Raw genomic sequence first — 57,396 nt, 5'->3', positions numbered from 1 at the left:
CTGGACGAGGAAGGCTTTGAAAAAGAGATGGAGCTTCAGCGTGACCGTGCACGTTCAGCCCGCCAGGATACAGGCTCCATGCAGGTACAGGGAGGAGTTCTTGGGGATATCAAGGTTGCGAGTGAATTCGTCGGCTATGATGAACTTCAATCCGCTTCAAAAGTAGAAGTGATTGTGCTGAATAATGAGTTGTCCGACAAAGCTGAAAAGGGCGATGAAATTCAATTCATTTTGGATAAAACTCCATTTTACGCAGAGAGCGGCGGACAAATCGGGGATAAAGGTCTTCTTTTAGCTGAAGGTGTCAGGGTTGCTGTAAAAGATGTCAAAAAAGCTCCAAACGGCCAAAATCTTCATAGTGCTGTAGTTGAAGAGGGGACTCTGACACAAGGCCAGGAAGTCAAAGCATCAGTTAATGAAACGATGCGCAGTAAAGTCATTAAGAACCATACGGCAACACACTTGCTGCATCAAGCCCTTAAGGATGTACTCGGCGGGCATGTTAACCAGGCTGGGTCACTTGTTGAACCTGACCGCCTGCGCTTTGACTTCTCTCATTTCGGCAGCGTCAGCCCAGAAGAAATCGAAAAGATTGAAGCGATAGTCAACGAGCAAGTGTGGAATAGTACCACAGTGGGAACTGATTACAAATCGCTTAAAGAAGCAAAAGAAATGGGCGCGATGGCTTTATTTGGAGAGAAATATGGAGATACTGTCCGTGTAGTCTCTATCGGAGATTTCAGCCTTGAGCTTTGCGGCGGGTGCCATGTAAACAATACTTCTGCAATAGGCCTGTTCAAAATCGTTTCCGAAAGCGGGATCGGTGCCGGGACACGCAGAATTGAAGCAGTCACAGGTGAAGCGGCTTACAATATGCTGAAAGAACAAGTGAGCTTGTTGAAGCAGGCTGCTGAAAAGGTGAAATCCAAGCCAAAGGATATCGTTTCCAGAATCGACAGCCTTCTTGCCGAAATGAAGGACCTTCAGCGGGAAAATGAGTCTCTGACAAGCAAACTATCCAATATTGAAGCAGGAAGCCTGACGGATCAGGTGAAAACCATCGATGGTGTCAATGTCCTTTCAGCCAAGGTTGCAGGCGCTGACATGAATACTCTTCGTAACATGGTCGATGACCTTAAGCAGAAACTTGGATCGGCAGTCGTTGTTCTTGGATCTGCGCATGATGATAAAGTCAACATCACAGCCGGTGTGACGAAAGATCTTGTAGAAAAAGGCTACCATGCAGGAAAGCTAGTAAAAGAAGTTGCCGGCATTTGCGGCGGCGGCGGCGGCGGACGCCCGGATATGGCTCAAGCTGGAGGGAAAAATCCAGAAAAACTGGATGAAGCCTTGAAGTTTGTAGAAGATTGGATCAAATCCGTTTAAATCGATACTAAAGTGGTGTACAATGAATGTAATAAGACAGGTTTGCCAGAATACACCAAGCCTAAAGAGAGGTGCGAATTATGAGCTCTTTTGATAAAACAATGCGATTTAATTTTTCGGATGAACCATTTGAACAGGACGTCAACGAGGTCCTGCTCCAGGTCCACAATGCTTTGCAGGAAAAAGGATATAATCCAATCAATCAAATTGTAGGTTATCTGTTATCCGGCGATCCTGCGTACATCCCCAGACATCAGGATGCACGTAACATCATCCGTCGACTGGAACGTGATGAGATCATTGAAGTGCTGGTTAAATCTTATTTAAAACAGCATAAAGAGGGGTAAAACATGCGCGTTATGGGACTTGACGTCGGCTCGAAAACAGTCGGCGTAGCAGTAAGCGATGCAATGGGCTGGACGGCCCAGGGCGTTGAAACGATTTCCATCAATGAGGAACAGTCGCAATTCGGCCTTCAGCGAGTGGAAGAATTGATTAAAGAATACGAAGTCGACAAGGTGGTCATCGGATTCCCAAAAAATATGAACAATACAGTGGGTCCCCGTGGAGAAGCATCTCAAAAGTATGCTAAACTGCTTGAGGACAAGCTCGGTGTTTCAACGATTTTATGGGATGAACGTTTAACAACAATGGCTGCGGAAAGAATATTACTTGAAGCAGATGTAAGCAGGAAAAAACGTAAAAAAGTAATTGATAAAATGGCGGCTGCCTTTATCCTCCAAGGATATCTGGACAGCCAGAAATAAGAGGTGTATAAAATGGAACACGGCGAAAAGCAAATTACAATTATTGATGAAGAAGGAAATGAACAGCTTTGTGAGGTTCTTTTCACTTTTGAATCAGACCAATTCAACAAATCATATGTACTTTACTACCCGGTAGGTGCGGATGAAAATGGAGATGAAGAAATCGAAATCCATGCGTCTGCATTCGTTCCTGGAGACGAAGGTGAAGAAGGCGAACTGAAGCCTATCGAAACCGAAGAAGAATGGGATATGATCGAAGAAATGCTTGAAACCTTCCTTGATGAGGAAGAAGAATAAGAAACACATCAGAACACTTGTAAAGTAAGAGGGCATTCTGCAAATGGGAAGAAGATTCCTTTTTTGCAGAATGCCCTCTTTTTTTGGATGAAAAATATAGTATAATGTAAAAGATGCATGTCGAAATATAAGGGGGAACCCCGGTTTTGCTCGAGAGGGGGAAATTTATATGAGTGAAGAAAATAAATCAAAAAAAGAGATTCTCTTATCAAAATTAATAGAGCGAAAAGAAGAAGCCAAGGTTATTAGAAAGATAGTTGGTATCATAGTCCTTGCCCTGTTTATTATCATTGGGGGGACGGCAATCGGCGGCTATCTATATGTTAAGTCAGCATTGCAGCCTGTAGACGAGGATAACAATAAGTCAGTCAACGTAGAAATCCCGATTGGATCTGGTGTCACTTCCATCGGAAATATATTAGAAGAGAATGGCATTATCAAAAATGCCCATGTTTTCAAGTATTATGTGAAATTTAATAATGAATCAGGATTTCAAGCGGGAAGTTACGATTTGACTCCTGCCATGACCCTTGATGAAATCATCACCAGCTTAAAGACAGGGAAAGTGATGATGAAGGCAGAATTCAAGGTCACGGTTCCTGAAGGACTGCAATTGGATCAGATTGCAGAGAAAATTGCTGAAAAAACGCCTTATGAAGCAAAAGAAGTCCTGGAAAAATTAGATGATAAAGCTTTTATTGAAAAGATGATTGAGAAGTATCCAGAACTCTTGGTAAAAGAAGAAGTTTTGGCAGATGGTGTAAAGCACCCTCTGGAGGGTTATTTGTATCCTTCAACTTATCCTTTCTATGAAGAAGAGCCTTCATTGGAAACGATTATCGATAAGATGATCTCCCAGACTCAGGATGTGTTGACGCAATATGAGACATCCAGGGTGGACCAGAATTTAACCGTCCATGAACTGCTGACATTGTCTTCATTAGTAGAAGAAGAGGCAACAGAAAAGGCGGATCGCGGGAAGATTTCAAGTGTGTTCTATAACCGGTTGAAAAAAGAGATGCCTTTGCAGACTGACCCGACTGTCCTCTATGCCCTTGGTGAACATAAATCAAGGACTGTTTATGAAGATCTGGAAGTTGATTCACCCTATAACACTTATCAGAACAAGGGACTTCCGCCTGGCCCTATCGCTAATGCCGGTCTGTCATCCATCGAGGCGGCACTCAAACCGGATAATACAGAATACTTATACTTCCTTGCTTCCAAAGAAGGGACTGTATATTACTCTGAGACATTGGAAGAGCACAATGAGAAAAAGGCCGAACATATCACTTCACAGCAATAAAACTAAAGAGGGAAGTTTATAGCTTTCCTCTTTTTTATATGCTAAAATAGTACAAGTGTTTTTTAGAAATATGTTACAAACCTGATATATATCCACACGGTAGAAAGCTTGCGGGCTTTCTACTTTTATGTAGGTGTAGATAAGGCTGGAAGATGATTCAGCTAACAATAATTTTTGCCTTCGAGAAACGGGAAAGTGAGTGAATACCTTGGATAAAGCAGTAAATGCTTATATTGAATCATTAATAAATGACCGAAATGATCTTTTAAGTGAGATGGAGACTTTCGCTCAACAAGAAAATGTACCTATCATGGAGCTTGCAGGGATTGAAACCCTCCTCCAGCTGTTGAGAATACAAAGGCCCAAGAGAATCCTGGAGATTGGAACTGCGATAGGATATTCCGGCTTGAGGATGGCAGAAGCCCTTCCTGACACTGAAATAGTGACCCTTGAGAGAGATGAAGCACGTTATCAGCAGGCGTTAGGCTTCGTAGGTCGATCTCAGCAAAAAGATCAGGTTGATATAATATTTGGTGATGCTTTGGAAATGGTCCAAGTGGTCGAAGAAAAGGGTCCTTACGATGCGATTTTTATTGATGCAGCAAAAGGACAGTATCAAAAATTCTTTGCTCTTTACACTCCCTTTCTAACGGATGAAGGCGTAATCTACTCTGACAATGTTCTGTTTAAAGGGATGGTTGCAGAGGAAAATGTAGAAAATAAGCGTATACGCCAAATGGTGAAAAAGCTTAAGAGTTACAACGATTGGCTGATGAATCATCCAGAGTACAATACAGTGATCATCCCGGTTGGGGATGGGATTGCTGTCAGCAGAAGAAAATAACGACCTAAATAAGAGTCCCTTTTTGCAATAGTAGAGTCTGCAGCACGAAATAGGAAAGGAGATCCACTATTCAATGAATCATAAGCCAATTGTAATCGGTGTAGCCGGAGGATCGGGGTCAGGAAAAACAAGCGTGACCCGTTCCATCTACGAATCATTTCAAGAACATTCCATCCTGATGATCCAACAGGACTATTATTATAAAGATCAAAGCCATTTACCTTTTGAGGAAAGGCTTAAAACGAATTATGATCATCCGCTGGCATTTGATAATGATCTTCTAATTGATCATTTAATGAAGCTGTTGAAAAATGAACAAATTGAAAAACCGGTATATGATTATAAGATGCATACCCGTTCTGAAGAAACCATAGTGGTCGAACCAAAGGATGTCATAATTTTAGAGGGAATTTTGGTATTAGAAGATGAAAGATTGCGTAACTTAATGGATATTAAGCTATATGTGGATACTGACGCCGATTTGCGTATCATCCGCCGGATGCTTAGAGATATCAAAGAGCGCGGCCGTTCCATTGATTCAGTTATTGATCAATACATCAATGTCGTCCGTCCAATGCATAATCAATTCATTGAACCAACGAAACGATATGCTGATGTCATTATCCCTGAAGGCGGCCATAATCATGTCGCAATCGATCTAATGGTAACAAAAATTCAAACAATTCTTGAACAAAAATCATTTTTGTAATACGATAGCATAGATAAAAACATACAGTAATTTTCAGAAATCTTTATCATCCCAAGGAATGAACTACAAGCGAATATTCTTTTTAGGGAATGGACGATAAGGGCCTCAAAGCCTCTAGTGTCCATTCCCTGAATTACAATGGAAGAATAAGCTGAAAGAGGAATTCCGGAGCACAAGGTACACGCTTATGTACATAAAGAACCGGTGGGAGGTTCTTATACTTTTATAAGGAGTGAAGTATTTTGGCAACAGAAAAAGTATATCCAATGACTCAAGAAGGTAAAGAGAAATTAGAAAAAGAACTGGAGCAGTTAAAATCGGTTAAACGTAAAGAAGTCGTGGAAAGAATCAAGATTGCCCGCAGTTTCGGTGATCTGTCTGAGAACTCCGAGTACGATGCTGCTAAAGATGAGCAGGCATTCGTGGAAGGAAGGATTTCCACTCTTGAAAACATGATCCGCAATGCAAAAATCATTCAGGAAGATGAAATGAATTCTGATACCGTTACACTTGGAAAATCGGTAACATTCATTGAACTTCCAGATGGTGAAGAAGAAACTTATACAATTGTGGGAAGCGCGGAAGCTGATCCATTCGAAGGAAAGATCTCGAATGACTCTCCAATCGCAAAAAGCCTGCTTGGCCATAAGGTAGATGATGAAGTAACAGTTCAGACTCCAGGCGGGGAAATGAATGTTAAGATTACAGGAGTAAAATAATTAAGTATTTTCAGTGATGGAGGCGCCTGCTTTCATCACTTTTTTTGTTTTTCACTGGATTAGGCACAGCATCTATCCACCTTTAAATCAACCATGGTTTCCCTATATGAGTATGTTTCCCGCCAAAACGTCAACAATGGTTGAAGAGGTGTTCTAGATGAAAAAAAGGCGAATATACTTTTTCAGTGGAATGGTGCTGTTGATCATGCTCGGGCTTATGGGAAGACTGGTTCAGATACAATTACTGGGAGCAGAGTCATTTTCCAAACATAGAATCAATTTAATTGAAAATAGTGTAAATCAAAGAACTCAGCAGCTGGTCATTGACGAAGGCAGGGGGTCATTCCTGGACAGGAATGGAGAATCACTTAACTATGAAACAAGAAACGTTTTAGTGCTGTTTCCTTTTCTTTCCAGAATAGACTGGGATGCCAAACAAATAGCTGATATCCTGGGGATAAATGAAAGTGAGCTTCAAAAGGATATAGAGGAAGCAAAAGAGCCATTTGTTTTTGGAAAGCCAGCTCCTTACATATTGAGTGAAATGCAGATGAATGAAATTAACAACTTAAAGCTGAATGGTGTATTTGCATTAAAGCGAAAATATCCTAAAGAAGAAATCATTGCCGAACAATTGATAGGATTGACTGGCGAGAACGAAGAACGATTTCATGCCAGGTATCCTGAAAGAGTAAAAGGAGCTACCCAAAAGATAGGGATTACAGGGCTGGAAAAATCGTTCGATGAATGGCTGATAGCAGAACAGGAATCTAAGCTTATTTATCATGTGGATGCGAGAGGAGGCCCGCTGTTCGGTGTCGATGTAAAATATCTCGCTCCGGCCAATCCATTTTATCCTTTGGATATCCAAACAACGATAGATTCCGAACTGCAAGAGAAAATGGAAGAGTTGGTTGATCAACACTCTATCAAAAGGGGCGGAGCTGTACTGCTGGATATTGAGAGCGGTGATCTATTGGCGAGTGTATCCAGGCCGGCTGTCCAAGAAGGGACCCCTTTCTCCGATGATGGAGCGAAGAACTTAATGACAACACAGATTGTTCCTGGCTCTGTTTTTAAAACAGTTGTGGCCTCTGCAGCCATTGACCTTAATCTAGTGGATGAGAATGCACTATTCAATTGTGATGAAACCATATATGGAAAGCCTGCCCCCAAACCCCACGGCACAATTAATATTAATGAAAGTTTTGCTGTCAGCTGTAATCGAACGTTTGCCGACATTGCCAAAAGCTTGGTAGAAAAAGATGAGACCACCCTCGACCGGTATGCTGAAAGACTTGGATTGATAGGGGAAATAGGCTGGAAAGGCAATATCTTTCATTATGAAGACTTTGAACAGCTGCCGATTGATAGAGGAAGAATCTTTATTAATGCGGATGAGAGGAAAGAAGCTAATTATGTAGCCCAGACCGGAATAGGTCAAAGAGAAGTGAGGGTGACGCCGATCGGGGTTGCCAACATGATGGCGACAATTGCCAGGGGAGGCAAGAGACAGAGTGTTAGGACAGTGAGCGGAATTCAATACAAAAATGGAACTGAATTGGCAGGCTTCCCGGTACAAAAAGAAGATGAGCAGGCAATTTCGCCTTATACAGCCATGAAAATGCAGCAGTATCTCCGGAATGTTGTAGCCGTAGAGTCAGGGACAGCAAGGTTTCTGCAAACAGCAGCCTATGAGATTGCAGGAAAAACCGGAACTGCCCAGACAGGAAAGTACAGTGGTGAACAGGAGTTGTATAATAAATGGTTTGCAGGCTATTTTCCTTTTGATAAGCCAAAGTATGCCCTGGCTGTCGTAAACATGGACGTGTTGGAATATGAGGGCGGAATTTATCCGATTTTTAAAGAAATTGCCGACATGATCTATGAGAGCAGCCAAGTGGAAGAAGAATCCTAGTAGGAAAACATTCTTATTTTTAATGAAATTTCTTTTGATGAATTTATTTGCGTGATAGAATGGGTAAAAGAGAAAAAGAGCCTTGCAGTTAAGGCATAATGTTGCAGAGGAGTGTACAATGAATGCCGAAATATAATTCACGTTTAGATAAAAGGGCTAAGAAGAAATCGAATGTTATTCTGAACAGCCTGATTGGAATCGTCTTACTGCTGATTGTGGTTGTTGGGGCAACGATATTCCTTGGAAATGATACAGAACCGGCAGCAGGGGATGACACAGAATCCACTGCCAATGAAGTCGCGGACAGCAGTTCTGCTGACGAGGAAGAGGAAACAGAGGATTCATCAACTGACGCAGCTGCAGATGAGAATGAAGATGCTTCAATTGATGAAGATTCTACGGAAGAAAGTGATGAAGACACAGCAGCGGACACCGCTTCCGAGGATTCTGGCGATGATAAGCCTGTTGCAGATGGTGAAGATTTAGCTGATGAGGAAGAAAAAGAAGATAAAGAGAAGAAAGATAAAAAAGATACAAAAGAAAAAGAATCTTCTAAAGAAGATGATAAGAAGATTGTAAAAGACAGTGATGAACCAAATGTCAAAAAAGAGATTGTGAATCCTAACTGGAAGCCAATAGGTACAAAGCAAACAGGAGAGCACGTTGCTAAATATGAGGCAGATTCTGCAGATTGGCAGGAAAAAGTTCAAGCCCTCTCATACGCAACTGGAATTCCTGAAGACAATATGACAGTCTGGTGGTTGGAGCGTAACGGTGGTCCAGATAAAGCGATCGGTACCGTTGCACCAAAAGACCAGTCGACTACTTACCGGGTTTACTTGCAGTGGGTAGACGGAAAAGGCTGGAAACCAGTCAAAATGCAAGAACTCATCGAAAATGATAAAGATTAATGAAAAAATCCCACGCTGTATTAATCAGCATGGGATTTTTTATTTCATTTCTTCGCCTTGAAGTGAACAACCGCAGTATAGAAAGGACGTCCTTTGTCATCCAGCGTTACATTGTGTGAAACGGAATGGACCGACAGGAGAATGCCTTTGTTATGCCCGATTTGTTCATTGATTTTTTTCTCGAGCGTCTGCAGATCCCTTGCCTCGAAAAACTCGATCTTGTCTTGAATTAAATCAAATTCAATATTCACGGGAATTCCTCCTTGTGGAAAACAGGTTGCCTTTAGGGTAAAATAGCTACATACATAAAGAGTATACAATATGGTGAATGAAATGAGGTATTCAAGATGAAAATTGCTATTATCGGAGCTATGGAAGAAGAAGTAAGGCTTCTTAGGGAAAACATAGAAAATGCCAAAGAAGAGGTAATCGGAGGAAGCCAATATACTTCTGGCACCATGCATGGTGTCGAGGTTGTTCTCTTACGTTCCGGAATCGGAAAAGTAAATGCTGCCATGAGTACAGCTGTTCTGCTTGAAAGATTCAAACCTGACTGTGTGATCAATACAGGTTCTGCAGGCGGTTTTGATGCTGAGCTGAATGTAGGGGATGTCGTTATTTCCACTGAAGTAAGGCATCATGATGTCGACGTGACGGCTTTTGGGTATGAATATGGCCAAGTCCCTCAGCTTCCGGCCGCATTCACGGCAGATGAAAAATTAAAACAAATTGCCACCGAAAGTGCCAAAGAAACATCAGATGTGAAAGTGGTGTCCGGTCTGATTGCTACTGGTGATTCCTTCATGAATGATCCTGCCAGGGTTGAAGCTATTCGCGATAAGTTTGATAATCTTCAGGCTGTGGAGATGGAAGCCGCCGCAATCGCTCAGGTTGCTCATCAATTCCAGATGCCTTTTGTCATCATCCGTTCTCTTTCTGACATTGCAGGAAAGGAATCCCATGTTTCCTTTGATCAATACTTGGAAACAGCGGCAGTTAATTCCGCAAATCTGGTCATGAAAATGGTGTCTAAACTAAATTAGTTATATCATTTGCAATCCCTTCTTCCACATTTGGTGTGATTTACATGGATAAATAGCCCGCTTTCTATGTTAGAGTGGAAATAGAGCTTTTCCGTAAATCAAACAGTTGAAACCCAAATGAAAGAAGGGATTTCCTTTGAAAAATATAAAAAAGAATTTAAATGATAAACTTATAGATTATAAACGATTTGCTTTTGTATTAGTTTCGTTAAGTGTATTTCTGTATCTGGGAGCTGTTCTTCCGGTAGAAGAAAAAACCCTCTTTAAAACATATATGCTGATGAGCGGAACAATTGTCATGCTTGGATTCTCAGGATTGTTTTTCTATCGGGCTGCCAAGTTGAAGAAGCAGCTTGCAGACATGGATGATGAACAGCTGAATATGTAGCAAAAAGCCTGGATTGGGACACCTCTTTCCAGGCTTTTTTATGTTATAAAAAATTTGTCTTAAAAAAAGGGCAAAAAAATGGTTTACTTTTCCTGTTCAATTGGATATACTTACCTCTGTAAGGAAATAACAATGAGTAAAGGAGGTCGAATGACATGATGATGAAAGCTAAAGCAGTGAATAAGGTTGCATCAACTGAATATATGTATACACATTCGATCGCCGATGGATTGATTATTTCGTAATGTAAACTAATCATACCAAGCCGCGGGAGTGTGTGCATTCCTGCGGCTTTTTTGTGCCTGCTGCGGGGAGCTGTCTCTTCGCGGCTTTTTTTAATGGTATGAATTAATTTTACAAGGAGGTGTTAGTATGACGCTGAATATTTTATTCATGAGTGTAACAATCAAAAAAAGGAATCGTTCTGTGGATGATTACAATCATGACAGGATGGTCTCGAGGCAATATGAAGAAAACAAATTAAAGCAAGACACAGTCCGAATGTTCTAATCATCGGTCAGATATGCATAAGCAATTTTGTGGAAAGGGAGGTGTTAATATGACGCTGAATATTTTATTCATGAGTGTAACAATCAAAAAAAGAAATCGTTCTGTGAATGAATACAATCATGACGTGATGGTCTCCAGACAGTATGAAGAAAACAAATTAAAGCAAGACACAGTCCGATTGGTTTAATCCATCAGATATGTATAAGAAGCTTTGTGAAAGGGAGGTGTTAGTATGACGCTGAATATATTATTCATGAGCATTACCATCAAAAGACGAAACCGATCGTTTGAAGAATATGACCACGACCTCAGGGTTTCAAAACGATTTGAAGAGTCAAAAATGAAACAAGAATCAGTAAAGTTGTTCTAATAATGACACTAAAAATGGAGAGGAGAAAAACATATGGTTTTTTATCAGGTGAAACGTCTAAATGCACTCTGGGTGGAGAAGGACTCTGCATAACAAAGCTGCAGGCTGTTCTTCCTTCACCATCATGCAGGATGTTATGTTCATTTGAACATTAATAACAGAATGAATACGGGAAGGTGAAAGATATGTTTTTGAATGTATCCCTTTTGACTTTGGTAATAAAAAGAAAAAAACGAAAATAAACGATAAAGACCGGGTCAGCGTCGCGAGACAGCTGCCCGGTCTTTTTATATGAGTAGTGAACCTTTTCACAAAGTTGTCACTGCTTAGTAAATATCTGTTCACTTTCTCTCCGTTGAAAGGCAATTTCTTGTAATACAATAGAAGTAAGAAATAGCACAAATCATTTGTGAAGGAGAGTGGAGAACATGTTCTCTATGATCATGGGATTATTGCTGACAACTGCAATCGGTGTCATCATTGCTGCTGAAGTAAGCGTAGACTAAAGTAAAATAGAATAAACTTCTGATAAGAGATGATCCCTGTGATGATCTCTTTTTTCTTTAATATTTTGTTAAAGGAGAGCAGACAGTTTCTGGTGTCTGCTCATAGACTGAATTCATGATGACTGCCTTTTTTCTTTCTCTTCACGGTAAAATTCATGGAACATCTTCATAAGGGCTCTCTTTTCAATCCTGGATACATAACTTCTTGAAATACCAAGTTCTTTTGCGATTTCCCTTTGTGTCTTTTCTTCTTTCATATCAAGACCGAATCGGCCGATGATTACTTCTTTTTCCCGATCATCCAAAACACATATATATTTTCTCACTTTTTCGAGTTCCATGCTTAATTGGATCGTTTCAATTACATCGTCAGCATCTGATTTGAGGATATCAATCAAGCTGATTTCATTGCCTTCTTTATCCTGGCCAATGGGGTCATGGAGTGAAACGTCTTTTTTTGTTTTTTTAAGGGCTCTGAGATGCATGAGGATTTCATTCTCGATACATCTGGCGGCATAGGTGGCGAGCTTTGTTCCTTTACCTTCTGAATAGCTTTCAATGGCCTTGATCAGACCAATCGTGCCGATCGAGATGAGGTCTTCCGGATCTTCTCCGGTGTTCTCAAATTTTTTCACAATATGGGCAACAAGACGAAGATTGTGTTCAATTAAGATGTTCCTGGCATCCTCATCCCCATCTGCCATCTTCCGTAAGTATTTTTTTTCTTCTTGTGATGAAAGCGGTTGTGGAAATGCGTTGTTTTTCACATAGGACACGAGAAAAATCAACTCTTTCAGAAAATAACCAATAGCAGTAGCGATCGCGGACATACTTTCACCTCCAGTGAAGGACTTTTGCCTATACTGAATCATATGATAAAAATGTTCTGTCCTTGCACGTCCCTTCAATTTAGTTTGTTCACCAATGTGTTTCTAGGTGACACGCATAATTCTGAAGTACCGGCATATAAAATGCTGGAGCCTATACACGAATGCCCTCGTCTGCATAAGATATCTATAACAACAATATAGGAGGGATCCAATGATGGTATACGGTTATCCGTACTACTATGCTCCTGTCTATCCGCCGCGTGGAAGTTATGGAGGCTTTTACTTGGCGCTGGCTGTTGTCCTGCTCATCCTGTTGTTCCTGTTTGGCTGCTGGCGTTATTATCATTATGCAAGATAAATGTCCGGGTGAAAGGCACCCGGACATTTATGTTTTTCGAGAACAGTAGAAATCACTTTTGCCCTTCATATTCTCCTTTCAAAAAAAGGTGGACGTTTCAGGACAAGTGTATAATAATAAGTACTACTAAACATTTAAGGAGCTGAAAAGTTGAGAAAACTTTTTTATCGCCTTTGTATTGAATTAACCAATAAAAAATGGACATCCTTTTTGCTGCACAGATTTGTGCAATCAGGTCTGAGTGCCAGGTTTATCCCTTCCTATATAAAAGCTTACAATATTAATATTCAAGAAATTGAAAAGGAAGCAGCTGCCTACCCTAACCTTCACTCCTTCTTTATTCGCAACCTGAAAGAGGGAGTGAGACAAGCGGAAGGGGAAGCTGATGTAGTGATCAGTCCAGTGGATGGAATGATGGCTGAAACGGGAATGGTATCGGAATCCCTGAATATGCGCGTAAAGGGAAAGGATTATTCTATAGAAGAAATGCTCGGCAGCAAGGAGAAGGCAAAGGAGTATGAAGGGGGCCAGTACATGATCTTGTATTTGAGCCCGGCTGATTACCACCGCATTCACAGTCCGCTGAGCGCAACTGTTCTAGATAGATGGGAGTTGGGAAGGCATTCGTATCCGGTAAACGAAGCTGGCCTGAAACTTGGGGTGCGGACGTTATCAAAGAACTTTCGATCGATAACGGAAGTTTCACATACTTCTGGAAAAATGTGTCTTGTAAAGGTCGGAGCGATGTTTGTAAACTCCATTGAGTACACAAAGAAGGGAATTGATTGGAAGAAAGGTGAAGAAATTGGATATTTCACTTTTGGATCAACCGTCATCCTTTTGTTTGAAAAAGGTCAATTCCATATAGATGAAACGATTATAGTTCCTGGTAAAGTAAGGATGGGTCAGCGGATAGGAAAGATAGCGAGGAAATGATTTCTCCCTTGTTCTTGTAAGGGAGTTTTTTCTTTTATCAATAAGCGGTAAAAAGCAGGCGCTATGAACGCCTGCTTTTCGTGAAAAATTATGAGGAGATCTTTATTCGGTAGGACAAGGAGCGACGGTGAATTTCGGTTTCAATGAGGCGGATAAATTCTGGATTGAGTTTTAGATTTTTCGCTTTGTAGTACGATTCAATCAACAAGTCATCAGAAAGTTTACGCACAAGGCTCACCTCCAAAAAGTGGTCATTTCTTCTTTTTTTATCTCATATAGTAGTAAGTTTTAACTTTGTACCATTACTCTACCAAAATTAAACAAACAGAACAAGCGTTCCTTTATCCACAGGTTTGAGTGGATAACTTGTGGTTAAGTTGTTTATAAAGGGAATATATTACAGTGGTTCTAGGGGGATAATGTGTATAAAGTTATCCACAATTTTCAGGGGCTTATTTTGTCGAAAAATATTTTAATTTTTTTTGGAATATTTTCATTGAACGGCCCTCACTACCAACTTTTCTAAAGTTGATGTCTTACAGCTTAATTGATGATAGAATAGTTCGTCGGCAGTTATATAAAAATGGTTAATTTTGAATCTAAAGGGAAAATTGGTTATGATTATAGCGGTAGAATAGGAAAGTTTGAGGTGTTAAAACGTGTTAAAAGCATTTTTGCCTAATGAACAAGTTAAAGACGTTTTTCAAATAAAACCAGAAACACTAAAGGAACAGGGTATCAAAGCCATTATTACTGACCTGGATAATACCCTTGTTGAATGGGACAGGGCGCAGGCCACACCCAAGCTGATTAAATGGTTTGAACTGATGCAGGATCATGGAATTAAGGTGACTGTGGTTTCCAATAATAATGAAGACCGGGTGAGGCGTTTTGCCGAGCCATTAAATATCCCATTTATTCACCAGGCCAGAAAGCCGATGGGACGTGCCTTTAGAAGGGCAGTGAAAGAGATGGGTGTCAGAAGGGAAGAAACAGTGGTTGTCGGTGATCAGCTGCTGACAGATGTCCTTGGCGGCAACAGAAGCGGGTTCTATACAATCCTCGTCGTCCCTGTTGCGCAGACTGATGGATTTATAACGAAGTTTAACAGGAAAGTTGAAAGAAGAATCATGAACTTTTTCAAACGTAAAGGCATGATTCAATGGGAGGAAGAAAAGTGACCAAAATTGTATGTACTGGATGCGGAGTCGGCATTCAAACAGAAGACAAGGAGAAGCTGGGCTATGCCCCTCCGTCTTCATTGGATAAGGAAGAAATTGTTTGTCAAAGATGTTTCCGTCTGAAACATTACAATGAAGTGCAGGATGTATCCCTTACCGACGATGACTTTTTGAAAATCTTGAATGAGATCGGCAAGGGTGAAGGTCTAATCGTGAAGGTAGTAGATATTTTCGACTTTAATGGGAGCTGGCTTCCGGGCCTTCACCGTTTTGTAGGAAACAATCCCGTGCTTCTCATCGGAAATAAAGTTGATCTCCTGCCAAAATCCGTGAAGCCTGCCAAGCTGATCAACTGGATGAAATTCCAGGCCAAGCAGCTTGGGCTCAAGCCTGTGGATGTGAAATTGATGAGCGCTGCAAAAGGACAATATATCGAGGAAGCAGTAGAAGCGATTGAACACTATCGAAAAGGAAAGAGTGTTTATGTTGTGGGATGTACGAATGTGGGGAAATCCACCTTCATCAACCAAGTGATTCATCATGTCACAGGCGAAAAGGATATCATCACGACTTCTCATTTCCCCGGCACCACTCTAGATATGATTGAAATTCCTTTGGATGATGGAGAAGCGCTGATTGATACACCGGGTATCATCAACCATCATCAAATGGCTCATTATGTTGATAAACGAGATTTGAAATATATCACACCGAAGAAAGAAATCAAGCCAAAGGTCTTTCAGTTGAATGAAGGGCAGACATTGTTCTTTGGGGGCTTATCGCGATTTGATTATTTAAGCGGTGGAAGACGTTCCTTTACTTGCTATCTTTCCAATGAGTTGAACATCCACCGTACAAAAGTGGAAAATGCGGATGAGCTATACAAAAATCATGCAGGAGATATGCTGCAGCCGCCGCGTAAAGATGACATGGGAGATTTCCCTGAACTAGTCCGCCATGAGTTTAGAATCAAAGAAGGTAAAACGGACATCGTGTTCTCAGGCCTTGGATGGGTTACGATCAACGATCCAGGTGCGACTATAGCGGCGCATGTTCCAAAAGGCGTAAGTGTTTTCTTGAGAAAATCACTGATTTAAGGGAGGGTTCCTGATGGAATCATTATACGGGGTGATTGGAAATCCTATTGCCCATTCCATGTCCCCCTTAATGCATAATGATGCCTTTAAGGCGAATGGAATTGCCGGTCATTACCGTCCCTTCCTTGTCAAAAGTGAGGAACTGGAAAAAGCGGTGGAAGGGTTGAAAGCATTAGGCGTCCAAGGGTTCAACGTTACCATTCCGCATAAGCGTGCAGTCATGCCGCTTCTGGATGAAGTGGATTCGCTTGCAGAAGCAATCGGTGCTGTCAATACAGTTATCCGGAAAGAAGACCGGTTTATCGGGTATAACACGGATGGAATGGGATTTCTAAGATCTCTCAGGGAAAGCTGCCCCTTTCCTTTGGATGATAAGAAAGTATTAATCATTGGAGCCGGCGGAGCCGCAAGAGCGATTTTTTACTCATTGGCGGCTTCCGGCATTCAAAATATAGATATTTGTAATCGTACACCCGAAAGAGGGGAAAATATCATAAAAGACTGCCCATTTACCTGTACATCTGCTTCCCTTTCATTGCAGCAGGCTGAACAAGGAATGGAGAAATATGATATCATTGTCCAAACCACATCTGTCGGTATGTATCCTGATACCAATGCCATGCCAGTCAATGTCAACAGGATCAAAGAAGGTGCATTTATTTCTGATATTATTTATAATCCGCTCGACACCAAGATCATCAAAACGTTTCGCAGACTCGGCGGGCAAGGTGATAATGGGATTGGCATGTTCGTTCATCAAGGAGCACTGGCGTTTGAATTATGGACTGGAATCAAACCGGATACGGACCGGATGAGAACAATAGTCCAACAACAACTGGGAGGTTAATATGTTAACTGGAAAACAAAAAAGATATTTACGTTCTGAGGCTCACCATTTAAATCCAATATTTCAAGTTGGAAAAGGCGGAGTCAATGAGAATATGATCAAACAAATCAGCGAGGCATTGGAGGCCAGAGAATTAATTAAAGTAAGTATTCTCCAAAACTGTGAAGAAGATAAGGATACTGTTGCAGAAGAGCTGGCTTCAGGAACAGCCGCAAATATCGTCCAAATCATCGGTCACACCATTATTTTATATAAAGAATCCAAAGAAAATAAAAAAATCGAACTTCCTAGATAAAGGAGGTCCAAAATGGGAAAGCGTGTCGGTATTTTAGGAGGGACATTCAACCCTCCTCATTTAGGTCACCTAATCATTGCAAATGAAGTCCTATTCCAATTGGGCCTGGATGAAGTCAGGTTTATGCCTGCTGGAACCCCGCCCCACAAACAATTAAAAGGGGATACAACGAGTGAGCAGAGAAAAGAGATGGTCCTAAAAGCAATAGAAGGCCATACCGGTTTTGTATTGGAGCCGATCGAACTTCAGAAAGAAGGTCCTTCCTACACCTATGAAACGGTACAACTCCTGGTTGAAAGAGAACCGGATGAGGAATTTCATTTTATCATCGGCGGGGATATGATTGAATACCTGCCCAAATGGCATAAAATCGAAGAGCTTTCACAGTTGATCCAATTCGTTGGTGTAAATAGGCCGGGGTATAAGGCGGAATCACCTTATAAGGTGAAAATGGTCGAGATTCCCCAAATAGAAATCTCTTCGACTTTGATAAGGGACCGGATCGCTTCAGGCGGGACTGTGACTTACCTCGTCCCTGAAAGGGTTTCAGATTATATCAGAGAGGAGAAATTATATGGAAAGGGATAAGGCCCTCGCTCTTGTAAAAGAACAGATTACAGAGCACCGCTATCAACATACGCTTGGAGTAGTCGGAACGGCTATCGAGCTTGCGGAAAGATTTGGTGTGGATAAACATAAGGCTGAGATGGCAGCGATCTTCCATGATTATGCCAAGTTCCGCCCGAAAGAAGAAATGAAAAAAATCATTGAAACACAAGGGATGGATGAACGGCTTTTATCCTACAATTCTGAATTGTGGCATGCCCCGGTCGGAGCTTACCTTGTAAAAAAGGAAGCGGGTGTTGAGGATGAGGATATCCTCGACGCCATTCGCTTTCACACCTCGGGCAGGCCTGGAATGACTGGATTGGAAAAAGTCATTTACCTTGCAGACTATATTGAACCTGGCAGGCATTTTCCCGGTGTGGATGAAGTCAGGGAATTAGCAAAACATAATCTTGAACAGGCATTGATCAGTTCCATCAGAAACACGATCATGTTTCTCGTGAAGAAGAATCAGGCTGTTTTCCCGGATACATTCCATACTTTCAATGATTTAGTTCTTAATAATAGGAGTTGATATGATGAACAGTAAAGACTTACTTCAAACAGCATATAAAGCAGCTGATGACAAAAGAGCAGAAGATATTATTGCTCTTGATATGAAAGGCATCTCATTGATTGCTGACTACTTTATCATTTGCCATGGTAATTCAGATAAACAGGTACAGGCGATCGCCCGTGAACTGAAAGAAAAAGCGGAAGAAAACGGACATGATGTAAAACGCATGGAAGGTTTTGACGAAGCACGCTGGGTCCTTGTGGATATGGGAGATGTAGTCGCTCATGTATTCCATAGGGAAGAAAGAGGATATTATAAATTGGAAAGGCTTTGGGGGGATGCCCCGATTGTTGAACTCAGCAGCGAGATCGAGCAATGAGTTATCACCAGTTCGCCTATATTTATGATTACCTGATGAAGGATGTCCCGTATGATTCCTGGGTGGAGTTCGTCGGGAATCAGGCTGACCGCTACTCTGTAAAAGGAAAAGATCTTCTTGATATAGGATGCGGGACAGGAGAGCTTTCCCTGCGGCTTGTTAAGGGAGGGTATTCTGTAACGGGCGTTGATTTGTCTGAGGATATGTTATTCATGGCCCTGGAAAAAGCTGAAAAAGAAGGCCTGGACCTGCCGTTGTTCCAACAAGATATGAGTGAACTTGAGGGCCTGGGCCGATTTGATATTATTACGATCTTTTGTGACTCATTAAACTATCTGGGTACGGAAGAAAAAGTAATCAATACCTTTAAGAAAGTAAGGGAACACCTTAGTGAACAAGGGTTATTTTTATTCGACGTGCACTCCATTTATAAGATGTCACAAATCTTCCTGAATGAAACGTTTACTTATAATGATGATGAGGTGGCCTATATTTGGGATTGCTTTCCTGGAGAATCACCGAACAGTGTTGAACATGGCTTAACCTTTTTTGTGAGGGACGATGAAACAGGACAGTATGAACGGATTGATGAAATTCATCATCAACGGACTTTTCCTGTCCTCACTCTAAAGAACTGGCTGAATGAAGCAGGCTTTGAAGTGCTGGAAGTGACGGCTGACTTTACTGAGGGAAAACCTGCAGATAATAGTGAACGAATCTTTTTCTCTTGTAAAAGGAAATGAGTTCCTGAAAGCTGCTTTTAATAAGCGGCTTTTTTGGTGTAAACTTTCTAATACATCAAATAAAAAAGTTTGAGGATCAAAACCCTCAAACTTTTTTTGTTTTTTGAAAGGAAATACCGGATAGGTGTAGAAGTAATAGATTAGTCCAGACCAAACTGGTGTCTTGTTTCCGCAAGGTCTTTTTCAAATTTCTTATGAGTTGCCCTGAACAACTCAGGGAAAAGTTCCCCGATTTGTGCTTCCATTGCAGAGATTCCTTCACCTGTTATTCCGCCTTTTACACATACCTTTTCCTGAAGTGCCGCCAAAGTGTATATTTCTTTCTTCAAAAGTTCCCCCAAGCCAATTAACATTTCTGAAGCCAGGACGGTTGCAGTGCTTTCATCGATTTCTGTCTCGCTGACAGCGCCTTGTATGAATTTTCTCGTCAAATAAGTAAAGAAAGCAGGTCCACAGCTGACAATATCCGAAGAGACCCTGGTAATACTTTCATCGATGATGACAGGCGTGGAAATGGTGCTCATAAGCTTCCAGATGATATCCTGCCATTCTTTTGTACATTTTGAACCAAAAGAAAATAAGGAGACACCGCTTAGAGCCCGGTTGGTGATACTTGGGATGATTCTCATGCAGGAACAGTCTGCAAGAGATTCAACCTGCTCAACACTGATGGGGCTTGTAATGGACACAACGCACTTTTCTTTAGTGAAACTGCGTTGGTTGCTTTTTAAAAGGTCATAGATGTCCAAAGGTTTGACACAAATGAAAATCACATCAGAATCCTTGATCAGGTCTGCCTGCTCGTTATATATCGAAATATCATGATATCTCTCCTGGAACTTTTCAGCTTTTTCCCTTGTGCGATTCACGATATTGAGGTCAGAAGGAGAAATTGCCCCTGACTCAATAAGTGCTTCCATTAGAATTCCGCCCATATTACCTGTTCCAACTATTCCTACCTTCATATGCTGCCCTCCTTCTCACACGTCTTTTTATCAAAGGAATCTTACCGTCAATTGCTCGACATTCTCTTATCATTTCTATGATTCGTTAAATTTGAATATGCCAAGAAAAGGAGATATCCAAATGCTGCAGACTCTCATGGAAAAATATAAAATAGTGTTCATTACAGCCATTATTCTATTGGTGTCGGCATGCGCATTATTGTATCAGTACAGCAGCGGGTCTGATTCCAAATCAGAATCGTTTCTGCCTTCTGTTCCGCAGGAGAGTTCTTCTGTCGATGAAAAGGAAGAAGAAACCCCAGATAAAGACATTTTTGTCGATGTGAAAGGAGCGGTGAGAAAGCCAGGTATCTATAAATCTGTCCAAAATGAGAGAGTGAATGACCTTATCATCAGGGCTGGGGGCTTTACAACAGAGGCACAAGAAGAAAGTGTGAACCTTGCCCAAAAAGTAACGGATGAAATGGTCATCTATGTTCCATTAGAAGGAGAAGAGAGTGCGGCCGCTCCTTTAGAGCTGGCTGAGGAAAAGCTGCTGAATATCAATCAGGCAGTTGAGGAGGATCTTGATGGCCTGCCGGGAATCGGACCAGCCAAAGCCAAGGCGATTATAGATTACCGTACTGAAAATGGTCCGTTTAAATCGGTGGAAGAACTGAAGGAAGTTTCTGGCATTGGGGAGGCGACTTTCGAAAGGCTCAAAGAAAATATTACGGTGGACTAAAGAAGAATGATCAATTTTCCTTTTGCTCAATGTTTCATTTTCATTTAAAATTATTTCAAGAAGAATGCCAATGAACAAAGGAGTTTAATTTATGACACGTATATCATGGGATCACTATTTTATGGCCCAGTCCCAATTGCTTGCTCTACGGAGTACCTGTACACGCTTGACGGTGGGGGCTACCATTGTAAGGGATAAACGAATCATTGCCGGGGGATATAATGGCTCGATAGCCGGTGGAGTTCACTGCATAGATGAAGGTTGTTACGTAATTGATAATCATTGTGTAAGAACCATCCACGCTGAAATGAATGCAATCATCCAATGTGGCAAGTTTGGAGTGCCAACAGATGGTGCAGAGATATATGTAACCCACTTCCCCTGCCTGCAATGCTGTAAAGCCATTATCCAGGCTGGCATAAAAAAAGTATACTTTGCTGAAAATTATAAAAATCACCCGTATGCAATCGAACTTTTTGAACAGGCTGGTGTACACACTGAACAGGTAGTGATTGAGGAAACAGCAGTAAAAGAAGAAAAAAACTTGAGTCGGGAGATGCTTGTAAAACTTAAGGAACTTGGACTGGCTGAAGAAGAACTCGACGAATTGAAAAAACAGTATGAGACGATCTTTAATGAAGGTGTTCATACTTGAAGAAAAACCAATTTGTTTATTTTGCCCTCTCATATCTTACCGGGACTTCACTTGCACTTCACATCAAATGGGGTGCATTTTTTCTTTCTGTTTTTATTCTCATCCTCTTGGTGCGTCAACTCCCCGGCACAACCCTCCTTATTGCGCTTCTCCTCCTGCCCGCATCTTTCTGTCTGTCTCTTTTTCAAATGGATAAGCAAGCAACAGTACTGACTCCCTTTCAAACCGATTTTTCAGTTGTATTCAAGGAACGCCCTCAGATCGATGGAGACCTTTTAATGGGAACAGCGGAAACCATTCAGGGTGAAGCAGTCATCTTCAGATATAAAATTCCTGATGAAAATGAAAAAAAGAAGTTGGTAAAATGGCACTATACCGGGCTTACATGCAACGTATCAGGAGAACTGCTCGAACCGGGACAGGCAAGGAACATGTATAGCTTTGATTATCGCCAATACCTTCTGGATAAAAATATCTTTTGGCTCTTAGAAGTGGACAGCCTGGAAGAAAGGCAGTGTTCCTACAAAGACAAATCTATATTTGAAAAGCTTGCGGGGTGGCGTGAGGAAGGAATTCAATCCATCCAAGCCCATTTCCCTGAACAATCCGCAGGAATCGCTGCTGCATTGGTTTTCGGACATAGGGATTTAATCAAGGGAGAGACCCTTGAAGCCTATCAAAGGCTTGGGGTGATTCATCTCCTGGCCATTTCTGGTCTTCATGTCGGGATGCTCTTTGCCGTTTTGTACTACCTCTTATTAAGGATCGGACTGGCGAGGGAACATGTGCAGATCTTGCTGCTGATCATTTTGCCGTTATATGTCCTTTTGACGGGAGCGGCACCGCCGGTCATAAGAGCCGCGGGGATAATGGCGGCGGTTATTGCGGCAGGCTTTGTACGGCTGAGATTATCGGCGGCTGATGCTGTATCGCTGGTCTTCCTCCTATACTTGTTCCTCGACCCCTTTGCTCTGAAGAATATCGGCTTTCAATTATCCTTCCTTGTTAGTTTTTCCCTCATTCTTTCTTCTCATCGCATCCTTACTGCTGTTCAGCAGAAATGGAAGCTTATTTTTATGGTGACAGGGGTGTGCCAGATATGTTCGATTCCGGCCCTCCTTTGGCATTTTTATGAATTCTCCTTGATAGGCTTTGTAGTCAACTCAATGTATGTGCCTTTTTTTACCGTCATTCTTTTGCCCCTTTCTCTATTGTCCTTCTTTGCCATGTTGTTTTTTCCTCCTGCCGCTGACCTGTTATTTCCTTTGATTCAATTGGCAGTAACCTTTGCTGATTATTTGTCTGGCCGATTAAACAGCCTCCCCTTCATAACGTTTACAGCAGGTAAGCCTCCGCTGCTGCTGGCATTCCTCTATATCCTTTCGGTGGGTTTCTTTTTTACCAAGGCAGAGAAAGCCAAGTGGCCGACTGCCCTGGCCCCTTTATTCATAATTCTGAGTCTGCACAAGATTTCTTTTATTTTTAATCCCTTTGGTGAGTTGATCGTAGCTGATGTAGGTCAGGGGGACTGCATCATAATTGATCTTCCTTTCCATGAAGGAGTGTATATGATCGATACTGGCGGGGTTATCCGTTTTCCTCAAGAGAAATGGCAAGAGAGAAGTGAGGAGTTCTCTCTTAGCAGCGATGTGCTTTCACCCTTACTAAAAAGTAAAGGAATAAGGAGAATCGATAAATTGATATTGACCCATAGTGATTTCGATCATGCAGGTGCCGCCCTTGAATTAATTGACGAAATCAAGATTGGTGAAATCCTGATATCACCGGGATCACAAGAAAGCGATATCTTTCAAGGCTTATTAGAAAAAGCAGAAAAGAGGAAGGTGGATGTAAGGGAAACTGGTGCCGGCGAAAAGTGGAGCACTAATAACGCAGACTTCCTTTTTCTATATCCTTTTGATGACCATTATGAAGGGAACAATGATTCGCTTGTCTTATTTGGAGAATTTGGAGGGAAAAGATGGTTGTTCACCGGGGATTTAGAAGAGGGAGGGGAGAAGGAATTGATGGAAAGATGGAAGGTGAAAGCTGATGTGCTGAAGGTAGGACATCATGGGAGCATAACCTCAACGAGTGACTTGTTCTTAACTGAACTGGATCCTGATACAGCCCTGATATCTGCCGGGAAAAATAACAGGTACGGACATCCGGACCCTGAAATTGTTAACAGGCTCAAGCAAAAGGGCATCAAAATTTACAATACAGCTGAGATGGGGGCGGTCCATTACAAATTTTTGGGCAGCAGAGGAACGTTTAGAACTGTTATTCCATAAGATATATTACGAATGACAGAACGAAAAAAAAGAGTCCGCGATTTGCGAACTCATGTTATCATTAAGCGCCTATGTACTTAATGACTACAGCCATGATGAACATTATGGCAAAGAAACCGAAAGATACGATGAAACCAACGCCAGAATCCACTGCATCATTTCTTTTCGATTGGACATTTTTTTCGAATTCGTTCATTAGTACCCCTCCTATTTCTATCTTAGTATAGATGATTCCCATAAAAAAATCTATACTTGCACTTTACATTTTCCTTTACTGACAAGAGTTGTCACATATATGTTCACATTCTTGGGTGACACTAATATCTACAAGGGAGATACCGCCGGTCAAAAAGGGTCCTAGGTCTTTTTCATCGGCGTTAAATATAGATTTAGGGGGTGTCCTCCATCCTTGGGCGTCCCCTTTCCACTTGTCAAAACCGCCAAGCTTTTTTACCATAGTGTTATCTGAAAAAAATGGAGAGTGCAATCTTGGTTATTGATATATGGAAAAAAATCGAAAGCAAACAATTTGCCAGCATATATTTATTATATGGAAAAGAATCCTTTTTGATAAATGAAACGCAGCAAAAAATTGTCGGACAAGCTGTATCGGAAGAAGAAATGGATTTTAATTTTTCTTCATACGACTTGGAAGAAACGCCTGTTGAGACAGCAATAGAGGATGCTGAAACTTTTCCTTTTATGGGAGAAAGGCGTGTCGTCGTTCTACATAATCCCGTATTTTTGACCGCGGAAAAAACAAAAGAGAAGGTCGAACATAATATCAAGAAGTTTGAACAGTATTTATCATCCCCTTCTCCTTATACGATTCTTGTCATTTCTGCTCCCTATGAAAAGCTTGATGAACGGAAGAAAATCACAAAAGCTTTAAAAAAGCAGGCAGAGGTCCTTGAAGCGAAAAAATTGAATGAAAAAGAATTAAGGACATGGGTAAGAGAAAGAACGGCAGCCAACATGGTCCAGATTGATGAAGGGGCCATTGATTTGCTGCTGGCTCTTGCCGGAACGAATTTGATGATGCTGACAAAGGAAATCGATAAATTGTCCTTATATGTGAGTGACACAAGCAGAATCGATGAATCAGTAGTAGAATCCCTTACAGCACGGTCACTTGAACAAAATATCTTCGCTCTTGTGGAAAAAGTCGTCCAGCGTAAAACGGAAGAGGCATTGAGGATTTATTATGATTTACTGAAGCAAAATGAAGAGCCAATCAAGATACTTGCGGTTCTGTCAGGTCAGTTCAGACTGATCTACCAAGTAAAAGAATTAGCGAGAAGAGGATATGGCCAGCAAAAGATAGCCGGCTTTTTGCGCGTTCATCCTTTCAGGGTGAAATTGGCAGCAGGACAGGCAAAGCATTTTACAGATGAACAGTTAGCAACGATTATTGAACTGCTCTCCCAAGGGGACTACGAAATGAAGACGGGAAGACAGAAGAAAGAAATGATCATTGAACTGTTCCTGTTTAAACTGCATGAGCAATCTCTAAGTAACTCAAGATAAAGAAATAAAAAACGATCTCTCGGTTGAGAGATCGTTTTTTAAAAGAAACAATTAGTTTACTTTTTTCATTAAGCGTGATTTTGAACGATCAGCAGCGTTCTTTTGGATAAGACCTTTTTGTGCTGCTTTATCTAAATGCTTAACTGCTTCAGAAACTAATGCTTTAGCGTTGTCATCGTTGTTTTCAGCAGCTGCTTCAGCTTTTTTCACTGCAGTACGCATAGCTGATTTTACAGTAGCGTTCTGTGCATTTCTTGCTTCGCTCGTTTTTACGCGTTTGATAGCAGATTTGATATTTGGCATTCCTGTCACCTCCTACAAAGCGATCGAGAATTATATTTAACTCGATTTTTACAATTCCTAAAATTAATCAGAACAAATGATATTTTATCAAATCAAGTTTTATATTGCAATACTCTGTAGCTGAAAAAGATATAGAGTGCATGAAAGTTTTTGTAAAGGCAAAGCTAAGGACAATGAAGTAAATCTAAAGGGGCTGTCTAAAATGGAAGAAAAAGAAACAGTCGATCTAAGCAAATATTCGATCAGGACCGACCTTGCTGTGGAGGCAAGGGAGATGGTCCTGGCTGAAAAAAGTAAAGACGCCAAGAAAGCTGAAGAAGTATCGGAGCTCAAAGGCGTAATTGTCAATGAAAGGGAAGTGGACGGTATCACCATTTCCCATGTAAAAATCACTGAAGAGGGCGAAGAACTGCTTGGAAAAAAAGCCGGAAACTATCTGACTCTTGAAGCACATGGCATCAGGCAGAGCCAGGCAGACCTTCAGCAAAAAGTAGAAGAAGTATTCGCTCAGGAATTCAGTAGTTTTTTGAAGGAAAAAGGAATAAGTCCAGATGCGAGCTGCCTGATTGTCGGTCTCGGAAACTGGAATGTAACACCGGATGCACTCGGGCCGTTGGTTTGTGAAAATCTGATTGTCACACGCCATCTGTTTGAACTGCAGCCTGAATCCGTTGAAGAGGGCTATCGTCCAGTATCAGCTCTTGCGCCAGGAGTCATGGGGATAACTGGTATTGAAACAAGTGATATCATCTTCGGAGTTGTTGAAAAATCCAAGCCGGATTTCATCATTGCCGTTGATGCACTGGCTTCCCGCTCTATCGAAAGGGTCAACTCTACCATTCAAATTTCAGATACGGGCATCCATCCGGGATCGGGTGTAGGCAACAAACGAAAAGGGTTGGACGAAGAGACATTGGGAGTTCCGGTCATTGCGATAGGAATCCCGACTGTCGTCGATGCGGTAACCATTGCAAGCGACACAGTTGACTTTCTTCTTAAACATTTCGGTAAAGAGCTAAGAGAAGGAGACAAGCCTTCCCGTTCTCTTGCTCCAGCCGGCATGACATTCGGTGAGAGGAGAAAGCTCACTGAAGAGGATCTCCCGGAGGAGCATCACCGGAAAACGTTCCTCGGAATCGTCGGCACGCTTGAGGACCAGGAGAAAAGAAAACTGATACATGAGGTGCTTGCCCCAATCGGACACAACCTGATGGTCACCCCTAAAGAAGTGGATGTTTTTATAGATGATATGGCCAACCTCATTTCTAACGGATTGAATGCCGCGCTTCATAGTGCAGTCGACCAGGGAGATGCAGGATTCAAGACACATTAATTCTTTTAGAAAGTGCAAGCCTACATGGCTTGTGCTTTTTTGTTTGAGTTTAATCCTCCTGAAGGCTGGTCTCTCCTATTGAAAGAATCCCGGTCTATTTTCCTGTTCTACTTTCTCTATCTCTATCATATTTTGTACTAGAGTTGAGAAGGAAGGGTGGAAAAATGAAGTCGTATAAGTCGTCCAATTATGTAGTAGCAGTCAATCTATCCACAATTGTTAAGGGAATCCTGGCGTTTGTTTTTGGCCTTCTCTCGATTTTTTCTTTGTCTGGCATACTCACATCACTTAAACCTGAATACCGGATTACTTCAAGTTCAGTAAATCACGCAACGGAACATGTTTCAGGGGCGATGCTATATAACCTTTTTACAATGGAAAACCGGGCCTTCAAGGCAGCCAGTCCAGAGGAAGAAGAATTGCCTTCTGTGTCCAATCTCGTCTTCAGGATGGCGACCAATATCAGTTTTAAAGATCCGCGAAGCTTTTTAGGCAGGGAACTTCCGGGATTTTCCATATTTGACGGAGAGATTCTGGTAGCTGGCGAAGGAACTGACTTCACCAACATGCCTTACGAGTCAGTCCCGCCTTCAGATGCCCTTAATCCGGATAATGAAGCCCAGACTCAGAATACAGATAAGATTGATGATTCGTCATCCAAAGACAATCCTAATACTTCCGGGTTGACGACAGGGGATAAGAAAACCGTTTACTTATACTTTACGCATACAAGGGAATCTTACTTACCCTATCTAAAAGATGAAAATAATCCGGATCGTGCCCATCATTCGCAAATAAATGTCACAAAAGTTGGAGATAAATTAAAAGAAGAGCTTGAAAGCCGCGGCATCGGAACAATGATCGATAAAACGGATATCGTAGCCAACCTAAACAAAAAGGGCCTTGATTATTGGTATGCGTACCAGGAATCCCGCCCGGTCGCACAAGCAGCTATGGCAGGAAATAAAGACTTAATCTATCTCATCGATATTCATAGGGACTCACAGAGAAAAGATGTCACTACTGCCACTATCAATGGTAATCCGTATGCAAAACTCGCATTCGTTGTTGGCGCTGAGCACCCTAACTACGAGAAAAATCTGAAAATCGCAACAGAGCTCCACAATCAGCTGGAGAAAAAATATAAAGGAATCTCCCGTGGGGTATTCGTTAAAAAGGGCAGCGGCACCAACGGGAAATTCAATCAAGACCTAACAGGGAATTCGCTTTTGGTGGAGTTCGGCGGAGTGGACAATACGTTTGAAGAACTAAACAGGTCTTCAGCAGCTTTGGCCGACGTGTTTGCTGAGTATTATTGGCAGGCCGACAAAGTAGGCCATGTCATCTCGGCACCTGCATCGAGTCAGTAATCAGGGGAATAAACATCACTTATGTAGAGGATGGGTAAGATGAAACGATTCATGTTGAAGAGCATATTGTTAGTTTCAATATTATTCGTCGGTGTTCTCATCGGTATGCAAAAAGCTAACGATGGAATCAAGGATATGAAGGGGTATGATGACGAAGGGTTCGGGACTCCTTTGACAATATCCGAAGATGAGACGGGGAATATTGAAGCATCCCTGCTGGGACAGGAAGTAGGGAGTGCCTCCATATCCGAGAAGAAAAAAAAGCTTGAGGAAATGAAAAGCTTTAATTTCTTTTCAGAAATAGGGAAGTCAGTTGCCGGGATTATGAAAGGGCTGGCTGAAAAAACAGTTGAATTCGTTTCTTCTTTACTTTGAGGAAAAGGACGCTTACGGGCGTTCTTTTTGTTGTTATAATCAGGTATTCGATATTCTTCTGCATGAGAAAACCCAGGGAGGAATCAAGCTGAGAGCATATACTATAATAACATCAGCGAGGGAACCCAATATTAAGCAAACCGCCGCGCTATGGTTATGATTGAATATTGCTATTTGTACTGATATAATTCAAAATAGTGTACATGCGTCGATTAACAGGAGTTGAAAGTAATGAACCGTGAAGAAAAATTAAAACGACAAGAGAAAATACGTAACTTTTCTATCATTGCTCACATAGATCATGGAAAATCTACTTTGGCAGATAGAATTCTTGAAAAGACAAAAGCATTGACTGCCAGAGAAATGAAAGAGCAGCTGCTTGATTCAATGGACCTCGAAAGGGAACGCGGAATCACCATCAAGCTGAACTCTGTGCAATTAAAATATCAAGCAAAAGATGGAGAAACGTATATCTTCCATTTGATTGATACACCTGGCCACGTCGACTTCACTTATGAGGTGTCCAGAAGTCTGGCTGCCTGCGAAGGGGCTGTCCTGGTTGTGGATGCAGCTCAAGGAATTGAAGCGCAAACATTGGCTAATGTTTATTTGGCATTGGACAATGACCTTGAAATCCTTCCAGTAATCAACAAAATCGATTTGCCTGCAGCAGATCCTGAAAGAGTGCGTCAGGAAGTGGAAGATGTCATCGGCCTTGATGCTTCTGATGCTGTTCTGGCATCTGCAAAAGCGGGAATCGGTATTGAAGATATCCTTGAACAAATCGTGGAAAAAGTCCCTGCACCACAGGGAGATCCTGAAGCTCCTCTGAAAGCTCTGATCTTTGACTCATTGTATGATGCCTACCGTGGTGTTGTAGCTTATATCAGAGTCGTTGAAGGCACCGTTAAAGTCGGGGATAAAATAAAAATGATGGCTACAGGGAAAGAGTTCGAGGTGAATGACGTTGGTGTCTTCACACCGAAAGCCACTTCTTGTGATGAGCTGACTGTTGGTGACGTAGGCTATCTCACAGCTGCCATTAAAAATGTCGGAGATACACGCGTTGGTGACACAATCACCAGTGCGAAGAAACCGGCTGAAACCCCTCTGCCTGGTTACAGAAGGCTAAACCCGATGGTATATTGCGGACTGTATCCAATCGATTCGGCAAAATACAATGATTTGCGTGAGGCGCTGGAGAGACTTGAACTGAATGACTCTGCATTACAATATGAGCCGGAAACATCACAGGCTCTTGGTTTCGGCTTCAGATGCGGATTCCTTGGACTCCTTCACATGGAAATCATCCAGGAACGTATCGAGCGCGAATTCAAAATCGACTTAATTACGACAGCACCAAGTGTTATCTACAACGTTCATTTGACTGATGGTGAGGAAGTGAAGGTAGATAATCCTTCCATGATGCCGGATCCGCAGAAAGTGGACAGAGTAGAGGAACCATACGTAAAAGCAACGATGATGGTGCCGAACGATTACGTGGGCGCTGTTATGGAACTTTGCCAAGGGAAACGGGGCAACTTCATCGATATGCAATACATGGATGAAACACGTGTGAACATCGTATACGAAATTCCTTTGGCTGAAATTGTCTATGATTTCTTCGACCAATTGAAGTCCAGCACAAAAGGCTATGCTTCATTTGATTACGAACTGATCGGATACAAAGAATCGAAACTTGTAAAGATGGATATCCTCTTGAACGCTGAACAGGTAGATGCCTTGAGCTTCATCGTTCACAGGGACTTTGCTTATGACAGAGGAAAAGTCATCGTCGAAAAGCTGAAGGAACTAATTCCTAGACAGCAATTCGAAGTGCCAGTCCAGGCTGCCATCGGCCAAAAAATCGTTGCCCGTTCAACAATCAAAGCCATTAGAAAGAACGTACTTGCCAAATGTTACGGTGGAGATATTTCCCGTAAGCGTAAACTTCTTGAGAAACAGAAAGAAGGTAAAAAGCGCATGAAGCAGGTCGGTTCGGTGGAAGTGCCGCAGGAAGCGTTCATGGCTGTGTTGAAAATGGATGACAACAGCAGCTCGAAGTAATTAAAATTATGATCTCGATATAAGGAGGGGGGATTTGCTTTTTGGAGCAGGCCCCCCTTTCTCTGTCGTGATTGATTGAAGGTAGTGAAGGAAATGATACGTTCAGCATATATACACATCCCGTTTTGCCATCATATCTGCCATTATTGTGATTTTAACAAGGTATTTATGAAGGGGCAGCCAGTAGATGAATATCTGGCAAGCTTGAGAAAAGAAATGCAGCTTCAGCTTGAAAAATATCCGACTGACAAATTGAATACCATCTTTGTCGGAGGGGGTACCCCGACAGCTCTGGATGCATCGCAGCTTGAAGTGCTCTGTCAGAATATCAATGACATTCTTCCGTTTTCAAGGGATGAGGTCGAATTTACATTTGAAGCGAATCCAGGTGATCTAACCAGTGACAAGCTGGAAGTGCTCTATCAATACGGTGTTAACCGTTTGAGTTTCGGTGTGCAATCATTCAATGATGAACTGCTTAAAAGAATCGGCCGCAACCACAGAAGCAAGGATGTATACACATCCATTGAAGCTGCTAAAAAAGCTGGTTTTGAAAATATCAGTATTGACTTGATTTATGCTCTTCCTGGACAAACGGTTGAGGATTTTAAGCATACTCTGAAAACCGCACTAGAGTTTGACCTTCCTCATTACTCCAGTTATTCGCTCATCATCGAACCCAAAACCGTATTTTATAATTTGATGAGAAAAGGGAAACTATCGTTGCCGGCGCAAGAAGCAGAAGCTGATATGTACAGCGTGCTGATGGGAGAAATGGAAGCGGCAGGGATTCATCAATATGAAATCAGCAACTTTGCAAAAAAGGGCTATGAAAGCAAACATAATCTCGTTTATTGGAATAATGAGGAGTACTATGGATTCGGTGCAGGTGCTCATGGATATGCCCGGGGAAACAGATATGCTAATTTCGGACCGCTTAAGAAATACATGCAGCCGCTGGAAGAAGGAAATCTGCCGGTCATCGAAAATCATGAGCAGACAACCGCTGAAAAAATGGAAGAAGAAATGTTCCTCGGGCTCCGAAAGACTGAGGGAGTTTCTATCAATCGCTTCACTGAGAAATTCGGTGAAAGCCCATTGACAGTCTTCAAAGAAGCCATAGAAGAAATGACCCAAAAAGAACTCCTGGCAGTCGAGGATTCAAACATCCGTTTGACCCAAAAAGGAAAGTTCCTGGGCAACGAAGTATTCCAAGCCTTCCTGGGTGTTGTATAAGATGAGTCCCTGAATGGTAAATTTTACACAATAAATTGCCCTAGAAACGGTTTGTTCTAATTGACATCTCGAAAATGATTTGATAATTTATTATTAGATTTAGCACTCAGTAAACGAGAGTGCTAACAGAGGTGATGAAAAGTTGTTAACAGATCGACAGTTGCTTATACTTCAAGTAATCATTGATGATTTCATCCGGTCTGCGCAACCTGTAGGTTCAAGAAGCCTATCAAAAAAAGAAGAAATATCTTTCAGTTCCGCAACGATCAGGAATGAAATGGCAGACTTGGAGGAGTTCGGTTTTATCGAAAAACCCCATACTTCTTCCGGACGGATTCCTTCCGAAAAAGGCTACAGGTATTATGTGGACCATCTGCTTTCTCCTGTACAGCTTGAAAAGAAGGATGTCAAAACAATCCGGTCCATTTTTGCCGAGCGGATTTATGAAATGGAAAAAGTTGTGGAAAGATCGGCTAAGATCCTTTCCGAACTTACCAATTATACAGCGATTGTTCTTGGTCCAGAGGTGAAAGAAAACAAGCTCAAGAAAATACAGATCATCCCTATCAACCAGGAAACAGCTGTAGCTATAATCGTTACGGACACCGGACATGTGCAAAATCGCATGTTCACGATTCCGAAGGCTATTAACTCCGGCGATTTGGAGAAGCTTGTCAATATCCTGAATGAACGATTGGCAGGTGTACCGATGACCGATTTGAATGACAAGATATTCAAAGAGGTTGCGCAGCTGCTTAAGCAGCACATTGAGAATTATGATTTAATGCTGCATTCCCTGGTGAATACCATGGATTTGCCGGTGAACGAAAAACTGTTCTTTGGCGGAAAAACTAATATGCTTAACCAGCCGGAATTCAACGACATCCAAAAGGTCCGCCTTCTGCTGAACATGATTGAGCAGGAGGAAGGTATTTACGACATGATTAAACACCTTCCTAATGGTGTCAATGTCAAGATCGGCAAAGAAAATAATGTGACAGCGATGGAGAATTGCAGCCTGATTACGGCTTCCTATTCGGTTGCTGATGAAAAGGTAGGTTCCATTGCCATATTAGGGCCGACAAGGATGGAATATTCCAGGGTCATTAGCTTATTGAACTTTTTAAGTGAAGATATGTCCAAAGCCTTGACCAAGCTGTATCAAAGCTGAGGCGTGTGGATATATTGAATAAAGGGTATCAGGGCGGCAGGGCATTGGTGGCCAGGACAGCCTGGTCACAGAACTCTTACAGTGAATGCGGTGCTGCTGATGAGGGATAGCCCCCTCTACTTTTAAGGAGGTGAAAGGAATGGCAGAAGAAATGAACAACAAAGTTGATCATGAAGAAGAAGTAAATGATCAGCAAGAAGAACAGACCTCTGAAGGGAATGAAGAAGAAATCTTCGCTGAAAGCCTGGAAGATCAGGAGGGTGAAGAAAGCGGGCAGTCTCCGGAGGAAACACAAATCTTGGATTTGCAGTCGAAGTTGGATGAATCCGAAAGCCGTTACTTACGATTGCGTGCTGATTTTGATAATTTCCGCCGCCGTGCGAACTTGGATCGCGAGGCGAGTGAAAAATATAAAGCTCAAAGCCTGGTAACTGAATTGCTTCCTGCAATCGACAACTTTGAGCGTGCGTTGAATATCGAGCCCGATAACGAACAGACAAAATCCTTGCTTCAAGGAATGGAAATGGTTTATCGTAGCTTAGTGGAAGCACTGAAAAAAGAGGGCATTGAGCCTATTGAAACAGTCGGGCACGAATTCGACCCTCACTTGCATCAAGCAGTAATGCAGGGTGAAGATGAAAACTTCGGTTCGAATATTGTAACTGAAGAGTTCCAAAAAGGATATAAATTGAAGGACCGCGTAATCCGGCCTTCAATGGTAAAAGTAAATCAATAATACTACATACAAATTACAAGGAGGTTTTTCTCATGAGCAAAATTATCGGTATTGACTTAGGGACTACAAACTCATGTGTGGCAGTCCTTGAAGGCGGAGAGCCTAAAGTTATCCCAAATCCGGAAGGTAACCGTACAACTCCTTCTGTGGTTGCATTCAAAAATGGTGAACTGCAGGTAGGGGAAGTGGCAAAACGCCAGGCTATCACAAACCCAAACACAGTTATTTCAATTAAGCGCCATATGGGAACAGACTACAAAGAGAAGATTGAAGACAAAGAATACACACCACAGGAAATATCTGCAATGATCCTTCAACACTTGAAATCTTATGCAGAAGATTATCTTGGGGAAAAAGTTGAAAAAGCGGTCATCACAGTACCAGCTTATTTCAATGATGCAGAACGCCAGGCTACTAAAGATGCTGGTAAAATTGCCGGCCTTGAAGTAGAGCGTATCATCAACGAACCTACTGCTGCTGCACTTTCTTACGGTCTTGATAAGATGGAAGAAGATCAGACAATCCTTGTTTATGACCTTGGCGGCGGTACTTTTGACGTATCCATCCTTGAACTTGGCGATGGCGTATTCGAAGTGCGTTCTACTGCCGGTGACAACAGACTTGGCGGAGATGACTTTGACCAAGTAATCATCGACTATCTTGTAGAGCAGTTCAAGAAAGAAAACGGCATCGACTTGTCTAAAGACAAAATGGCTCTTCAACGCCTTAAAGATGCTGCTGAAAAAGCGAAAAAAGATCTTTCTGGTGTAACTTCTACACAAATTTCACTTCCATTCATCACGGCTGGTGAAAACGGACCGCTGCACTTGGAAGTAAACATGACCCGTGCTAAATTCGACGAGCTTTCTGCAGACCTTGTAGAGCGCACTATGGGACCTACCCGCCAGGCGCTTAAAGATGCAGGCCTGTCTGCAAGCGAAATTGATAAAGTCATCCTTGTTGGTGGATCTACTCGTATCCCTGCTGTTCAGGATGCAATCAAGAAAGAAGTAGGAAAAGATCCTCACAAAGGCGTTAACCCTGATGAAGTTGTAGCAATGGGTGCTGCAATCCAAGGTGGAGTATTGACAGGGGATGTTAAAGACGTTGTACTACTTGACGTAACTCCATTATCACTTGGTATCGAAACAATGGGAGGCGTATCTACGAAGTTAATCGAGCGTAATACGACAATCCCTACATCGAAATCACAAGTATTCTCTACTGCTGCAGATAACCAGAATGCTGTTGATATCCATATCCTTCAAGGTGAAAGACCAATGGCAGCGGACAACAAGACACTTGGACGTTTCCAATTGTCCGATATTCCGCCGGCACCACGCGGTGTTCCGCAAATTGAAGTTAAATTTGATATCGATAAAAACGGTATCGTGAATGTTTCTGCTAAAGACCTTGGAACTGGAAAAGAGCAAAACATCACAATCAAGTCTTCAACAGGCCTTTCTGACGACGAGATCGACCGTATGGTTAAAGAAGCAGAAGAGAATGCAGAAGCAGATAAACAACGTAAAGAAGAAGTTGAACTTCGCAATGAAGCTGACCAGCTGATCTTTACGACTGAAAAAACAATCAAAGATCTTGGAGACAAAGTAGAAGAAGCTGAAGTGAAAAAAGCTGAAGAAGCTAAAGATGAACTGAAAGCGGCTATCGAAAAGAATGATTTAGAAGAGATCCGTACAAAGAAAGATGCTCTTCAAGAAATCGTTCAAGGTCTTTCAATGAAGCTGTATGAACAAGCTGCACAAGCTCAGCAGCAGGCTCAGGGAGCTGAAGGCCAAGCAGGCGGAGATGACGATGTTGTTGATGCTGAGTATGAAGAAGTAAAAGACGACAAGTAATTTTCAACTTCATAGAAACGGCCAATGGAAAGTCAAAGTCAGGTCTATCTTGACTTTGGCTTTTTCTTTGGTAAGGCATTTTAATTTTAAATAAAAGACAGAGTTGATTGAAGCGAAAGGGGTGTGACCTCCTGCGGGACTAGCGGGACAGGTGAGACCCCGCAGGCGCAGCCGAGGAGGCTCACCGCCCGCCCCGCGGAGTCACACACCTGTAGCGGAAATCAACCTTCCTTTGTTCAGAACACAAAGGGGGAACATCTCTAATTTTTAAATAATATTGTGAGAGCCCCCCTTTTAATGTTAAAATAACCTTTATGCATAAGGAATCGGGAGTGTTGTATTGATGAGTAAACGGGACTATTATGAAGTTCTCGGCGTTGAGAAAGGCGCCTCAAAAGACGAAATCAAAAAGGCATACCGCAAACTCTCAAAAAAATATCATCCTGATATTAATAAAGAAGCGGACGCCAACGAAAAATTTACAGAGATCAGTGAAGCCTATGAAGTGTTGAGCGATGAACAGAAACGTGCGCAATATGATCGTTTCGGACACACGGATCCGAATCAGGGATTTGGCGGCGGAGCTGACTTCGGCGGCGGTTTCGGCGGTTTTGAAGATATTTTCAATACCTTCTTCGGAGGCGGCGGAGGCCGCAGACGTGATCCGAACGCACCGAGAGCCGGTGCTGACCTGCAATATACAATGAGCGTCACTTTTGAAGAAGCTGTCTTTGGTAAAGAAACGGATATTGAAATTCCGAAAGAGGAAGAATGTGATACATGCGACGGTACCGGTGCAAAGCCTGGAACAAAACCGGAAACATGTAAACACTGTCAGGGAACCGGCCAGCTGAATGTAGAGCAGAACACGCCGTTTGGCCGTATTGTCAACCGCAGAGTCTGTCATCACTGTCATGGAACTGGTAAATTCATCAAAGAAAAATGTAATACTTGCGGAGGCAATGGAAAAGTACAGAAGCGCCGCAAAATCCATGTGAAGATCCCGGCAGGAATTGATGAAGGCCAGCAGCTTAGAGTCTCAGGACAGGGAGAACCGGGTGTGAACGGAGGACCTCCGGGAGACCTATACGTTGTATTCCATGTGAGACCTCATGAATTCTTTGAACGTGACGGCGATGATATTTATTGTGAAATGCCGATTACTTTCGTTCAGTCAGCATTGGGTGATGAAATTGAGGTACCTACACTGCACGGAAAAGTGAAACTGAAAGTTCCTGCAGGCACGCAAACAGGGACAAAGTTCAGGCTGCGTGGTAAAGGTGTACCAAACGTAAGAGGGTATGGTACTGGTGACCAGCACATCCGCGTGAAAGTGGTAACACCGACCAAACTTACGGATAAGCAGAAAGAACTGCTTCGTGAATTTGCCGATATTACAGGCCAGGTACCAGATGAACAGCATGAAAGCTTTTTTGATAAAGTAAAACGCGCCTTTAAGGGTGAATAAACGGGAACGGAGTTGGTAGATCGATGAAATGGTCAGAAATCAGCATACACACAACGAATGAAGCAATTGAGCCAATTTCAAATATTCTTCATGAAGCAGGAGCAAGCGGAGTAGTGATTGAAGATCCATTTGAATTGGAGAAAGAGCGTGAAGACATATTTGGAGAGATCTACCAACTCAATCCTGATGACTTTCCTGAAGAGGGAGTCATTGTTAAGGCGTATCTGCCGGTCAACAGTTTTCTTGGCGAAACGGTAGATGAAATCAAACAAGCAATTGAAAATCTAGTGAAATACAATATCGATATCGGAAGAAATAAAGTTGAGATTTCAGAAGTGAATGAAGAAGAGTGGGCAACTGCCTGGAAGAAATATTATAACCCTGTCAAAATCTCAGAAAAGTTCACCATTGTCCCTACGTGGGAACAGTATGAGCCTGTAAACAGCGATGAACTGATTATAGAGCTGGACCCAGGAATGGCTTTTGGGACAGGCACCCATCCAACAACGGTGATGTGCATCCAGGCATTGGAAAGAACCGTCAAGCCAGGCGATCATGTAATTGATGTCGGTACAGGATCCGGTGTCCTTAGTATTGCTTCAGCCATGCTTCAGGCTGAGAAAGTCGAAGCTTACGATCTTGATGAGGTGGCTGTCAATTCTGCAAGATTGAATACGAAGCTGAATAAAGTCCACAATCGAGTCGCTGTCAGTCAAAACAATCTTTTGGATGGTGTATCGGAAGGGGCAGATGTCGTTGTCGCCAACATATTGGCTGAAGTCATCTTAAGATTTACAGATGATGCGGCAAGAATTGTGAAACCTGGAGGCTATTTCATCACTTCCGGGATTATCGGGCAGAAAAAAGACTTAGTTAAGTCAGCTGTCATGGAAGCAGGTTTTGAAGTGGAAGAAGTTATCTTGATGGAAGACTGGGTTGCCATCATAGCAAAGAAACCTGAATAACTGTCTTATGAAGGGTGATCACCGATGCAAAGATATTTTGTAGACCAGCAGTATCAAGAAGGAAGTCCTTTAATCATAGGTGGAGAAAACTTTCATCATATTGTCCGTGTTATGAGAATGACAAAGGACAGCTCATTCTATGTTGTTTTTCCAGACGGGAAATCAGCAAAAGCGAAAATTGAAACGATTTCCAGTGACTACCTGGAAGCAGGGGTAGTACAATGGGAAACAGATGAAAAGGAAATGCCTGTGAAAATCACAATCGTGAGCGGACTGCCAAAAGGGGATAAATTGGAGTTGATCATCCAGAAAGGGACCGAGCTAGGTGCAGAAGAATTTGTCCCTTTTACCGCAGATCGCTCAATTGTTAAATGGGACGAAAAGAAAGCGAAGAAGAAGGTTGAGCGATGGGAGAAAATAGCCAAGGAGGCCGCTGAGCAGTCCCACCGCCAGCATGTCCCTAAAGTCCATTCACCTATTTCGCTTAAAGCACTGCTGAACCTTTCCGGTGACTACGATTATAAGATTGTTGCTTTTGAAGAGGATGCCAAAACAGGGGAACAAAGCAACCTGGCCGGCATTTTAAAAGCAGCAAAGCCAGGTGACCGTATTCTTGCCGTTTTCGGACCGGAAGGCGGCTTGACTGAAAAAGAAGTAGTTACACTCAGAGACCATGGATTTGTCTCATGTGGCTTAGGGCCCAGAATCATGCGTGCAGAAACAGCTCCATTTTACTTGCTGTCTGCAGCATCCTATCAATTTGAACTAATGAGGTGAAAAATATGCCAACAGTAGCTTTTCATACCCTCGGTTGTAAAGTGAATCACTATGAAACAGAGGCTATTTGGCAATTATTTAAAGAACAGGGCTATGAACGCCTTGAATATGAGAATACAGCGGATGTCTATGTCATCAACACATGTACAGTTACAAACACAGGTGATAAAAAAAGCCGCCAGGTTATCAGACGTGCTATCAGGAAAAACCCTGATGCAGTCATTTGTGTAACGGGATGTTATGCCCAGACTTCTCCTGCTGAAATCATGGCGATTCCTGGAGTGGATATCGTTGTGGGTACTCAGGACCGCAGGAAGATGCTTGAGTATATTGAACAGTTTAAAGAAGAAAGACAGCCGATCAACGGCGTAGGAAACATCATGAAGAATCGTGTATATGAAGAACTTCAAGTTCCTGCATTTACCGACCGTACACGTGCATCTTTGAAAATTCAGGAAGGCTGTAACAACTTCTGTACTTTCTGTATCATCCCTTGGGCAAGAGGGCTGATGCGGTCACGAGATCCAGAGGAAGTAGTCCGCCAGGCTCAGCAGCTTGTAGATGCGGGCTACAAAGAGATCGTCCTGACTGGAATCCATACAGGCGGCTATGGTGAGGATATGAAAGATTATAATCTTGCTATGCTTCTCCGCGACCTTGAAGAGAAGGTCCAGGGGCTGAAACGCATTAGAATATCTTCCATCGAAGCAAGCCAATTGACGGATGAAGTCATTGAAGTCATCGATAATTCCAAATTAGTTGTAAGGCACTTGCACATTCCGCTCCAGTCTGGTTCAAACACTGTACTGAAGAGAATGAGAAGGAAATACACAATGGAATTCTTTGCTGAAAGACTTGAGAAGCTTAAAAAAGCTCTTCCAGGTCTTGCGGTGACATCAGATGTCATCGTAGGTTTCCCTGGGGAGACAGAAGAAGAATTCATGGAAACGTATAATTTTATCAAGGATCACAAGTTTTCTGAACTCCATGTCTTCCCTTATTCAAAACGTACGGGTACACCGGCAGCAAGAATGACCGACCAAATCGATGAAGAAATCAAAAATGAACGTGTGCATCGCTTAATTGAGCTGTCCAACCAGCTTGCAAAAGAATATGCATCACAGTTTGAAGATGAAGTGCTGGAAGTCATTCCTGAAGAAATCTATAAAGAAGAGCCTGACAGCGGCCTGTATGTAGGATATACGGATAACTATCTGAAAGTGATTTTCCCTGCAACAGAAGATATGGTAGGAAAGCTTGTGAAAGTGAAAATTTCCAAAGCGGGCTATCCATATAATGAAGGACAATTTGTCAGGGTTTTAGAAGAAGAAAAAACAACAGCAGCCAGCTAAAAGCTGGAAGCCGGTTCATTTATGAGCCGGCTTTATTATTTTTCTAAAAAACCTTATTGATTAGTTTCCCATTTAGCTGTAAACTAAGTAGGTATAAGAAAGCGCAAACAATTCTTCTTTTTTTTATCTATTAGTGCAAACGATTGCGCATTAAATTATTCCTTGAATTGAAAAAAATTTTACGAGGTGTTTTACAATGAAAAAAGTATGGTGGAAGGAAGCCGTTGGCTATCAAATATACCCCCGCAGCTTTCAGGATTCAAATGGAGACGGTATCGGTGATCTGCAAGGAATCATTCAAAGGCTGGATTATGTAAAAGATCTTGGCGTCGATGTCATTTGGATTTGTCCCATGTACAAATCCCCTAATGATGATAATGGATATGACATCTCGGATTATCAGGATATCATGGAAGATTTCGGAACGATGGAAGACTTTGATAATCTTTTGAAGGAAGTCCATTCAAGAGGCATGAAATTAATCATTGATTTAGTTCTTAATCATACCAGTGATGAACACCGCTGGTTCATTGAATCACGATCTTCAATTAATAATGAGAAACGTGACTGGTACATTTGGCGTGACGGCAAGAACGGAAAAGAGCCGAATAACTGGGAGAGTATCTTCGGAGGATCTGCCTGGGAATATGATGAACAAACTGAACAGTATTATTTACATGTTTTCTCAACGAAGCAGCCTGATCTGAACTGGGAGAACGAAGAAGTGCGGGAAGCTCTTTATGATACAGTAAATTGGTGGCTGGACAAAGGGATTGACGGCTTCAGGATCGATGCCATCAGCCACATCAAAAAACGTCCGGGCCTGCCAGATATGCCAAATCCGAAAAACAAAAAATATGTATCTTCTTTCGATATGCATATGAACCAAAAAGGAATTCATACATTTCTTCAGGAATTCAAAGACAAAACCTATGCAAATTATGATGTCATGTCTGTAGGTGAAGCAAATGGAGTAACAGCAGATGAGGCAGATCTTTGGGTAGGAGAGGAAAAAGGGAAAATGGATATGATATTCCAGTTTGAGCACCTTGGACTATGGGATGCTGAAACGAATCCTGACCTTGATATAGTGGAATTGAAGAAAGTGTTGAGCCGCTGGCAAAAAGGTCTGGAAGGCAATGGCTGGAATGCGCTGTTCATTGAAAACCATGATAAGCCGCGTGTCGTTTCAACTTGGGGCAATGATGAAGAATATTGGAAAGAAAGTGCCACTGCAATGGCAGCGATGTATTTCTTGATGCAGGGGACACCATTTATTTATCAAGGCCAGGAAATCGGGATGACAAATGTCCAATTCCCTTCAATTGAAGACTATGATGATGTTGCCGTAAAGAATCTGTATAAGTTGAAACGTGAAGAAGGCGTATCCCATGAGGACATCATGGAAATCATCTGGGCTTCAGCTAGAGATAACAGCCGTACACCAATGCAATGGTCTGATGATAAGAATGGTGGATTCTCAGAAGGAACCCCGTGGATGAAAGTGAACCCTAACTATAAGAGCATCAATGTCGATGCTCAGCTTAAAGATGAAGACTCCATCTTGTCATTCTATAAAAAGATGATTGCCATCAAGAAAGAAAATCAGATCTTCACATACGGAGTCTATGACTTGATTCTTCCGAAGCACAAGCAAATCTATGCTTATACAAGAACACTTGAAAATGAAAAAGTCCTGGTTGTGGCAAACCTTTCGACAAAGAAAGCCGAAGCAGAACTCGAAGAAATCAAAGTTGGATCAGAAGGACTCCTCCTGAACAATTACACGGTAGAAGAGCACAGCAACGTAAACAAGGTTGAACTGATGCCTTATGAAACTAGAGTATATAGAGTAAACTAATCTTCGGTTGAAAAGACGAATGCCTCGATTTGATTCATAATTTTGTGGCTGAGATTACTGCTCTTGACTAAAAGAATCATATTTAAAAAAGCTCTTTTCTAAAAAATTGTTGTTTTTCACTCATTCTATATCCAGCGTTGATTGTAGCGGAAGGTGTACGACCTCCTGCGGGATTAGCGGGCAGGTGAGACCCCGCAGGCGAAGCCGAGGAGGCTCACCGCACGCCCCGCGGAGTCGTGCGCCTGTAGCGAAAATCAACTCTTTTTGCAAAAACTGCCAAGAAAAAGATCAGGATTAATCTTGATCTTTTTTTATTTTGGATACACTAAGAAAATGATGTCCGGAATTTTATTTCCTTAAAAAATTCGTATATTCATCTAACCTTTGTTAAAATAAAGAGGTACGGACAACTTGTTGGAGGAGTGTTACTTATGGAAAACAATATTGCAAAAATGATCGACCATACATTATTGAAAGCGGACTCAACAAAAGATCAAGTAACAAAAATCTGTGAAGAAGCGAAAGAATATAAATTTGCTTCTGTATGTGTCAATCCTACATGGGTGAAATATTCAGCAGAGCTTTTGAAAGGGACTGATGTAAAAGTTTGTACTGTAATCGGTTTCCCATTAGGAGCGACTACATCAGAAACTAAAGCATTCGAAACCAAGGATGCAATTGAAAAAGGTGCTACTGAAGTTGACATGGTTATCAATATCGGTGCTCTGAAAGATGGAAATGATGACTTGGTGAAGCAGGATATCCAGGCAGTAACAGCTGCCGCAAAAGGGAAGGCATTGACAAAAGTAATCATTGAGACAAGCCTCCTTACTGATGAAGAAAAAGAGAGAGCGTGCAGACTTGCTGTTGAAGCAGGCACAGACTTCGTCAAAACATCTACAGGTTTCTCTACAGGTGGAGCGACTATAGAAGATATTAAGCTAATGAGAAAAACAGTTGGACCGGATATCGGTGTGAAAGCATCAGGCGGTGTAAGAAGTGTAGAAGATGCAAAGAACATGATTGAAGCTGGAGCAACAAGAATCGGTGCAAGCTCCGGAGTTCAAATCGTTCAAGGATTAACTGGTGATTCGGATTACTAAGATGAAAAGACAGCCCGCAGGCTGTCTTTTTATATTATCCTTAGTTTTAATTTATCAAGCAATGAAGCCCTCATTCTTTTCCATGAAGCCGTTCAATCATTTTTGCGAATAAACCGGAAAACGGCAGGACAAAAACAGAACAAATGACATTAAAGGCGAGGCTGGCATGTGCCAGCTGCAATTCGGGATTTTGAGACGCTGCTCTGACAAGTTCACCCAAGTCATCAATAAAAGGGAAAAACAATAAAACCCCAATGACGTTGAGCCAGATATGGGCATAAACTGTCATTTTAGTTGTCCTTCCGCTGCCGATTCCGGCGATATAGGAAGTGACACATGTACCAATATTGGCGCCAAGCATAATGGCAATCCCCGCAAAGATAGTAATAATATCTGCATCAACAAAACTCATGGCAATGCCGGTAATCACTGTGCTTGATTGAACGAGTCCCGTTAAAACCGTGCCCAGGATTACAGAGAATATTGGAGATGCATTGGAATTTTCCATTAACGTATGAATGAAGTCCTGATCAGCCAGAGGTCCGGCCAATTCCTCGAAGCCCCGCATGCTGACAAAAATCAAGGCCAGCCCCAGCATGGCCAATCCCAGAGGGTTGATATTGCGATTCGGGAGGATTAATAAAAGAATTGCACCAGCCACTAACGGAAGACTTAAGAAGCCAATATCCAATGAAATGATTTCTAAAGTCAGGGTAGTTCCGATATTGGTCCCAAGAATAATGCCGATTGACTGCCTGAAAGTAAGGATGCCTGCAGAGACAAATCCAATTGTCAAAACCATGACAGCTGAACTGCTCTGCAGGATTGCTGTAACAATAATCCCAATAATAAATCCCTTCCAGGGTGCATCGGTCCATTTGAAAATCAATCCCCTCATTCTTGCTCCAGCCATGTTGTAGAGTCCGCTTTTCAGCCAAAACATTCCCAGTAAAAAACTGAAAATCAATAATAAGAAAAAAAATAAATGAAGCATGTCCTCTCCCTCCTTCTACACTTTATTAGCAACGAGCCAAATACATGTCTATTTATACGAGCAATTACTCGGAAATTGTTGACCTTATGGAATGCTTATATTATAATTGCAAAGTGAATGGATTTAATTATCCATACAGAAAGATAACTTTCTGTAAAAGGCTGTACTTATTAGCAGCAAAGTGAAGGGCAGCTAGGTATTGTCAGATGCCCTTAGTGGATGGCAAATTGCCAAGGTCTTTACTTGAACATGTAAGTGCAGTGTTTCGGAGGGAGGGAAAGAGAGATGTCAAAAACAGTTGTTCGTAAAAACGAATCGCTTGAAGATGCTCTTCGTCGCTTCAAACGTTCAGTTTCTAAAACAGGAACTTTGCAAGAGTACAGAAAGCGCGAATTCTATGAAAAGCCAAGCGTGAAGCGTAAGAAGAAATCTGAAGCAGCCAGAAAACGTAAGTTCTAAGAGAGGGTGTATATATGAGTCTTCTCGATCGTTTAAATAATGATATGAAACAAGCTATGAGGAATAAAGAGAAAGATAAACTCTCTGTTATCCGCATGCTGAAAGCGGCATTGCAAAATGAAGCGATTAAGCATGGAAAACAGGAGCTTTCTCAAGATGAAGAGTTGACTGTCCTTTCTCGAGAAGTTAAGCAACGCAAAGACTCCCTCCAGGAATTTCAAAACGCAGGTCGCGAAGATCTCGTTGAAAAAATTCAAAAGGAACTGACTTATGTCGAAATATATATGCCTGAACAGCTGTCTGAAGATGAAGTATCTGAGATCATCAAGCAAGCAATTGCTGATACCGGTGCAGAATCCAAGGCAGATATGGGTAAGGTGATGGGGGCTATCATGCCTAAAGTTAAAGGGAAAGCTGATGGAGCTCTCGTCAATAAACTTGTTCAAAATCATTTATCTTAACAATGAAAATGAGAAGCGGTATTCCGCTTCTCATTTTTTATTAGGTAAATACAAAAAAGTGAATTAAAAAAATGAAACCTTTTTTTATCCCAATCGTACATAATATAAACAACTTGTCATATTTTCTTGATAAACCGAAAGGGGTGAGGTTTTGAAGTTATTAAGAAAAATTTATATAGGTGGTTTACTGCTCTTGCTTGCTGCTTCACTTATTGGGACCTTTCCATTCAATACTAAAGCGCAAGATGAACTGGTTTATGTCATACCAATAGAAAAAGAAGTTGAAAAAGGTCTATACGCTTTTTTGAACAGGGGTATTAATGACGCTCGGGAGGCAGGAGCCGATACGATCATTTTTCATATCGATACTCCTGGCGGACTGGTCGATGCTGCGGGGAACATAGGAAAGCTGCTGGATAATACTGAGATAAAGACAGTTGCCTTTGTTGATAACCGTGCCCTTTCAGCAGGAGCGTTCATTTCACTGCACGCAGATGAAATTTACATGGTTCCCAATGCGACAATGGGAGCTGCTGCCATCATTGACCAAGCTGGTAATTCAGCAGATGAAAAAGCACAAAGCTACTGGCTGGCAGCAATGAAAAGTGCTGCAGAAACAAGTGACAGGGATCCGAAGTATGCGTTAGCCATGGCTGACAAATCAGTCGACCTTCCCGAAGCAGGTGCAGCTGAAGGGGAACTTTTAACCTTGGATTCCAAAACAGCAGCGTCAGTGGGATACTCCGAAGGTACAGTCAGTAACATGGATGAACTTTTACAGCAGCTTGGCCTGGAAAATGCTGAAGTGGTAAATGTAGAGGAAAGCTTTGCAGAAACACTTGCACGATTTATTACCAATCCGGTTGTCGTGCCTATACTTCTTTCGCTTGCAAGTTTAGGTTTGGTTGTTGAATTATATTCTCCGGGATTTGGTGTAGCCGGTTCCATTGGTCTGGCATCACTGCTGCTGTTTTTCTATGGCCACTTGGTTGCGGGCTTGGCAGGTTACGAAACATTGATTCTCTTTGTTATTGGTATAGGGTTGATTATAGCCGAGTTTTTCCTTCCTGGGGGTATTGCCGGGATCTTAGGGATAGGAGCCGTCATTGGGAGTATCCTGATGGCTGGAGGCAATGTTGTTACGATGGGGATTTCATTATTGATAGCGCTGACGGTCGCAATCATTGCAATGGTGGTGTTTGTCAAAGTGTTTGGTAAAAAGATGAATTTCTTTAATAAAATCATTCTAAAAGATTCCACTAATACCGAAAGTGGATATGTTTCAAATGTAAATCGTTTGGAGTTGATTGGAGCAACTGGTGTTACAAAAACACCATTACGCCCTTCCGGTACCATTGTAATCGATGATGAAAGAATCGATGCTGTTACTGAAGGCGGCTTCATCGCTAAAGATAAACCAGTAAGAGTTGTCAAAGTTGAAGGATCCAGAACAGTAGTAAGAGAAATAGAATAACACGTGAATTGAAGGAGGAAATGAAATGGTTCTAGATGCAAGCACAATATTAGTAATCGTAGCCGTGGTAGTCGGCCTCATATTCTTGGGAGTGCTGTTCACATTTGTACCCGTCATGCTGTGGATTTCAGCGATTGCTGCGGGAGTAAGGATAAGTATTTTCACACTGGTTGGGATGAGATTAAGAAGGGTTATCCCAAGCCGTATCATCAACCCGCTGATCAAAGCTCACAAAGCAGGCTTGACCGTTACCATCAATCAGCTTGAGAGCCATTACCTTGCAGGAGGTAATGTTGACCGCGTGGTGAATGCGTTGATTGCTGCACACCGTGCAAATATTGAGTTGACATTTGAAAGATGTGCGGCGATCGACCTTGCGGGCCGTGACGTTCTGGAAGCCGTACAAATGAGCGTTAACCCTAAAGTTATCGAAACTCCTTTCATTGCCGGTGTTGCGATGGATGGAATAGAAGTGAAAGCAAAAGCACGTATCACAGTAAGAGCCAATATCGACCGATTAGTCGGAGGTGCTGGTGAAGATACAATTGTTGCCCGTGTCGGGGAAGGGATTGTCTCCACAATCGGTTCCTCCAGCAATCATAAAAAGGTTCTGGAAAATCCTGATATGATTTCCCAAACGGTCCTTACCAAGGGTCTGGATGCCGGAACGGCGTTTGAAATTCTGTCGATTGATATCGCGGATGTTGATATCGGGAAAAATATTGGAGCCGAGCTTCAGACAGAGCAGGCGGAAGCAGATAAAAATATTGCCCAGGCCAAAGCTGAAGAACGAAGAGCTATGGCTGTGGCGAATGAGCAGGAAATGGTAGCCCGTGTTCAGGAAATGAGAGCGAAGGTAGTGGAAGCCGAAGCTGAAGTGCCGCTGGCTATGGCGGAAGCTTTGAGATCCGGTAATATCGGTGTTATGGATTATATGAATTACAAGAACATAGATGCCGATACAGAAATGAGAGGCTCCATCGGCAAGTTGACTGGAGATAAGAATGAAGAGGGCCAAGATGAATAGATCTTCTCTTTATAGAAAGGGGATCTCTTTATGGAAAATCTGATATTCCTTGTCATCGCGGGATTGATCAGTATGCTTTTCAACAGGATGAAGCGCGATCCTTCTGAACAGGAGCCCCGCTCGCCGAGACCCCAGCGTACTGAGCCTGAACAGGCTCCTGCCTGGGAAGAAAAGCCTGATCCGCAGGAATACTTTGATAAGGGAATTGAAGTAATTGAGACTCAAGGGAAAAATAAGTTCCTTGAAAAACAAGAAGAGGCTAAAAAACGTATTGCCGACCTAAAATCCCGGGAAAAAATGTATCACGAGCGAGCTCAAAGTGTGAAAATGAAGACTGCATCAACAGTTGAAGAACGCAGAGACAGAGTGGATCTGAGAAAATTGGGAAGCGACGATATTGTTAAAGGAATCGTTTTATCTGAAATTTTAGGACCCCCAAGGGCGAAGAAACGCAACTGGCGGGGCTGAAAATAAAATAACAGTGATGAAACCCCCTTTTATTTCATAAATATGAGATGAAAGGGGGTTCTTTTTGTATGGCAAAAAAATGGGTTCAAAAAGCGCGCCAGTGGATGACCAAAACAATGGACCTTCCGGAAGATGTCATGATGGACCTTCCCCGCATCACCATGATTGGACAGATTCATATTTATATAGAAAATCACAGAGGGCTTTTGACCTTCACTGATAATGAAGTACGCCTGCTCCTTAAACAAGGGCAGCTTCTGATAAAAGGTCAGTCTTTTGTTATAAAGATGATTCTCCCAGAAGAAATTCTGCTTGAAGGGAAAATAGTGGAAGTCGCTTATCTCGATCAGTAAAGAAACAGGAGGGGTTGGTTTGAAGAACCAGTGGATGACGTTTTTTACAGGAAAAGTACTTGTTAAGGTTGAAGGAAAGGGAATCGAGCGGTTCATTAATGAAATTACCAGATCTCAAATTGCTGTCTGGCAAGTAAAAAGGGCAGGGGAACAGATCTTTACCTTTTATCTATCCCTCAATGATCTACATAATTTCAGGCGTGCAGTCAGAAGATTTGACTGCCGTGTCACTTTTTTGAGGGGACAAGGCTCCCCTTTTCTTTGGAAGAGGACTCTGAAAAACAGCGGTTTCTTAATTGGGGCAGTCTCTTTCCTGTTTTTGATTCTTCTATTGTCCAATATGGTCTGGGGAATCAGTATAAAAGGAGCAAGCCCGCAAACACAATACGAGATTGAGAAGCAGCTGCAGGAGATGGGTATTAAGAAAGGGAAATTTCAATTTTCGATTCCTGATGTAGAAAGCATTCAGCGTGAACTCAGTAACAGGATGAATAACATCACTTGGGTCGGTGTCGAATTAAAGGGGACAACCTACCACTTTCAAGTAGTCGAGAAGAATGAACCGGAAGAAGAGGAACAACTCGGGGCAAGGAATCTCATTGCAAAGAAGAAGGCGGTCATTAAAGAGGTGTTTGTGGAAGAAGGGATGCCGATAGTTGAAGTGAATGACTATGTTCAGAAAGGACAGCTTTTGGTTTCAGGATTGATCGGAAAGGAAGAACAGGAAGAAAAGAAAGCAGTGCCGGCAAAGGGTGTTATTTTTGGGGAAGTGTGGTATAAAACAAATGTAGAATTACCATTGACTACTGATTTTGAGGTATTCAGCGGCAATGAGGAAATAAAGCATTATATTTCCTTCGGCCAATTCCGGTTACCGATCTGGGGTTGGGGAAAGATAGAATATAAAAACAGTGTAGAAGAAATCAGCGAAAACAAGATAAAGTTCCTTAAGTGGGAATTGCCGGTTACTTATGTTGAGAAAACGGTTAAGGAAAAGGAAGACGTTACGAGGAAATACACCAGGAAAGAGGCAATAGCAACAGCTAAAGAGCTTGCAAGGGATAACTTGAAAGCAAGTCTTCCGGAAGATGCAAAGGTAATCGGGGAAAAAGTTTTACACGAACAGATTGAAAATGGTAAAGTAAGGTTAAACGTACACTTTAAGGTAATTGAAGACATAGCTGTCGGACAACCAATCATTCAAGGAGACTGAGTAATGCCAGATGAATTAAATACTACAAACATACAACTTGATAATCCGAACGAAGCGATTGCACTTTTCGGGGTTTCAGATTCACATTTGAAGTCATTGGAAAATGAATTATCGGTTTCAATTGTTACCCGTGGAGAATCTGTATATATCTCAGGTGAAGAGCAAGATGTCGCAACGGCACAGGAAATTCTTAACCGGCTTCTCTTTGTCATCCGCAAAGGAATCAATATCAGCCAGCGCGATGTCACCTACGCTCTGCAAATGGCCAAGCAGGGAACCTTGGAATACTTTGAGGATTTATACAATGAAGAAATAACAAAGAATGCCAAAGGCAAGCCGATAAGGGTGAAGACACTTGGACAGCGCCAGTACATCCATGCCATCCGGAATAATGACCTTGTGTTCGGGATCGGTCCCGCTGGAACGGGGAAAACCTATTTGGCTGTAGTCATGGCTGTACACGCCCTGAAAAATGGGATGGTGAAAAGGATCATCCTGACCAGGCCTGCTGTCGAAGCAGGGGAAAGCCTCGGCTTCCTGCCGGGTGATCTGAAGGAAAAGGTGGATCCATATCTAAGGCCCCTGTATGATGCACTCAATGATGTCCTGGGGGCTGACCATACCCAAAGGCTGATTGAAAGAGGGACCATCGAAATCGCTCCCCTTGCCTATATGAGAGGAAGAACGCTGGATGACGCCTTTGTCATACTGGACGAAGCACAAAATACTACACAAGCCCAAATGAAGATGTTCCTGACAAGACTTGGCTTTGAGTCAAAGATGATCATCAATGGTGACAGGTCACAGGTCGATTTGCCTAAAGGGGCACAATCAGGGCTGGTCACCGCGGAAAAAATCCTAAAGGATATAAAAGGTCTCGCTTTTGTTTATCTTGAGCAATCTGATGTTGTCCGCCACCCGCTTGTCGGAAAAATCATCAATGCTTATGAAAAAAATACAATGTGAAAAACGGCTTGCGGATCATTTCCGCAGGCCGTTTTCTTATGTTTCCGAAAAACTGGAAAATACATACAAAGCTGAAAATAGAGGGTGCAATCCCCTCCAAAAACTGTTATCATTTTACATAATTAATAGAAAATTCACCCTCTATACATATCTACAAACCAGCCGGGAGGATTCTGATGAAGTTTCAGCCTTATATCAATAAAATTCGTTCGATATTGAGTTATAAAGTTTTTACGCTTCTCATTTTTGTTTTATTGGGTTTACTGCTTTACGGAGTTCTTTACGGCAACGTCAAACCGGAAAAGTATGACGTGAATGTATTTGAAACCGCCGATGTAACAATCAGGTCGCCTAAGACGATTACGGATGATGTATTGACACAGAAGAAGCGGGATGAAGCAGCTGAAGAAGTGCCCAACCAATACACCCGGCAGCCGGATGTTGTTGAAAACCGGGTCTCTCTCATCAATTCAATTTTCGAAGTTATAAAAGAGATCGGGAAAGAACAAACTCCAGCAGCAGAAGGGCAGCCGGGGGATGAAGAGGGAGAGGGAATTGAACCTGAGGCCGAGCTGACAACCGATGAAAAGCTGGCATTGCTGAAAACGCAGCTTACGAAAAATGTCAATGTCAGAGACAGTATAACCCAAAGCATCCCGGACAGCGTATTTAGAACTCTGCTTACCTTAAATGATGATGAGCTCAATCGGGTCAACACGGTGGTTGTTTCCCAGATTGAATCCACAATGAGTGATAAAATATATGAAGAGGACCTTTATTCGGTAAACGAAAAGCTGGATACAAGGTTAAGAGCATTGAACCTTCCATCACCAATGATTGAAGCGGCATTATCTTTAAGCAGGTTTGCCATTATTCCTACTGAAATATTTGATAAGAATTTAACTGAGCAGAAAAAGCAGGAAGCAATGGAAGAAGTGAATCGTGAAGAAATCATTGAAGGGGAAGTCATTGTTCAGCAAGGACAAATGATTACCCATGAGGACTATAGGCAGCTGGAATTATTAGGGCTTCTTTCCAGCGAAACACCTAAAAAACCTTTTATCGGCCTGGGGATATTTGTTGTTCTCGCGATTGGAGCGATCTACTATCACTTTCATAACTGGGATCTTCCTGAAGAAAGAAAACAAAACCGTCTCATTCTGTTAAGCCTAATATTCGTTATCAGTCTCATCTTGATGAAGATCACTGCCTTAATGAAAGAACTTGATTTAGACAGAGTAGGGTTCTTGTTCCCTGCCGCCATGGCAGGAATGCTGATCAGAATCATGCTGAATGAAAGAATTGCCATGCTTATGGTCATGATCCTTGCAGCCTGCGGGAGCATTGTGTTCCATTATGAAATAACAGGTGCAATTGATATAGAAATGGCCATTTATATTATGTTCAGCGGGCTTGCGGGTGTCCTATTCTTATCGAGCCGGAAAAACAGGGCAAATATCCTTCAGGCCGGATTATTTGTTTCGCTGGTGAATGTATTGATCATCCTATTCCTGCTATTCCTGCGTGGAGTAAGCTATTCAAATATGGAATACACTTATTTTATCGTTTACGGGTTTGTGTCAGGAATAGGTGCGGCAGTATTGACTATAGGATTCCTGCCGTTTTTTGAAGCAGGATTTGGGATTTTGACAGCGATGAAGCTCGTCGAACTCTCCAATCCCAATCACCCGCTTTTAAAGAAACTGCTTACGGAGGCTCCGGGGACCTATCATCATAGTGTGATGGTGGCTAACCTGGCGGAAACAGCCTGTGAATCCATCGGTGCAAATGGATTGCTTGCCAGAGTGGGCTGCTATTATCATGATGTTGGGAAAACAGTCCGTCCCCGTTATTTTATTGAGAATCAGATGAATGCCGGTAACCCGCACGATCATTTATCGCCTGAACGAAGCAGGGATATTATTATCAGCCATGCAACTGACGGAGCAGAGATGTTGAGGAAGTATAAGCTTCCTAAGGAGTTCATTGATATTGCCGAACAGCATCATGGGACGACTCTTCTCAAATATTTTTATTATAAGGCTTTGAAAGAAAATGAAGATTTGGATGAGGACTCATTCAGATATCCCGGACCAAAACCTCAGACCAAGGAGGCAGCTGTCATTAACATCGCAGATAGTGTAGAGGCGGCAGTAAGGTCCATGAAAAATCCGACCACGGAAGAAATTAAAAAGCTTGTGGATAATATTGTAAAAGACAGGCTCCAGGATGGACAGTTCAACGAATGTGATATAACACTTAAAGAATTGGATATAGTAAAGAAAACGTTTTGTGAATCATTAAATGGAATATTTCACTCCCGGATCGAATATCCGGAAGCGAAGGGAAAGGAGCTAGCACATGAATCTTGAAATTGATTTTTTGGATGAAACGAAAAAGCTCTCTGAATCAGACAGAGAGCTGGTTCAAAGCCTCCTCGATTACGCAGCGGGGCAGGAAAAGGTTGAGCCGGCAAGCGAATTGACCCTTTCATTTGTTACGAATGAGCGGATACAGGAAATCAATAAAGAATACCGAGACAAGGACCAGCCGACGGATGTGATTTCTTTTGCGCTTGAAGAACTTGGTGAAGATGAAACCAAAGTTGTCGGAGAGGGAATCCCGCGTATCTTGGGGGACATCATCATCTCTGTCGAGAAAGCGAAAGAGCAGGCTGATGAATATGGTCATTCTTTTTCACGGGAGCTTGGTTTCCTTGCCTTGCACGGCTTCTTGCATCTCCTCGGGTATGACCACATGAATGAGGAAGATGAAAAGCGGATGTTTGGCAGACAAAAGGAAATCCTTGATGGATATGGACTACAAAGATAATCTCTCCACGGGGAAGAAATTTCTTCGTTCCTTTAAATTCGCCATTAAGGGCATTAAGCTTGTTTTTCTAAAAGAATTTAACTTCCTGGTACACTTTATCACTGCCCTTGCTGCAGTAGCGGCAGGATTTATTTTTTCCATTTCAAAAGTGGAATGGCTTGTCATCATCCTTCTCATTGCGGGAATGTTCGCCTTGGAAATGATGAATACAGCGGTCGAGAGAGCGGTGGACCTGGTGACCGAAGACTATCACCCCCTTGCAGGACAGGCAAAAGATATAGCGGCAGGAGCGGTATTATGCTATGCTGTTGGAGCCGTTATCATCGGCCTTATTATTTTCCTGCCGAAATTGTGGATCGTTTTTACATGAGAATGACTTGTTGTAAAGATTGCAGGGATTCCCTGCAATCTTTTTTATGTGTCGTTTGTTTCAGGTGATTTTTTGGTGGAAATTTGAATTCTAAACGAATGTTGGATAAAATGGTTTCACACCCATGGTATCGGTTGTCCATTTGTGAGAATTATCTAACTATTTTTTAACAATACGGTAACAGCCCATTTTTTTTCACGTAAGATGTAGTAAAATAGAAAGTGGGTAATCAAAGGAGATCTAATATGAAAAATGAACAATTAATCGCAGAAGCTAAAATAGCAAGAGATAGAGCATATGTACCTTACTCTAAATTCGGGGTTGGCGCAGCGCTGCTGACAGAAGACGGAAAAGTCTATCATGGCTGCAACATTGAAAACGCAGCATACAGTATGTGCAATTGTGCTGAAAGAACTGCATTGTTTAAAGCTTATTCTGAAGGAGACAAAAAGTACAAAAAACTGGCAGTGGTTGCGGATACCGATCGTCCCGTTCCTCCTTGCGGTGCATGCAGACAAGTGATCTCAGAACTTTGTCCCCCTGATATGAAAGTGGTTTTGAGTAATTTAAAAGGGGATATACAAGAGTTAACAGTTGCAGAAATTTTGCCAGGAGCATTTTCACCGGAGGATTTAAATGAGTAATAACGAACAACAAGTGTACAAATCAGGATTTATATCAATCATCGGAAGACCTAATGTAGGGAAATCCACTTTTCTGAATCGCGTCATCGGGCAAAAGATTGCGATCATGAGTGATAAGCCTCAGACGACCCGTAATAAAGTCCAGGGGGTTTATACAACAAATGATTCTCAAATGATCTTCATCGACACACCGGGGATCCATAAGCCTAAGCACAAGCTTGGGGATTTCATGATGAAGATTGCGCAGAACACACTCAGGGAAGTAGACATTATTTTGTTTATGATCAACGCGGAAGAAGGATACGGCCGAGGGGACGAATTCATCATTGAAAAGCTTAAAGGCGTCAAGACACCTGTATTCTTGGTTCTCAACAAAATTGACCAGCTTCATCCCGATGAAATACTGCCGCTGATAGAACAATATAACGCTCTATATGATTTTGCAGCAGTTGTGCCAATATCCGCGCTGGAAGGAAATAATGTTGAGAATTTGATTTCAGAGATCAGGAAAGAGCTGCCGGAAGGTCCGCAATATTACCCGGCGGACCAGATCACCGATCATCCTGAGAGGTTTATTGTTTCCGAACTGATTCGTGAAAAGGCATTGCATTTGACCAGGGAAGAAATTCCTCATTCACTTGCTGTTGTCATTGAGAAAATTTCAACAAGAGGAAATGGTAATGTCATTGATGTCATGGCTACGATTGTTGTTGAAAGGGATTCCCAGAAAGGGATCATTATCGGCAAGCAAGGTGGAATGCTTAAAGAAATCGGGAAGCGTGCAAGGGTAGATATCGAAAATCTTCTGGGTTCCAAAGTATACCTGGAGCTGTGGGTGAAGGTTCAGAAGGATTGGCGGAATAAGTTATCCAACCTGCGTGATTTTGGATTCAATGATGATTATTGATTGTAAAATACTGTAACTTTTACAATATTTACGTCTCATGTTTTTTTATTAAAAGGTCAATCTAATAACACAAAGGAAACAGCTAGTTTAAAACATGAAAGGCGGGGTTTTTATGTTGGACTTTACCTGGAAGGTGTTTTCACAAACAGGTAGTATAGACACATATTTACTTTTCAAAGAACTTGAGTCATCTGATGACGAAGGAATCCTGGATTATGATGAAGAACTAGCGGAGTTAGACCATCCTATCTCTTAAGTCCGTAGTGCATAGCTAGGCACTCAGGCACTTTTTGTCCTATATTGAGTTAATATATGATTGATCACCTGGGCTATCACCCGATCTATCTTAATCCCTCGGGAGGTGGCTGTATGCTGCAAAAATGTGAAGGAATTGTCATCAGGACAAATAACTATGGTGAATCGAATAAAATTGTAACTATTTATTCAAGAGAGAATGGGAAAGTGGGGGTAATGGCAAGAGGAGCTAAAAAAACCAACAGCCGTTTGTCTTCGGTTTCCCAACTCTTTACATACGGATACTTTCTTTTCCAAAAGAGCAGCGGGTTGGGAACACTGCAGCAGGCAGAGACCATTCAATCCATGAGAAGCATAAGGGAGGATCTGTTCAAAACAGCCTACGCTACTTATGTCGTGGATCTCATTGATAAAGGGACCGAGGACCGGAAACCGAACCCTTTCTTGTTCGAGATGCTCTTTCAAACACTGAATTATATTAATGAAGAATATGATCCTGATATCATTACACATATTTTTGAGATGAAAATGCTCCCTGTTTTAGGGTTGCACCCTTCATTGGATAAGTGCGCTGTTTGTGGTGAAACCGAAGGGGAATTTTCCTTTTCCTTTAAGGAAAACGGCATCATATGTCATCGCTGCCTTCAAAATGACCCTTACCATTATAAGGTTTCGCCTCAGGCGATCAAGCTTTTAAGATTGTTTTATCATTTCGATATGAACCGCTTAGGGAAAATATCCGTGAAAGATTCTACAAAAGAAGAATTGAAAAAAATCATCAGGACTTATTATGATGAATATTCCGGTCTTTATTTAAAATCCAGAAAGTTTTTGGACCAGATCGATAGAATGAAGGATTTAATGTAGGAAAGCTGACAGGTATTTTAACTGTCAGCTTTTTTGCTCTTTTCATAAAGTTTGCTGCTATGTGGATGAGTTCGTTGATTTCCGCTCCAGGTGCGCGACTCCGCGGGGCGGGCGTTGAGCCTCCTCGACTCCGCCTGCGGGGTCTCATCTGTCCCGCTAGTCCCGCAGGAGATCGCACACCTTCCGCTCCAATCAACCTTGCGTAAAAGCTTCGAATAAATACTGTCAAAGTAACCAACTTTTTGAATGCAAACTCAACGGGCCAGTATCATTAAGGAAATAGGGTCTCAACGGCCCGGTAACTCCCTAAACAGGCCAGTATCTCCTGGAAATTCGGTTCTCAATGGCCCGATAACTCCCTAAATGGGCCAACATCACTGGGAAATTCGGATCTCAACGGCCCGGTAACTCCCTAAACGGGCCAGTATCTCCTGGAAATTCGGATCTCAATGGCCCGATAACTCCCTCAACGGGCCAGTATCATTAAGGAAATAGGGTCTCA

General features: G+C 42.1%; 65 protein-coding genes (1 of these 65 only partly in view). 58 read left to right on the top strand and 7 right to left on the bottom strand.

The annotated features are described in order from the left end of the window. From alaS to ACOJQI_RS16900, 10 genes are all read left to right on the top strand, one after another. Positions 1–1,386, top strand: partial view of an alanine--tRNA ligase gene (gene alaS, locus ACOJQI_RS16945; protein ID WP_421380051.1) — the 3' portion only. The gene continues 1,248 nt to the left of window position 1, outside the view; 1,386 of the gene's 2,634 nt are visible here — the last part of the coding sequence; its start codon lies off the left edge, out of view; it ends in the stop codon at positions 1,384–1,386. Between the two features lie 80 nt (positions 1,387–1,466). Then, the gene (locus tag ACOJQI_RS16940) at positions 1,467–1,733 is read left to right on the top strand and encodes an IreB family regulatory phosphoprotein (protein ID WP_409251462.1); all 267 of its coding nucleotides are present in this window, start codon (positions 1,467–1,469) and stop codon (positions 1,731–1,733) included. A gap of 3 nt (positions 1,734–1,736) precedes the next feature. After that, positions 1,737–2,153 (top strand): Holliday junction resolvase RuvX, encoded by a 417-nt coding sequence (gene ruvX / locus ACOJQI_RS16935; protein WP_421380047.1) that lies wholly within the window; start codon positions 1,737–1,739, stop codon positions 2,151–2,153. A gap of 12 nt (positions 2,154–2,165) precedes the next feature. Further along, positions 2,166–2,450 carry a DUF1292 domain-containing protein gene (locus ACOJQI_RS16930; RefSeq protein ID WP_421380044.1) on the top strand — a complete coding sequence of 95 codons (285 nt, stop codon included), beginning with the start codon at positions 2,166–2,168 and terminating at the stop codon, positions 2,448–2,450. A gap of 169 nt (positions 2,451–2,619) precedes the next feature. Next, positions 2,620–3,756, top strand: a complete 1,137-nt coding sequence (gene mltG, locus ACOJQI_RS16925; RefSeq protein WP_421380041.1) for an endolytic transglycosylase MltG — start codon at positions 2,620–2,622, stop codon at positions 3,754–3,756. 208 nt (positions 3,757–3,964) lie between these two features. Next, positions 3,965–4,600, top strand: a complete 636-nt coding sequence (locus ACOJQI_RS16920; protein ID WP_421380039.1) for an O-methyltransferase — start codon at positions 3,965–3,967, stop codon at positions 4,598–4,600. A 61-nt stretch (positions 4,601–4,661) separates the two neighbouring features. Beyond that, positions 4,662–5,309, top strand: a complete 648-nt coding sequence (gene udk / locus ACOJQI_RS16915; protein WP_421385497.1) for a uridine kinase — start codon at positions 4,662–4,664, stop codon at positions 5,307–5,309. Between the two features lie 242 nt (positions 5,310–5,551). Next, positions 5,552–6,028, top strand: coding sequence for a transcription elongation factor GreA (greA, locus tag ACOJQI_RS16910; protein ID WP_421380036.1), 477 nt, complete (start codon positions 5,552–5,554; stop codon positions 6,026–6,028). A gap of 157 nt (positions 6,029–6,185) precedes the next feature. Next, positions 6,186–7,946: a peptidoglycan D,D-transpeptidase FtsI family protein gene (locus ACOJQI_RS16905; RefSeq protein ID WP_421380034.1), complete on the top strand. Its 1,761-nt coding sequence runs from the start codon at positions 6,186–6,188 to the stop codon at positions 7,944–7,946. Between the two features lie 122 nt (positions 7,947–8,068). Further along, positions 8,069–8,857: a DUF1510 family protein gene (locus ACOJQI_RS16900; protein ID WP_421380031.1), complete on the top strand. Its 789-nt coding sequence runs from the start codon at positions 8,069–8,071 to the stop codon at positions 8,855–8,857. Between the two features lie 44 nt (positions 8,858–8,901). Here ACOJQI_RS16900 and ACOJQI_RS16895 read toward each other — a convergent pair whose 3' ends face one another. Further along, positions 8,902–9,108, bottom strand: a complete 207-nt coding sequence (locus ACOJQI_RS16895) for a YrzA family protein (RefSeq protein ID WP_421380029.1) — start codon at positions 9,106–9,108, stop codon at positions 8,902–8,904. Positions 9,109–9,204: 96 nt separating this feature from the next. Here ACOJQI_RS16895 and mtnN point away from each other — a divergent pair, with 96 nt between their 5' ends. From mtnN to ACOJQI_RS16870, 5 genes are all read left to right on the top strand, one after another. After that, a complete protein-coding gene (mtnN, locus tag ACOJQI_RS16890) occupies positions 9,205–9,900 on the top strand; it encodes a 5'-methylthioadenosine/S-adenosylhomocysteine nucleosidase (RefSeq protein WP_421380027.1) in 696 nt (231 codons plus the stop codon). A gap of 136 nt (positions 9,901–10,036) precedes the next feature. Beyond that, on the top strand, positions 10,037–10,288 hold the full coding sequence (locus ACOJQI_RS16885; RefSeq protein WP_421380025.1) for a YrhC family protein: 252 nt from the start codon (positions 10,037–10,039) through the stop codon (positions 10,286–10,288). A gap of 372 nt (positions 10,289–10,660) precedes the next feature. Beyond that, complete coding sequence (locus tag ACOJQI_RS16880; protein WP_421380022.1) at positions 10,661–10,798, top strand: YrzI family small protein; 138 nt, start codon at positions 10,661–10,663, stop codon at positions 10,796–10,798. A 49-nt stretch (positions 10,799–10,847) separates the two neighbouring features. Beyond that, positions 10,848–10,985 carry a YrzI family small protein gene (locus ACOJQI_RS16875; RefSeq protein WP_421380020.1) on the top strand — a complete coding sequence of 46 codons (138 nt, stop codon included), beginning with the start codon at positions 10,848–10,850 and terminating at the stop codon, positions 10,983–10,985. Positions 10,986–11,030: 45 nt separating this feature from the next. Continuing rightward, entirely contained in the window at positions 11,031–11,168 is a 138-nt protein-coding gene (locus ACOJQI_RS16870; protein ID WP_421380017.1) for a YrzI family small protein, read from the top strand. Positions 11,169–11,787: 619 nt separating this feature from the next. Here the strand turns inward: ACOJQI_RS16870 and sigK are convergent. Next, entirely contained in the window at positions 11,788–12,504 is a 717-nt protein-coding gene (gene sigK / locus ACOJQI_RS16865) for an RNA polymerase sporulation sigma factor SigK (protein ID WP_421380015.1), read from the bottom strand. 211 nt (positions 12,505–12,715) lie between these two features. Between sigK and ACOJQI_RS16860 the strand changes: the two genes are divergently transcribed. Beyond that, positions 12,716–12,862: a hypothetical protein gene (locus tag ACOJQI_RS16860; RefSeq protein ID WP_421380012.1), complete on the top strand. Its 147-nt coding sequence runs from the start codon at positions 12,716–12,718 to the stop codon at positions 12,860–12,862. A gap of 150 nt (positions 12,863–13,012) precedes the next feature. Further along, positions 13,013–13,798: a phosphatidylserine decarboxylase gene (locus ACOJQI_RS16855; RefSeq protein ID WP_421380009.1), complete on the top strand. Its 786-nt coding sequence runs from the start codon at positions 13,013–13,015 to the stop codon at positions 13,796–13,798. An 88-nt stretch (positions 13,799–13,886) separates the two neighbouring features. Here ACOJQI_RS16855 and ACOJQI_RS16850 read toward each other — a convergent pair whose 3' ends face one another. After that, a complete protein-coding gene (locus ACOJQI_RS16850) occupies positions 13,887–14,027 on the bottom strand; it encodes a sporulation histidine kinase inhibitor Sda (RefSeq protein WP_421380007.1) in 141 nt (46 codons plus the stop codon). A 430-nt stretch (positions 14,028–14,457) separates the two neighbouring features. On the opposite strand from ACOJQI_RS16850, the gene ACOJQI_RS16845 reads away from it, so the two are divergent. Genes ACOJQI_RS16845 through ACOJQI_RS16810 form a run of 8 tightly spaced genes read left to right on the top strand, consistent with a single transcriptional unit; the run spans position 14,458 to position 19,463 of the window. After that, positions 14,458–14,979: a YqeG family HAD IIIA-type phosphatase gene (locus ACOJQI_RS16845; RefSeq protein WP_421380005.1), complete on the top strand. Its 522-nt coding sequence runs from the start codon at positions 14,458–14,460 to the stop codon at positions 14,977–14,979. Next, on the top strand, positions 14,961–16,076 hold the full coding sequence (gene yqeH / locus ACOJQI_RS16840; RefSeq protein ID WP_421380003.1) for a ribosome biogenesis GTPase YqeH: 1,116 nt from the start codon (positions 14,961–14,963) through the stop codon (positions 16,074–16,076). The genes ACOJQI_RS16845 and yqeH overlap by 19 nt, the downstream gene beginning before the upstream one ends. Before the next feature lie 13 nt (positions 16,077–16,089). Further along, positions 16,090–16,923, top strand: a complete 834-nt coding sequence (gene aroE, locus ACOJQI_RS16835) for a shikimate dehydrogenase (protein ID WP_421380001.1) — start codon at positions 16,090–16,092, stop codon at positions 16,921–16,923. Position 16,924: 1 nt separating this feature from the next. Beyond that, the gene (gene yhbY / locus ACOJQI_RS16830) at positions 16,925–17,218 is read left to right on the top strand and encodes a ribosome assembly RNA-binding protein YhbY (protein ID WP_421379999.1); all 294 of its coding nucleotides are present in this window, start codon (positions 16,925–16,927) and stop codon (positions 17,216–17,218) included. Between the two features lie 12 nt (positions 17,219–17,230). Then, positions 17,231–17,806, top strand: coding sequence for a nicotinate-nucleotide adenylyltransferase (locus ACOJQI_RS16825; RefSeq protein WP_421379996.1), 576 nt, complete (start codon positions 17,231–17,233; stop codon positions 17,804–17,806). Continuing rightward, positions 17,793–18,359 (top strand): bis(5'-nucleosyl)-tetraphosphatase (symmetrical) YqeK, encoded by a 567-nt coding sequence (gene yqeK / locus ACOJQI_RS16820; protein WP_421379994.1) that lies wholly within the window; start codon positions 17,793–17,795, stop codon positions 18,357–18,359. Before ACOJQI_RS16825 ends, yqeK begins: the two co-directional genes overlap by 14 nt. Before the next feature lie 4 nt (positions 18,360–18,363). After that, positions 18,364–18,720 carry a ribosome silencing factor gene (rsfS, locus tag ACOJQI_RS16815; RefSeq protein WP_421385496.1) on the top strand — a complete coding sequence of 119 codons (357 nt, stop codon included), beginning with the start codon at positions 18,364–18,366 and terminating at the stop codon, positions 18,718–18,720. Next, complete coding sequence (locus tag ACOJQI_RS16810) at positions 18,717–19,463, top strand: class I SAM-dependent DNA methyltransferase (protein WP_421379991.1); 747 nt, start codon at positions 18,717–18,719, stop codon at positions 19,461–19,463. The genes rsfS and ACOJQI_RS16810 overlap by 4 nt, the downstream gene beginning before the upstream one ends. A gap of 140 nt (positions 19,464–19,603) precedes the next feature. Here the strand turns inward: ACOJQI_RS16810 and comER are convergent, their stop codons facing one another. Then, complete coding sequence (comER, locus tag ACOJQI_RS16805) at positions 19,604–20,428, bottom strand: late competence protein ComER (protein WP_421379989.1); 825 nt, start codon at positions 20,426–20,428, stop codon at positions 19,604–19,606. A gap of 121 nt (positions 20,429–20,549) precedes the next feature. Here comER and ACOJQI_RS16800 point away from each other — a divergent pair, with 121 nt between their 5' ends. The 3 genes from ACOJQI_RS16800 (at position 20,550) to ACOJQI_RS16790 (ending at position 24,101) form a co-directional block, all read left to right on the top strand. Beyond that, entirely contained in the window at positions 20,550–21,152 is a 603-nt protein-coding gene (locus ACOJQI_RS16800; RefSeq protein WP_421379986.1) for a helix-hairpin-helix domain-containing protein, read from the top strand. Positions 21,153–21,243: 91 nt separating this feature from the next. Next, on the top strand, positions 21,244–21,807 hold the full coding sequence (locus tag ACOJQI_RS16795) for a ComE operon protein 2 (RefSeq protein WP_421379984.1): 564 nt from the start codon (positions 21,244–21,246) through the stop codon (positions 21,805–21,807). Next, positions 21,804–24,101 carry a DNA internalization-related competence protein ComEC/Rec2 gene (locus ACOJQI_RS16790; RefSeq protein ID WP_421379982.1) on the top strand — a complete coding sequence of 766 codons (2,298 nt, stop codon included), beginning with the start codon at positions 21,804–21,806 and terminating at the stop codon, positions 24,099–24,101. The genes ACOJQI_RS16795 and ACOJQI_RS16790 overlap by 4 nt, the downstream gene beginning before the upstream one ends. 61 nt (positions 24,102–24,162) lie before the next feature. Here the strand turns inward: ACOJQI_RS16790 and ACOJQI_RS16785 are convergent, their stop codons facing one another. Then, positions 24,163–24,297 carry a YqzM family protein gene (locus tag ACOJQI_RS16785; protein ID WP_119545486.1) on the bottom strand — a complete coding sequence of 45 codons (135 nt, stop codon included), beginning with the start codon at positions 24,295–24,297 and terminating at the stop codon, positions 24,163–24,165. 293 nt (positions 24,298–24,590) lie between these two features. On the opposite strand from ACOJQI_RS16785, the gene holA reads away from it, so the two are divergent. Continuing rightward, complete coding sequence (gene holA, locus ACOJQI_RS16780) at positions 24,591–25,628, top strand: DNA polymerase III subunit delta (RefSeq protein WP_421379980.1); 1,038 nt, start codon at positions 24,591–24,593, stop codon at positions 25,626–25,628. Between the two features lie 51 nt (positions 25,629–25,679). Here the strand turns inward: holA and rpsT are convergent, their stop codons facing one another. Beyond that, positions 25,680–25,931 carry a 30S ribosomal protein S20 gene (gene rpsT / locus ACOJQI_RS16775; protein WP_421379978.1) on the bottom strand — a complete coding sequence of 84 codons (252 nt, stop codon included), beginning with the start codon at positions 25,929–25,931 and terminating at the stop codon, positions 25,680–25,682. 202 nt (positions 25,932–26,133) lie between these two features. Between rpsT and gpr the strand changes: the two genes are divergently transcribed. The 14 genes from gpr (at position 26,134) to deoC (ending at position 43,604) form a co-directional block, all read left to right on the top strand. After that, positions 26,134–27,264 (top strand): GPR endopeptidase, encoded by a 1,131-nt coding sequence (gene gpr / locus ACOJQI_RS16770; protein ID WP_421379976.1) that lies wholly within the window; start codon positions 26,134–26,136, stop codon positions 27,262–27,264. A gap of 164 nt (positions 27,265–27,428) precedes the next feature. Then, positions 27,429–28,634, top strand: a complete 1,206-nt coding sequence (spoIIP, locus tag ACOJQI_RS16765) for a stage II sporulation protein P (protein ID WP_421379974.1) — start codon at positions 27,429–27,431, stop codon at positions 28,632–28,634. Between the two features lie 39 nt (positions 28,635–28,673). Continuing rightward, complete coding sequence (locus tag ACOJQI_RS16760; RefSeq protein ID WP_421379972.1) at positions 28,674–29,009, top strand: YqxA family protein; 336 nt, start codon at positions 28,674–28,676, stop codon at positions 29,007–29,009. Positions 29,010–29,240: 231 nt separating this feature from the next. Continuing rightward, the gene (gene lepA, locus ACOJQI_RS16755; protein ID WP_421379970.1) at positions 29,241–31,076 is read left to right on the top strand and encodes a translation elongation factor 4; all 1,836 of its coding nucleotides are present in this window, start codon (positions 29,241–29,243) and stop codon (positions 31,074–31,076) included. Positions 31,077–31,169: 93 nt separating this feature from the next. Continuing rightward, the gene (gene hemW / locus ACOJQI_RS16750; RefSeq protein WP_421379968.1) at positions 31,170–32,312 is read left to right on the top strand and encodes a radical SAM family heme chaperone HemW; all 1,143 of its coding nucleotides are present in this window, start codon (positions 31,170–31,172) and stop codon (positions 32,310–32,312) included. 142 nt (positions 32,313–32,454) lie between these two features. After that, positions 32,455–33,483 (top strand): heat-inducible transcriptional repressor HrcA, encoded by a 1,029-nt coding sequence (gene hrcA, locus ACOJQI_RS16745; protein ID WP_421379966.1) that lies wholly within the window; start codon positions 32,455–32,457, stop codon positions 33,481–33,483. Positions 33,484–33,622: 139 nt separating this feature from the next. Beyond that, a complete protein-coding gene (gene grpE, locus ACOJQI_RS16740) occupies positions 33,623–34,219 on the top strand; it encodes a nucleotide exchange factor GrpE (RefSeq protein ID WP_421379964.1) in 597 nt (198 codons plus the stop codon). A 32-nt stretch (positions 34,220–34,251) separates the two neighbouring features. After that, positions 34,252–36,078, top strand: a complete 1,827-nt coding sequence (gene dnaK, locus ACOJQI_RS16735) for a molecular chaperone DnaK (RefSeq protein WP_421379962.1) — start codon at positions 34,252–34,254, stop codon at positions 36,076–36,078. A gap of 343 nt (positions 36,079–36,421) precedes the next feature. Continuing rightward, on the top strand, positions 36,422–37,546 hold the full coding sequence (dnaJ, locus tag ACOJQI_RS16730) for a molecular chaperone DnaJ (protein WP_421385495.1): 1,125 nt from the start codon (positions 36,422–36,424) through the stop codon (positions 37,544–37,546). A 23-nt stretch (positions 37,547–37,569) separates the two neighbouring features. Further along, positions 37,570–38,511 carry a 50S ribosomal protein L11 methyltransferase gene (gene prmA / locus ACOJQI_RS16725; protein ID WP_421379960.1) on the top strand — a complete coding sequence of 314 codons (942 nt, stop codon included), beginning with the start codon at positions 37,570–37,572 and terminating at the stop codon, positions 38,509–38,511. Between the two features lie 24 nt (positions 38,512–38,535). Beyond that, the gene (locus ACOJQI_RS16720) at positions 38,536–39,288 is read left to right on the top strand and encodes a 16S rRNA (uracil(1498)-N(3))-methyltransferase (protein WP_421379958.1); all 753 of its coding nucleotides are present in this window, start codon (positions 38,536–38,538) and stop codon (positions 39,286–39,288) included. A 5-nt stretch (positions 39,289–39,293) separates the two neighbouring features. Continuing rightward, entirely contained in the window at positions 39,294–40,640 is a 1,347-nt protein-coding gene (gene mtaB / locus ACOJQI_RS16715; RefSeq protein ID WP_421379956.1) for a tRNA (N(6)-L-threonylcarbamoyladenosine(37)-C(2))-methylthiotransferase MtaB, read from the top strand. Positions 40,641–40,836: 196 nt separating this feature from the next. Next, positions 40,837–42,501: a glycoside hydrolase family 13 protein gene (locus ACOJQI_RS16710; RefSeq protein WP_421379954.1), complete on the top strand. Its 1,665-nt coding sequence runs from the start codon at positions 40,837–40,839 to the stop codon at positions 42,499–42,501. 431 nt (positions 42,502–42,932) lie between these two features. Continuing rightward, entirely contained in the window at positions 42,933–43,604 is a 672-nt protein-coding gene (gene deoC, locus ACOJQI_RS16705) for a deoxyribose-phosphate aldolase (RefSeq protein WP_421379952.1), read from the top strand. Positions 43,605–43,674: 70 nt separating this feature from the next. On the opposite strand, the gene ACOJQI_RS16700 is transcribed toward deoC, so the two are convergent. After that, positions 43,675–44,598, bottom strand: coding sequence for a Na/Pi symporter (locus ACOJQI_RS16700; protein WP_421379950.1), 924 nt, complete (start codon positions 44,596–44,598; stop codon positions 43,675–43,677). 285 nt (positions 44,599–44,883) lie between these two features. Here ACOJQI_RS16700 and rpsU point away from each other — a divergent pair, with 285 nt between their 5' ends. The 15 genes from rpsU to recO all read left to right on the top strand — a co-directional run bounded on the left by rpsU (position 44,884) and on the right by recO (position 56,894). Continuing rightward, positions 44,884–45,057: a 30S ribosomal protein S21 gene (rpsU, locus tag ACOJQI_RS16695; protein ID WP_006838418.1), complete on the top strand. Its 174-nt coding sequence runs from the start codon at positions 44,884–44,886 to the stop codon at positions 45,055–45,057. A 14-nt stretch (positions 45,058–45,071) separates the two neighbouring features. After that, the gene (locus tag ACOJQI_RS16690) at positions 45,072–45,518 is read left to right on the top strand and encodes a GatB/YqeY domain-containing protein (protein ID WP_421379947.1); all 447 of its coding nucleotides are present in this window, start codon (positions 45,072–45,074) and stop codon (positions 45,516–45,518) included. Positions 45,519–45,669: 151 nt separating this feature from the next. Then, the gene (locus tag ACOJQI_RS16685) at positions 45,670–46,992 is read left to right on the top strand and encodes an NfeD family protein (protein ID WP_421379944.1); all 1,323 of its coding nucleotides are present in this window, start codon (positions 45,670–45,672) and stop codon (positions 46,990–46,992) included. Between the two features lie 25 nt (positions 46,993–47,017). Then, entirely contained in the window at positions 47,018–48,019 is a 1,002-nt protein-coding gene (gene floA, locus ACOJQI_RS16680; RefSeq protein ID WP_421379942.1) for a flotillin-like protein FloA, read from the top strand. A 30-nt stretch (positions 48,020–48,049) separates the two neighbouring features. Beyond that, on the top strand, positions 48,050–48,487 hold the full coding sequence (locus ACOJQI_RS16675; RefSeq protein WP_421379940.1) for a hypothetical protein: 438 nt from the start codon (positions 48,050–48,052) through the stop codon (positions 48,485–48,487). Positions 48,488–48,555: 68 nt separating this feature from the next. After that, positions 48,556–48,840 (top strand): sporulation protein YqfC, encoded by a 285-nt coding sequence (yqfC, locus tag ACOJQI_RS16670; RefSeq protein WP_421379938.1) that lies wholly within the window; start codon positions 48,556–48,558, stop codon positions 48,838–48,840. Positions 48,841–48,859: 19 nt separating this feature from the next. Next, entirely contained in the window at positions 48,860–50,053 is a 1,194-nt protein-coding gene (yqfD, locus tag ACOJQI_RS16665) for a sporulation protein YqfD (RefSeq protein ID WP_421379936.1), read from the top strand. A 3-nt stretch (positions 50,054–50,056) separates the two neighbouring features. Then, entirely contained in the window at positions 50,057–51,019 is a 963-nt protein-coding gene (locus tag ACOJQI_RS16660) for a PhoH family protein (protein WP_421379934.1), read from the top strand. Positions 51,020–51,195: 176 nt separating this feature from the next. Then, on the top strand, positions 51,196–53,391 hold the full coding sequence (locus ACOJQI_RS16655; protein WP_421379932.1) for an HD family phosphohydrolase: 2,196 nt from the start codon (positions 51,196–51,198) through the stop codon (positions 53,389–53,391). Beyond that, the gene (ybeY, locus tag ACOJQI_RS16650) at positions 53,381–53,851 is read left to right on the top strand and encodes an rRNA maturation RNase YbeY (protein ID WP_421379930.1); all 471 of its coding nucleotides are present in this window, start codon (positions 53,381–53,383) and stop codon (positions 53,849–53,851) included. The genes ACOJQI_RS16655 and ybeY overlap by 11 nt, the downstream gene beginning before the upstream one ends. Beyond that, entirely contained in the window at positions 53,829–54,221 is a 393-nt protein-coding gene (locus tag ACOJQI_RS16645; RefSeq protein ID WP_421379928.1) for a diacylglycerol kinase family protein, read from the top strand. Before ybeY ends, ACOJQI_RS16645 begins: the two co-directional genes overlap by 23 nt. 245 nt (positions 54,222–54,466) lie before the next feature. Next, entirely contained in the window at positions 54,467–54,865 is a 399-nt protein-coding gene (locus tag ACOJQI_RS16640; RefSeq protein ID WP_421379926.1) for a cytidine deaminase, read from the top strand. Continuing rightward, entirely contained in the window at positions 54,858–55,772 is a 915-nt protein-coding gene (era, locus tag ACOJQI_RS16635) for a GTPase Era (RefSeq protein ID WP_421379924.1), read from the top strand. Before ACOJQI_RS16640 ends, era begins: the two co-directional genes overlap by 8 nt. Positions 55,773–55,884: 112 nt before the next feature. Further along, the gene (locus tag ACOJQI_RS16630) at positions 55,885–56,028 is read left to right on the top strand and encodes a YqzL family protein (RefSeq protein WP_421379922.1); all 144 of its coding nucleotides are present in this window, start codon (positions 55,885–55,887) and stop codon (positions 56,026–56,028) included. Positions 56,029–56,141: 113 nt separating this feature from the next. Then, positions 56,142–56,894, top strand: coding sequence for a DNA repair protein RecO (gene recO, locus ACOJQI_RS16625; RefSeq protein ID WP_421379920.1), 753 nt, complete (start codon positions 56,142–56,144; stop codon positions 56,892–56,894). Positions 56,895–57,396 lie beyond the last annotated feature (502 nt).

This window comes from Bacillus salacetis (assembly GCF_049177075.1).
Taxonomy (GTDB): Bacteria; Bacillota; Bacilli; order Bacillales; family Bacillaceae_B; genus Rossellomorea; species Rossellomorea salacetis_A.
Note: the sequence above shows the minus strand (reverse complement) of the source record. Positions and strands in the feature narration are given on the sequence as shown.

Coding starts and splice junctions, on each gene's coding strand:
- ACOJQI_RS16940 (WP_409251462.1), top strand. CDS start 1,467: ATGAGCTCTTTTGATAAAACAATGCGATTTAATTTTTCGGATGAACCA.
- ACOJQI_RS16930 (WP_421380044.1), top strand. CDS start 2,166: ATGGAACACGGCGAAAAGCAAATTACAATTATTGATGAAGAAGGAAAT.
- yhbY (WP_421379999.1), top strand. CDS start 16,925: ATGTTAACTGGAAAACAAAAAAGATATTTACGTTCTGAGGCTCACCAT.
- yqeK (WP_421379994.1), top strand. CDS start 17,793: ATGGAAAGGGATAAGGCCCTCGCTCTTGTAAAAGAACAGATTACAGAG.
- ACOJQI_RS16900 (WP_421380031.1), top strand. CDS start 8,069: ATGCCGAAATATAATTCACGTTTAGATAAAAGGGCTAAGAAGAAATCG.
- ACOJQI_RS16660 (WP_421379934.1), top strand. CDS start 50,057: ATGCCAGATGAATTAAATACTACAAACATACAACTTGATAATCCGAAC.
- yqfC (WP_421379938.1), top strand. CDS start 48,556: ATGGCAAAAAAATGGGTTCAAAAAGCGCGCCAGTGGATGACCAAAACA.
- ACOJQI_RS16860 (WP_421380012.1), top strand. CDS start 12,716: ATGATGGTATACGGTTATCCGTACTACTATGCTCCTGTCTATCCGCCG.
- dnaK (WP_421379962.1), top strand. CDS start 34,252: ATGAGCAAAATTATCGGTATTGACTTAGGGACTACAAACTCATGTGTG.
- ACOJQI_RS16880 (WP_421380022.1), top strand. CDS start 10,661: ATGACGCTGAATATTTTATTCATGAGTGTAACAATCAAAAAAAGGAAT.
- ACOJQI_RS16905 (WP_421380034.1), top strand. CDS start 6,186: ATGAAAAAAAGGCGAATATACTTTTTCAGTGGAATGGTGCTGTTGATC.
- ACOJQI_RS16645 (WP_421379928.1), top strand. CDS start 53,829: ATGGATATGGACTACAAAGATAATCTCTCCACGGGGAAGAAATTTCTT.
- ACOJQI_RS16640 (WP_421379926.1), top strand. CDS start 54,467: ATGAAAAATGAACAATTAATCGCAGAAGCTAAAATAGCAAGAGATAGA.
- ACOJQI_RS16720 (WP_421379958.1), top strand. CDS start 38,536: ATGCAAAGATATTTTGTAGACCAGCAGTATCAAGAAGGAAGTCCTTTA.
- ACOJQI_RS16785 (WP_119545486.1), bottom strand. CDS start 24,297: ATGAACGAATTCGAAAAAAATGTCCAATCGAAAAGAAATGATGCAGTG.
- mtaB (WP_421379956.1), top strand. CDS start 39,294: ATGCCAACAGTAGCTTTTCATACCCTCGGTTGTAAAGTGAATCACTAT.
- yqeH (WP_421380003.1), top strand. CDS start 14,961: ATGGGAGGAAGAAAAGTGACCAAAATTGTATGTACTGGATGCGGAGTC.
- era (WP_421379924.1), top strand. CDS start 54,858: ATGAGTAATAACGAACAACAAGTGTACAAATCAGGATTTATATCAATC.
- ACOJQI_RS16810 (WP_421379991.1), top strand. CDS start 18,717: ATGAGTTATCACCAGTTCGCCTATATTTATGATTACCTGATGAAGGAT.
- ybeY (WP_421379930.1), top strand. CDS start 53,381: ATGAATCTTGAAATTGATTTTTTGGATGAAACGAAAAAGCTCTCTGAA.
- ACOJQI_RS16675 (WP_421379940.1), top strand. CDS start 48,050: ATGGAAAATCTGATATTCCTTGTCATCGCGGGATTGATCAGTATGCTT.
- sigK (WP_421380015.1), bottom strand. CDS start 12,504: ATGTCCGCGATCGCTACTGCTATTGGTTATTTTCTGAAAGAGTTGATT.
- ACOJQI_RS16690 (WP_421379947.1), top strand. CDS start 45,072: ATGAGTCTTCTCGATCGTTTAAATAATGATATGAAACAAGCTATGAGG.
- grpE (WP_421379964.1), top strand. CDS start 33,623: ATGGCAGAAGAAATGAACAACAAAGTTGATCATGAAGAAGAAGTAAAT.
- ACOJQI_RS16825 (WP_421379996.1), top strand. CDS start 17,231: ATGGGAAAGCGTGTCGGTATTTTAGGAGGGACATTCAACCCTCCTCAT.
- floA (WP_421379942.1), top strand. CDS start 47,018: ATGGTTCTAGATGCAAGCACAATATTAGTAATCGTAGCCGTGGTAGTC.
- ACOJQI_RS16760 (WP_421379972.1), top strand. CDS start 28,674: ATGAAACGATTCATGTTGAAGAGCATATTGTTAGTTTCAATATTATTC.
- ACOJQI_RS16800 (WP_421379986.1), top strand. CDS start 20,550: ATGCTGCAGACTCTCATGGAAAAATATAAAATAGTGTTCATTACAGCC.
- ACOJQI_RS16700 (WP_421379950.1), bottom strand. CDS start 44,598: ATGCTTCATTTATTTTTTTTCTTATTATTGATTTTCAGTTTTTTACTG.
- aroE (WP_421380001.1), top strand. CDS start 16,090: ATGGAATCATTATACGGGGTGATTGGAAATCCTATTGCCCATTCCATG.
- ACOJQI_RS16655 (WP_421379932.1), top strand. CDS start 51,196: ATGAAGTTTCAGCCTTATATCAATAAAATTCGTTCGATATTGAGTTAT.
- ruvX (WP_421380047.1), top strand. CDS start 1,737: ATGCGCGTTATGGGACTTGACGTCGGCTCGAAAACAGTCGGCGTAGCA.
- ACOJQI_RS16630 (WP_421379922.1), top strand. CDS start 55,885: ATGTTGGACTTTACCTGGAAGGTGTTTTCACAAACAGGTAGTATAGAC.
- mtnN (WP_421380027.1), top strand. CDS start 9,205: ATGAAAATTGCTATTATCGGAGCTATGGAAGAAGAAGTAAGGCTTCTT.
- rsfS (WP_421385496.1), top strand. CDS start 18,364: ATGAACAGTAAAGACTTACTTCAAACAGCATATAAAGCAGCTGATGAC.
- gpr (WP_421379976.1), top strand. CDS start 26,134: ATGGAAGAAAAAGAAACAGTCGATCTAAGCAAATATTCGATCAGGACC.
- ACOJQI_RS16710 (WP_421379954.1), top strand. CDS start 40,837: ATGAAAAAAGTATGGTGGAAGGAAGCCGTTGGCTATCAAATATACCCC.
- recO (WP_421379920.1), top strand. CDS start 56,142: ATGCTGCAAAAATGTGAAGGAATTGTCATCAGGACAAATAACTATGGT.
- comER (WP_421379989.1), bottom strand. CDS start 20,428: ATGAAGGTAGGAATAGTTGGAACAGGTAATATGGGCGGAATTCTAATG.
- dnaJ (WP_421385495.1), top strand. CDS start 36,422: ATGAGTAAACGGGACTATTATGAAGTTCTCGGCGTTGAGAAAGGCGCC.
- rpsU (WP_006838418.1), top strand. CDS start 44,884: ATGTCAAAAACAGTTGTTCGTAAAAACGAATCGCTTGAAGATGCTCTT.
- ACOJQI_RS16875 (WP_421380020.1), top strand. CDS start 10,848: ATGACGCTGAATATTTTATTCATGAGTGTAACAATCAAAAAAAGAAAT.
- rpsT (WP_421379978.1), bottom strand. CDS start 25,931: ATGCCAAATATCAAATCTGCTATCAAACGCGTAAAAACGAGCGAAGCA.
- hemW (WP_421379968.1), top strand. CDS start 31,170: ATGATACGTTCAGCATATATACACATCCCGTTTTGCCATCATATCTGC.
- mltG (WP_421380041.1), top strand. CDS start 2,620: ATGAGTGAAGAAAATAAATCAAAAAAAGAGATTCTCTTATCAAAATTA.
- spoIIP (WP_421379974.1), top strand. CDS start 27,429: ATGAAGTCGTATAAGTCGTCCAATTATGTAGTAGCAGTCAATCTATCC.
- prmA (WP_421379960.1), top strand. CDS start 37,570: ATGAAATGGTCAGAAATCAGCATACACACAACGAATGAAGCAATTGAG.
- lepA (WP_421379970.1), top strand. CDS start 29,241: ATGAACCGTGAAGAAAAATTAAAACGACAAGAGAAAATACGTAACTTT.
- deoC (WP_421379952.1), top strand. CDS start 42,933: ATGGAAAACAATATTGCAAAAATGATCGACCATACATTATTGAAAGCG.
- ACOJQI_RS16870 (WP_421380017.1), top strand. CDS start 11,031: ATGACGCTGAATATATTATTCATGAGCATTACCATCAAAAGACGAAAC.
- ACOJQI_RS16795 (WP_421379984.1), top strand. CDS start 21,244: ATGACACGTATATCATGGGATCACTATTTTATGGCCCAGTCCCAATTG.